This is a genomic window from Mycobacterium sp. PSTR-4-N (assembly GCF_022348085.1).
Lineage (GTDB): Bacteria > Actinomycetota > Actinomycetes > Mycobacteriales > Mycobacteriaceae > Mycobacterium.
In genome coordinates, this window is record NZ_JAKRFN010000027.1 from 1 (window position 1) to 56,123 (window position 56,123).

At 65.0% G+C, this 56,123-nt stretch carries 60 protein-coding genes and 3 pseudogenes (1 of these 63 running past the window's edge); 36 read left to right on the forward strand and 27 right to left on the reverse strand.

The features are described from left to right. Positions 1–289: 289 nt before the first annotated feature. Both MHN84_RS25915 and MHN84_RS25920 read left to right on the forward strand, forming a co-directional pair. Positions 290–859: a hypothetical protein gene (locus MHN84_RS25915; protein ID WP_051226815.1), complete on the forward strand. Its 570-nt coding sequence runs from the start codon at positions 290–292 to the stop codon at positions 857–859. Positions 860–870: 11 nt separating this feature from the next. Further along, entirely contained in the window at positions 871–1,419 is a 549-nt protein-coding gene (locus MHN84_RS25920) for a hypothetical protein (protein ID WP_081660076.1), read from the forward strand. 149 nt (positions 1,420–1,568) lie between these two features. Here MHN84_RS25920 and MHN84_RS25925 read toward each other — a convergent pair whose 3' ends face one another. The 12 genes from MHN84_RS25925 to MHN84_RS25980 form a co-directional block, all read right to left on the reverse strand. Next, positions 1,569–1,838: a hypothetical protein gene (locus MHN84_RS25925; protein ID WP_241207390.1), complete on the reverse strand. Its 270-nt coding sequence runs from the start codon at positions 1,836–1,838 to the stop codon at positions 1,569–1,571. Between the two features lie 29 nt (positions 1,839–1,867). Next, positions 1,868–2,653, reverse strand: coding sequence for a hypothetical protein (locus MHN84_RS25930; RefSeq protein WP_024447879.1), 786 nt, complete (start codon positions 2,651–2,653; stop codon positions 1,868–1,870). 86 nt (positions 2,654–2,739) lie between these two features. Then, the gene (locus MHN84_RS25935) at positions 2,740–4,242 is read right to left on the reverse strand and encodes a DNA cytosine methyltransferase (RefSeq protein ID WP_241207391.1); all 1,503 of its coding nucleotides are present in this window, start codon (positions 4,240–4,242) and stop codon (positions 2,740–2,742) included. A gap of 50 nt (positions 4,243–4,292) precedes the next feature. Further along, a complete protein-coding gene (locus tag MHN84_RS25940) occupies positions 4,293–4,535 on the reverse strand; it encodes a hypothetical protein (RefSeq protein WP_241207392.1) in 243 nt (80 codons plus the stop codon). A 132-nt stretch (positions 4,536–4,667) separates the two neighbouring features. Continuing rightward, complete coding sequence (locus MHN84_RS25945) at positions 4,668–5,210, reverse strand: hypothetical protein (RefSeq protein WP_241207393.1); 543 nt, start codon at positions 5,208–5,210, stop codon at positions 4,668–4,670. Next, on the reverse strand, positions 5,195–5,452 hold the full coding sequence (locus tag MHN84_RS25950) for a glutaredoxin domain-containing protein (protein ID WP_241207394.1): 258 nt from the start codon (positions 5,450–5,452) through the stop codon (positions 5,195–5,197). Before MHN84_RS25950 ends, MHN84_RS25945 begins: the two co-directional genes overlap by 16 nt. 47 nt (positions 5,453–5,499) lie before the next feature. Then, positions 5,500–6,051 (reverse strand): hypothetical protein, encoded by a 552-nt coding sequence (locus MHN84_RS25955; RefSeq protein ID WP_241207395.1) that lies wholly within the window; start codon positions 6,049–6,051, stop codon positions 5,500–5,502. Between the two features lie 155 nt (positions 6,052–6,206). Further along, positions 6,207–6,500, reverse strand: a complete 294-nt coding sequence (locus MHN84_RS25960; protein ID WP_241207396.1) for a hypothetical protein — start codon at positions 6,498–6,500, stop codon at positions 6,207–6,209. A 184-nt stretch (positions 6,501–6,684) separates the two neighbouring features. After that, complete coding sequence (locus MHN84_RS25965) at positions 6,685–7,191, reverse strand: hypothetical protein (RefSeq protein ID WP_241207397.1); 507 nt, start codon at positions 7,189–7,191, stop codon at positions 6,685–6,687. Positions 7,192–7,244: 53 nt separating this feature from the next. Further along, positions 7,245–7,796: a hypothetical protein gene (locus MHN84_RS25970; RefSeq protein WP_241207398.1), complete on the reverse strand. Its 552-nt coding sequence runs from the start codon at positions 7,794–7,796 to the stop codon at positions 7,245–7,247. 174 nt (positions 7,797–7,970) lie between these two features. After that, complete coding sequence (locus MHN84_RS25975; RefSeq protein ID WP_241207399.1) at positions 7,971–8,906, reverse strand: SDR family oxidoreductase; 936 nt, start codon at positions 8,904–8,906, stop codon at positions 7,971–7,973. Between the two features lie 28 nt (positions 8,907–8,934). Further along, positions 8,935–9,564 carry an NADPH-dependent F420 reductase gene (locus MHN84_RS25980; RefSeq protein WP_241207400.1) on the reverse strand — a complete coding sequence of 210 codons (630 nt, stop codon included), beginning with the start codon at positions 9,562–9,564 and terminating at the stop codon, positions 8,935–8,937. 99 nt (positions 9,565–9,663) lie between these two features. Here MHN84_RS25980 and MHN84_RS25985 point away from each other — a divergent pair, with 99 nt between their 5' ends. After that, positions 9,664–10,143, forward strand: coding sequence for a MarR family winged helix-turn-helix transcriptional regulator (locus MHN84_RS25985; RefSeq protein ID WP_241207401.1), 480 nt, complete (start codon positions 9,664–9,666; stop codon positions 10,141–10,143). A 29-nt stretch (positions 10,144–10,172) separates the two neighbouring features. Here the strand turns inward: MHN84_RS25985 and MHN84_RS25990 are convergent, their stop codons facing one another. Next, positions 10,173–10,490, reverse strand: a complete 318-nt coding sequence (locus MHN84_RS25990) for a putative quinol monooxygenase (RefSeq protein WP_241207402.1) — start codon at positions 10,488–10,490, stop codon at positions 10,173–10,175. Between the two features lie 405 nt (positions 10,491–10,895). Between MHN84_RS25990 and MHN84_RS25995 the strand changes: the two genes are divergently transcribed. From MHN84_RS25995 to MHN84_RS29915, 3 genes are all read left to right on the forward strand, one after another. Continuing rightward, positions 10,896–11,291: a hypothetical protein gene (locus tag MHN84_RS25995; protein ID WP_241207403.1), complete on the forward strand. Its 396-nt coding sequence runs from the start codon at positions 10,896–10,898 to the stop codon at positions 11,289–11,291. A gap of 1,058 nt (positions 11,292–12,349) precedes the next feature. After that, positions 12,350–12,595 (forward strand): monooxygenase family protein, encoded by a 246-nt coding sequence (locus MHN84_RS30025; RefSeq protein ID WP_374238430.1) that lies wholly within the window; start codon positions 12,350–12,352, stop codon positions 12,593–12,595. 188 nt (positions 12,596–12,783) lie between these two features. After that, entirely contained in the window at positions 12,784–12,969 is a 186-nt protein-coding gene (locus MHN84_RS29915) for a hypothetical protein (protein WP_308192993.1), read from the forward strand. Between the two features lie 1,032 nt (positions 12,970–14,001). Here the strand turns inward: MHN84_RS29915 and MHN84_RS26005 are convergent. Next, positions 14,002–14,571: a TetR/AcrR family transcriptional regulator gene (locus MHN84_RS26005; RefSeq protein ID WP_241207405.1), complete on the reverse strand. Its 570-nt coding sequence runs from the start codon at positions 14,569–14,571 to the stop codon at positions 14,002–14,004. 259 nt (positions 14,572–14,830) lie between these two features. On the opposite strand from MHN84_RS26005, the gene MHN84_RS26010 reads away from it, so the two are divergent. Then, positions 14,831–16,234, forward strand: coding sequence for an amidase (locus tag MHN84_RS26010; protein WP_241207406.1), 1,404 nt, complete (start codon positions 14,831–14,833; stop codon positions 16,232–16,234). 573 nt (positions 16,235–16,807) lie between these two features. Here the strand turns inward: MHN84_RS26010 and MHN84_RS26015 are convergent. Together MHN84_RS26015 and argS are read right to left on the reverse strand one after the other, a co-directional pair. Further along, positions 16,808–17,254: a DALR anticodon-binding domain-containing protein gene (locus tag MHN84_RS26015; protein WP_241207407.1), complete on the reverse strand. Its 447-nt coding sequence runs from the start codon at positions 17,252–17,254 to the stop codon at positions 16,808–16,810. Between the two features lie 71 nt (positions 17,255–17,325). After that, positions 17,326–18,196 (reverse strand): annotated as a pseudogene (argS, locus tag MHN84_RS26020) (arginine--tRNA ligase). Between argS and MHN84_RS26025 the strand changes: the two are divergent. Then, the gene (locus tag MHN84_RS26025) at positions 18,092–18,328 is read left to right on the forward strand and encodes a hypothetical protein (RefSeq protein WP_235733233.1); all 237 of its coding nucleotides are present in this window, start codon (positions 18,092–18,094) and stop codon (positions 18,326–18,328) included. The pseudogene argS and the gene MHN84_RS26025 overlap by 105 nt on opposite strands. On the opposite strand, the gene MHN84_RS30030 is transcribed toward MHN84_RS26025, so the two are convergent. Then, positions 18,270–18,539 (reverse strand): hypothetical protein, encoded by a 270-nt coding sequence (locus MHN84_RS30030; RefSeq protein WP_110797993.1) that lies wholly within the window; start codon positions 18,537–18,539, stop codon positions 18,270–18,272. The genes MHN84_RS26025 and MHN84_RS30030 overlap by 59 nt on opposite strands. Positions 18,540–18,905: 366 nt before the next feature. Here MHN84_RS30030 and MHN84_RS26030 point away from each other — a divergent pair, with 366 nt between their 5' ends. The 5 genes from MHN84_RS26030 (at position 18,906) to MHN84_RS26055 (ending at position 24,033) form a co-directional block, all read left to right on the forward strand. Next, positions 18,906–19,355, forward strand: a complete 450-nt coding sequence (locus MHN84_RS26030) for a nuclear transport factor 2 family protein (RefSeq protein WP_241207409.1) — start codon at positions 18,906–18,908, stop codon at positions 19,353–19,355. 86 nt (positions 19,356–19,441) lie between these two features. After that, positions 19,442–19,900: a hypothetical protein gene (locus MHN84_RS26035; RefSeq protein ID WP_052765241.1), complete on the forward strand. Its 459-nt coding sequence runs from the start codon at positions 19,442–19,444 to the stop codon at positions 19,898–19,900. Further along, positions 19,897–21,168, forward strand: a complete 1,272-nt coding sequence (locus MHN84_RS26040) for an alpha/beta fold hydrolase (protein WP_046363738.1) — start codon at positions 19,897–19,899, stop codon at positions 21,166–21,168. Before MHN84_RS26035 ends, MHN84_RS26040 begins: the two co-directional genes overlap by 4 nt. 728 nt (positions 21,169–21,896) lie before the next feature. After that, positions 21,897–23,132, forward strand: a complete 1,236-nt coding sequence (locus MHN84_RS26050) for a cation:proton antiporter (protein ID WP_198529248.1) — start codon at positions 21,897–21,899, stop codon at positions 23,130–23,132. A gap of 229 nt (positions 23,133–23,361) precedes the next feature. Beyond that, on the forward strand, positions 23,362–24,033 hold the full coding sequence (locus MHN84_RS26055; RefSeq protein ID WP_241207410.1) for a TetR/AcrR family transcriptional regulator: 672 nt from the start codon (positions 23,362–23,364) through the stop codon (positions 24,031–24,033). Between the two features lie 37 nt (positions 24,034–24,070). On the opposite strand, the gene MHN84_RS26060 is transcribed toward MHN84_RS26055, so the two are convergent. Further along, entirely contained in the window at positions 24,071–24,802 is a 732-nt protein-coding gene (locus MHN84_RS26060) for a TetR/AcrR family transcriptional regulator (RefSeq protein ID WP_131705536.1), read from the reverse strand. Positions 24,803–25,200: 398 nt separating this feature from the next. Between MHN84_RS26060 and MHN84_RS26065 the strand changes: the two genes are divergently transcribed. The 3 genes from MHN84_RS26065 to MHN84_RS26075 all read left to right on the forward strand — a co-directional run bounded on the left by MHN84_RS26065 (position 25,201) and on the right by MHN84_RS26075 (position 27,549). Further along, positions 25,201–25,599, forward strand: coding sequence for a hypothetical protein (locus MHN84_RS26065; RefSeq protein ID WP_131705535.1), 399 nt, complete (start codon positions 25,201–25,203; stop codon positions 25,597–25,599). Next, complete coding sequence (locus MHN84_RS26070; RefSeq protein ID WP_213447804.1) at positions 25,596–26,066, forward strand: ANTAR domain-containing protein; 471 nt, start codon at positions 25,596–25,598, stop codon at positions 26,064–26,066. The genes MHN84_RS26065 and MHN84_RS26070 overlap by 4 nt, the downstream gene beginning before the upstream one ends. An 871-nt stretch (positions 26,067–26,937) precedes the next feature. Continuing rightward, the gene (locus MHN84_RS26075) at positions 26,938–27,549 is read left to right on the forward strand and encodes an acid phosphatase (protein ID WP_046363733.1); all 612 of its coding nucleotides are present in this window, start codon (positions 26,938–26,940) and stop codon (positions 27,547–27,549) included. Between the two features lie 224 nt (positions 27,550–27,773). Here the strand turns inward: MHN84_RS26075 and msrA are convergent, their stop codons facing one another. Next, positions 27,774–28,247: a peptide-methionine (S)-S-oxide reductase MsrA gene (msrA, locus tag MHN84_RS26080; RefSeq protein ID WP_374238431.1), complete on the reverse strand. Its 474-nt coding sequence runs from the start codon at positions 28,245–28,247 to the stop codon at positions 27,774–27,776. An 83-nt stretch (positions 28,248–28,330) separates the two neighbouring features. Then, on the reverse strand, positions 28,331–28,738 hold the full coding sequence (locus MHN84_RS26085) for a peptide-methionine (R)-S-oxide reductase (protein WP_046363731.1): 408 nt from the start codon (positions 28,736–28,738) through the stop codon (positions 28,331–28,333). 165 nt (positions 28,739–28,903) lie between these two features. On the opposite strand from MHN84_RS26085, the gene MHN84_RS26090 reads away from it, so the two are divergent. The 10 genes from MHN84_RS26090 (at position 28,904) to MHN84_RS26135 (ending at position 42,349) form a co-directional block, all read left to right on the forward strand. Next, on the forward strand, positions 28,904–29,251 hold the full coding sequence (locus MHN84_RS26090; protein WP_046363730.1) for a hypothetical protein: 348 nt from the start codon (positions 28,904–28,906) through the stop codon (positions 29,249–29,251). After that, positions 29,248–31,290 (forward strand): glycoside hydrolase family 15 protein, encoded by a 2,043-nt coding sequence (locus tag MHN84_RS26095; protein WP_082133392.1) that lies wholly within the window; start codon positions 29,248–29,250, stop codon positions 31,288–31,290. Before MHN84_RS26090 ends, MHN84_RS26095 begins: the two co-directional genes overlap by 4 nt. A 503-nt stretch (positions 31,291–31,793) precedes the next feature. Continuing rightward, entirely contained in the window at positions 31,794–33,404 is a 1,611-nt protein-coding gene (pgi, locus tag MHN84_RS26100; protein WP_374238432.1) for a glucose-6-phosphate isomerase, read from the forward strand. Positions 33,405–33,433: 29 nt separating this feature from the next. Continuing rightward, the gene (gene gnd / locus MHN84_RS26105) at positions 33,434–34,447 is read left to right on the forward strand and encodes a phosphogluconate dehydrogenase (NAD(+)-dependent, decarboxylating) (RefSeq protein ID WP_241207429.1); all 1,014 of its coding nucleotides are present in this window, start codon (positions 33,434–33,436) and stop codon (positions 34,445–34,447) included. 99 nt (positions 34,448–34,546) lie between these two features. Further along, positions 34,547–36,640: a transketolase gene (gene tkt, locus MHN84_RS26110; RefSeq protein ID WP_046363729.1), complete on the forward strand. Its 2,094-nt coding sequence runs from the start codon at positions 34,547–34,549 to the stop codon at positions 36,638–36,640. Positions 36,641–36,691: 51 nt separating this feature from the next. After that, on the forward strand, positions 36,692–37,807 hold the full coding sequence (gene tal, locus MHN84_RS26115; protein ID WP_046363728.1) for a transaldolase: 1,116 nt from the start codon (positions 36,692–36,694) through the stop codon (positions 37,805–37,807). Further along, on the forward strand, positions 37,804–39,354 hold the full coding sequence (gene zwf / locus MHN84_RS26120; protein WP_046363727.1) for a glucose-6-phosphate dehydrogenase: 1,551 nt from the start codon (positions 37,804–37,806) through the stop codon (positions 39,352–39,354). Before tal ends, zwf begins: the two co-directional genes overlap by 4 nt. Then, positions 39,351–40,262, forward strand: coding sequence for a glucose-6-phosphate dehydrogenase assembly protein OpcA (opcA, locus tag MHN84_RS26125; protein WP_046363748.1), 912 nt, complete (start codon positions 39,351–39,353; stop codon positions 40,260–40,262). Before zwf ends, opcA begins: the two co-directional genes overlap by 4 nt. Further along, on the forward strand, positions 40,259–41,002 hold the full coding sequence (pgl, locus tag MHN84_RS26130; protein WP_046363726.1) for a 6-phosphogluconolactonase: 744 nt from the start codon (positions 40,259–40,261) through the stop codon (positions 41,000–41,002). The genes opcA and pgl overlap by 4 nt, the downstream gene beginning before the upstream one ends. Positions 41,003–41,734: 732 nt before the next feature. Next, complete coding sequence (locus MHN84_RS26135; protein ID WP_046363725.1) at positions 41,735–42,349, forward strand: DUF1003 domain-containing protein; 615 nt, start codon at positions 41,735–41,737, stop codon at positions 42,347–42,349. 280 nt (positions 42,350–42,629) lie between these two features. Here the strand turns inward: MHN84_RS26135 and MHN84_RS26140 are convergent, their stop codons facing one another. Together MHN84_RS26140 and MHN84_RS26145 are read right to left on the reverse strand one after the other, a co-directional pair. After that, positions 42,630–43,223, reverse strand: a complete 594-nt coding sequence (locus MHN84_RS26140) for a molybdopterin-dependent oxidoreductase (RefSeq protein ID WP_046363724.1) — start codon at positions 43,221–43,223, stop codon at positions 42,630–42,632. Between the two features lie 213 nt (positions 43,224–43,436). Next, the gene (locus MHN84_RS26145) at positions 43,437–43,952 is read right to left on the reverse strand and encodes a carboxymuconolactone decarboxylase family protein (RefSeq protein WP_233503261.1); all 516 of its coding nucleotides are present in this window, start codon (positions 43,950–43,952) and stop codon (positions 43,437–43,439) included. A gap of 876 nt (positions 43,953–44,828) precedes the next feature. Here MHN84_RS26145 and MHN84_RS26150 point away from each other — a divergent pair. Together MHN84_RS26150 and MHN84_RS26155 are read left to right on the forward strand one after the other, a co-directional pair. Then, a complete protein-coding gene (locus MHN84_RS26150; protein WP_081385949.1) occupies positions 44,829–45,527 on the forward strand; it encodes an RraA family protein in 699 nt (232 codons plus the stop codon). After that, positions 45,524–45,808 carry a peptide methionine sulfoxide reductase gene (locus MHN84_RS26155; protein ID WP_233503260.1) on the forward strand — a complete coding sequence of 95 codons (285 nt, stop codon included), beginning with the start codon at positions 45,524–45,526 and terminating at the stop codon, positions 45,806–45,808. The genes MHN84_RS26150 and MHN84_RS26155 overlap by 4 nt, the downstream gene beginning before the upstream one ends. 186 nt (positions 45,809–45,994) lie before the next feature. On the opposite strand, the gene MHN84_RS26160 is transcribed toward MHN84_RS26155, so the two are convergent. From MHN84_RS26160 to MHN84_RS26180, 5 genes are all read right to left on the reverse strand, one after another. Further along, a complete protein-coding gene (locus MHN84_RS26160; RefSeq protein ID WP_046363723.1) occupies positions 45,995–46,252 on the reverse strand; it encodes a DUF6510 family protein in 258 nt (85 codons plus the stop codon). After that, entirely contained in the window at positions 46,249–46,983 is a 735-nt protein-coding gene (locus MHN84_RS26165; RefSeq protein ID WP_198529246.1) for an FAD-binding oxidoreductase, read from the reverse strand. Before MHN84_RS26165 ends, MHN84_RS26160 begins: the two co-directional genes overlap by 4 nt. Continuing rightward, a complete protein-coding gene (locus MHN84_RS26170; RefSeq protein ID WP_046363721.1) occupies positions 46,980–47,573 on the reverse strand; it encodes a molybdopterin-dependent oxidoreductase in 594 nt (197 codons plus the stop codon). The genes MHN84_RS26165 and MHN84_RS26170 overlap by 4 nt, the downstream gene beginning before the upstream one ends. A 161-nt stretch (positions 47,574–47,734) precedes the next feature. Beyond that, the gene (locus tag MHN84_RS26175) at positions 47,735–48,361 is read right to left on the reverse strand and encodes a TetR/AcrR family transcriptional regulator (RefSeq protein ID WP_052765239.1); all 627 of its coding nucleotides are present in this window, start codon (positions 48,359–48,361) and stop codon (positions 47,735–47,737) included. A gap of 23 nt (positions 48,362–48,384) precedes the next feature. Next, positions 48,385–49,206 (reverse strand): NmrA family NAD(P)-binding protein, encoded by an 822-nt coding sequence (locus MHN84_RS26180; protein ID WP_046363720.1) that lies wholly within the window; start codon positions 49,204–49,206, stop codon positions 48,385–48,387. Between the two features lie 139 nt (positions 49,207–49,345). Between MHN84_RS26180 and MHN84_RS26185 the strand changes: the two genes are divergently transcribed. The 8 genes and pseudogenes from MHN84_RS26185 to MHN84_RS26210 form a co-directional block, all read left to right on the forward strand. Continuing rightward, positions 49,346–49,936, forward strand: coding sequence for a TetR/AcrR family transcriptional regulator (locus tag MHN84_RS26185; protein ID WP_046363719.1), 591 nt, complete (start codon positions 49,346–49,348; stop codon positions 49,934–49,936). A 201-nt stretch (positions 49,937–50,137) separates the two neighbouring features. Then, on the forward strand, positions 50,138–50,323 hold the full coding sequence (locus MHN84_RS30035) for a DUF417 family protein (RefSeq protein ID WP_110797992.1): 186 nt from the start codon (positions 50,138–50,140) through the stop codon (positions 50,321–50,323). A gap of 675 nt (positions 50,324–50,998) precedes the next feature. Continuing rightward, a complete protein-coding gene (gene phnA, locus MHN84_RS26190) occupies positions 50,999–52,384 on the forward strand; it encodes a phosphonoacetate hydrolase (RefSeq protein ID WP_241207412.1) in 1,386 nt (461 codons plus the stop codon). 18 nt (positions 52,385–52,402) lie between these two features. Beyond that, positions 52,403–53,737 (forward strand): MFS transporter, encoded by a 1,335-nt coding sequence (locus MHN84_RS26195; RefSeq protein WP_075362259.1) that lies wholly within the window; start codon positions 52,403–52,405, stop codon positions 53,735–53,737. A 108-nt stretch (positions 53,738–53,845) separates the two neighbouring features. Beyond that, positions 53,846–54,022: pseudogene (locus MHN84_RS30040) on the forward strand (LysR family transcriptional regulator); the annotation flags it as partial. 69 nt (positions 54,023–54,091) lie between these two features. Continuing rightward, a complete protein-coding gene (locus MHN84_RS26200; RefSeq protein WP_052765309.1) occupies positions 54,092–54,757 on the forward strand; it encodes a LysR substrate-binding domain-containing protein in 666 nt (221 codons plus the stop codon). A 62-nt stretch (positions 54,758–54,819) separates the two neighbouring features. Beyond that, positions 54,820–55,170, forward strand: a pseudogene (locus MHN84_RS26205) (acetyl-coenzyme A synthetase N-terminal domain-containing protein); the annotation flags it as partial. A gap of 315 nt (positions 55,171–55,485) precedes the next feature. Further along, positions 55,486–56,123 carry the 5' portion of a bifunctional alpha/beta hydrolase/OsmC family protein gene (locus tag MHN84_RS26210; RefSeq protein WP_046365433.1) on the forward strand. The gene runs 598 nt beyond the window's last position, so 638 of the gene's 1,236 nt are visible here — the first part of the coding sequence; it begins with the start codon at positions 55,486–55,488; the stop codon falls past the right edge of the window.

Below are 56,123 nucleotides of genomic sequence, written 5' to 3' on the forward strand. Positions count from 1 at the left end.
AAGTTACCACACCTGCGAGCGAAATCCGTCTACCAGGAGGAACACGAAAGTGGTTCAATGAAGCGCATCCGGCGCTGGTCCCATGCGCCAGATATACGCGTCAACTTCAGGTTGATTCGCGACCTTCGTGACCTGAGTGCAAGAGGTGTGTGGGACAAACGTGGGCTGGCAGATGGAGGTGCTGGTGGGAAGGGGTGTGGGGCGGAAGGTGGGCTGTAGTGAGACGTGATGGGGTAAGGGGGAGTTGGAGGCGTGATTACGTCAGCAGGGCTGGTTAGAGTCCGCAACCATGGGCAAAGCAACGACGAAATCAGGGAATCTGCAACGGGCTTTGGAGGCGCGGCGTCGCGCGAATGCTGAGAGGGAGGCGCGGGAGCGCGCGATCGTGCAATCGCTCAAGGAGTTCCTCGACGAGCTGGACAAGCTGGAGCACGCCGAGCAGTCCGCAGCTAAAGATGAGGCGGCGGCGCGGACCAGGGCCGAGGAACAGATCGCCCGGATCGAAAGTGAGTTGAACGAACGGCTGGAGCGGATCCGGCAGAGCGCGCAGGAGAAGGCGACGACGATTCGGCGGACGGCCGGCGCGGCAGCACAGGTGATGCGCACCAACGGCGAAACAATCGCCAGCATCGCCGCACAGAGTGGTCAGACGCAGACGCAGGTGCGAGAACTGTTGCGCCTGGCCGACACTGAGCAGCACGACGCCGGCGAACAGACACCGCAGGACGCGCACGCCGAGAATTCGGCGACGGTCCCCAATGGGGGCGCCGATACCCCGGCGTCGCTCAGCGAAGCGGCGCAGATGAGTGAGGGGGTCGCGGCGGTGGATGATCCGGCGACCGAGGCGCTGAGCGCCTGACGGGCAGTCGCGTGAGTACCCCCAGTCGGCGGCGACAGGGCCGCGACTTGGTGGTCGACCCGATACGTCATGGCAGTGAGATCGCACGGTTCTTCGCACACGTGGTGCGTGGTCCGGGGCGACAGGACTGCTGGCTATGGACGGGCGCCATCGGATCAGATGGGTACGGGCGCTTCGCATTGCGGCGTGGCGGCTGGCGGCACGTGATGATGGTGCGGCCGCCGCGCTATGCGCTGGCGGTCGCACGGGCGGGGCAACCGCTACAGGGGGATGTGCGGGCACTGCACGAATGCGACGTCACCCTGTGTGTGCGAGTGGTGGGCGCCGAGGAGATCGCGGCCGGGGTGCGTGCGCACGTGACCGCGGGCACCCAGCAGGAGAACATGGAACAGATGGCGGCGCGGGGCCGCGGCGGTGGCCGGCCGCGCGTGATCGCGCGGGGCGCGGGTCTGCGGGCCCGACGCGAGCGTGCGCTGGCGCTGCGGGAGGCGGTGCGGTCAGGGTGGGACTCGGCCGCAGTGGAGGCGGCCATGCTCGGAGGTCAGCCACGGTTGTGGTGACCGGGAACGGGTTTCAAGCATTCGACGGGTGCAGGGTCAGACTCTGCACCCGTCGGCGTTTGCATGGTGAGAGTCACCGGCAGGGGGTCATCGGAGTTGTGCGAGTGACAGCGGTTCGCGGCGCGGAGGCGACGGTGGTGGATCGGCAATTATCGGATGCGCCACTCGTTGATGTGGTCCACCACCGTGACAGTCGCGCCGTGGTCATACCACTGGTGAGTGCCGTCGGTGAAGCTCAAATCTGTCGAGTACGTGGCATCCGGGACTGGCATACTCCAGCGGCGCCGGACGACCCGCCCGTCGGCGAGTACGTCGCCTTTGGCGACGAATGCTGCCAGCTTGACACTGCTCGTGTTCTCTCGGGTGTGCCGTGCGGGTTCATCGGCCGCGTTGGCGGCGGTCGCAGGCGGGATGGTCATGGGAGGGTTCCTTCCGATTCGGTGGTGGTTCAGGCGGCGTCGAACAGGCTCATCTGTCCGGAGGGCGTGATGTCCAGGACGCGTTCGCGCCAGGCCAGGGCGTAGGGCAGGCAGTTGTTGCACGCGGCGTGCGTGTGCCCGGGAAGCGGCTCGCTCATTCGCGCTGCCCAACTCCACGCCATTGAGTCGGCGCTGAGGACTCTGTGGCCGTAGCGCTTGAGGCCCGAAAGCTTCAAGCCGTACGCGTGGAGTGGGATGTCGGGGTCGTGGCGCTGGATGGTGGACAGGATCACGTCGATCTCGGCGCTGGCCTGGCGGCGGCACATCGTGCCGACGCCGACGAGGAAGCAGTCGGACAGGTCGACGCCGGCGGCGTAGTACATGTCGACGCAGCGGCGATAATCGTCAGGCGTCCAGCCCTGCAGAACCGGGACGTAGGGCACATCCCAGTCGGGGCCGGGCCAGAGGTCCTGCAATTCTTGGAAGTTGTCGATGGTGCGGCGCTGGTGTTCACGCACGCTCAGTCCGGTGCGGGCGATCTGTTCGGGCTCGCACATCCAGTCGCCGGGCGAGGCCCATTGGAGGTTGCCGATCTCCTGGTCGTAGCGCCAGACCGCGGCGTTGTAGTCGCGGGCGGTGGTGCGCCATTGCCCGTACATCGATAGTTCGGTGAATCCGCCGGAGTCCAGCGCCCATCCGGTGAGCGCACGCGGGAAGCTCTTGCGGGGTGCCAGGCGGCGGTGGGAGATGAACAGCGGGACGTTGGCTTGGCCGAGCCAGCGCACCTCGCTGGTTCCGAGATAGAAGTACTTCATGGCGGCGGTCCTTCGTTTCTGCGGTGGCTGGGCTGTGGGGTCGGCGCCCGGTGGGGGGTGGGGGGAGCACCCCACCGGGTGGCTTCTCAGGCGGTGGGTTGGAGCGTTTCGCCGGTGACGGTTTCGACGACCAGACCCACCAGGTCACGGGCGGCTGGCGGCGTGACGGCGTTCCCTGCCAGCCGCACCTGCTCGCGCCTGGTGCCGACCATCCGGTAGCCGGTCGGGAAGTCCATCGCGGCGGTGATCTCGCGGGGCTCCAGCATCCGGAAGTAGACATCGTTGATGTCGATGGTCGGTGGCGGCGTGGGGACGGGGCCGCGGTTGAGCAGTCCGTGGCGTTCGAGGGTGGTGACCGTCGGCAGCGGCTGGTCGACGGTGCTGTTGCCGCCGGAGCCGTAGAAGCTCGTAATGAGTGGTCGGGGGGCGTCGGCGTAGACGAGGCCGTGGTGGTTGCCCGAGGCGGTGACGGTGGCCAGCGGCTCGGCCACGGAGCGGGCATCGCTGGATCCGCCGCGCAGCTCGGCGACGAAGGCGGGGAAGGCGATTCCGTCGTTCTCGCGGGTGGTGCGGGTCGGGATCGGCTCGCTGGTCGGGACGGCTTCGGTGCGCCAGGTGCCGCCGGTCGGGACCAGCAGGCCGGTCTCGTTGCGGGTGGTCATGGTGCGGGCCGGTTGATCGACCGGGACGGCGGTCTTGCCATCGCGTCCCTCGACGGGGACCAGCATCGGGGTCCAGAACCGTTCGATTCCGGCGGCGATGCGGGCCATCGTCTTGTCGGCCAGCGGGCGCGTGCGGTCTCCGATGCGGGTGCCCGTCAGCGACCAGTCGATGATCTCGGCGGCCGGCCGGTACAGCGGCTCGACGATCTGGTTGCGGCAGACGGTGTTGCGGCACCGGTAGACGTACTGGGAGCGGTACTTGCCCCACTTGGGGCGGTCCTGACGCTTGAAGACCTGCATGGCGCGGATCGGGCCGCACTCGGAGCACACCGCGTGCGGGGACACCAGCCGCGACACGTCAGGGCAGGGGTCTCCGGTGCGGGTGAACACCGCGTAGAAACGGTCGCGGGACTGCGGGGCGCCGGGCCCGAAAAGTTGGGCGTGCATGCTGTTGAGGTAGATCAGCTGCCCGGTGTAGCCGATGGATTCCATCGCCATCCGCCACGCCTGGAACGGCGGCCAGAACACCACGTCCACGACGTTCTCCACGATGACCGCGCGGTACTGGTGGTACTCGGCGAAGCGGACGACGTCCCACATGGTGGCCCGGGAGCGTTCGGCGGCCTCCTCGGGCAGGGTCTCGCCGAACAGGTCGGGCTGGGCGTCCTGGCGCTTCTTGCCCTGGGCGATGCTGTGCTTGGTGCAGCTCGGGCTGGCCCACAGCAGGTCGGTGTTGGGGAAGTAGCGGGGGTCGATCTGCGACAGGTCGGCCTGGATGTGGTCGGCGTCTGGATGGTTGAGGCTGTGGGTCTCGATGGCCTTCGCCCAGTGATTCGCGGCCGTCTTGACCGTGACGTTGCCGAACGCGATCGCGCCCGTGGAGCTTCCGCCGGCGCCGCAGAACAGGTCGGTGAGGGTGAGGGTCATGTTGACGGGCCTTTCTCTTGGGGGTGCGGGGCGGGGTCTGGGTGGGTGGTTCAGAACGGGGCGGCGTCGGGGATGACGGGGGCTCCGGGGCGGCGGCGGGGAAGGGAGTACCGGCGGGCGTAGTTCCAGCGGGCGGCGATCTGTTCGGCCGGGGTCATGGCGTCCCATGCAGCCTGTGCTTCGGCGTCGGCGATGGCGGCTTCGCAGTGGTCGCACAGGACGCCGAGGATGTGGAGGGTGTAGGTGATTCCGCCGTGACCTTCGCGGATCGAGTGGCAGGTGCAGGTGCTCATCGTGGGGCCGTCCTCCTAGGGTGGATGCCTATAGCCTACCATTGATGGGTGGCTTTAGGCAACCACCAATAGCGGCATCACCCTTGTGGCGCAGTGCGTGTCGGGTGGCCGCGGCGGCTGTAAGTCAGGAGTTCAGCGGAGGGTGGCGAACAGGTCGAGCTGCACGCCGGCGGCGGGGTGGAGGGCTTGGCGCAGCAGCGTTTCCGACCAGGTGCGCAGTTCGGCCGTGCGGTGGCGGTGTTCGGCGTCCTCGTCGTCGCTGGGGTGATGGCGAGTGCACGGGCCACTGTGGGCGTTGGGGGCGGTGTGCGCATAGGGGCAGTAGCACCATTCGCGAGTGCGCTCGCGCTCGGCGCGGTGGGCGTCGAGGCATCGGCGAATTTCGGCGTGCAGCTCGGCGGGTAGGTGCCGGCCGAGATTGCGGACCTGGGCGGCGGTGACGTTGACGCGAACCGTGTCGCGGCCGGGGCTGACGAATCTGTCTCCGAGGGTCCAGTAGCTGGTCATCCAGTCCGGGGCACCGTCGGGGGCGGTGGGCCCCGAGGCTCCTCCGGCCCGGGCGAGCAGAGCCCGCATCGCGTGGTCGTCGATGATGGCCTCCAGCAGCATGGTTCCGTTGGACCGTGCGACGAAGGCGATCAGGTGGCGTTGTTCCTCGCTCAGAGTCGCGGGCATGACATCGCCTCGGCCTTCTGGCGAATCACTGCGTCCACGCGGTCGGGCCGATGCCCGGCCCAGGACTGCCCGTCGGCGATGACCACGGGCACGCTACGGAAGCCGAGGTCTTCCAACAGTTGCGCGGCTGCGGTGTCGACGGAGACATCGACGGTCTGGATACGCACGTCGGCCTTGTCGAACTGGCGGGCGGTGGCGCGGCACTGCACACATCCGGGCTTGGTGTAGAGGGTGATGGTCATTGCGGTTTCTCCGTCCTGCTCGATGGGGTGCGTTGCTGCGACGGCGTTCACGGCTGCGACCCCCGATCGATGTCGCCTTCGGTGAAGGTGAAGGCGTTGCCCTGGCTGTCGCGCATCGCGTACCAGTAGCTGGCCTTGGACCAGGCCGTCGTCCAGTCGCTGCGCTCCCACCGCAGGACGTTCCACAGGTCGCGGTCGGCGCCACCGGGGTGGAACGCCGCTCCGGACTCGGGCCGGTAGAAGTGGTTGAGCACGGCAATGAGCGCTTCAACGGAGTCGGCCTCGGCGGCGATGGCGTCCAGGGCCGCGTGGTAGAGCGTCCAGTAGTCGCCCTCCAGCAGCGTCGCCTCACACTCACCGCAGGTCTGGTTGAGGGCTTCGGCGGCCGGAATCGGTGTCGGGAAGGCGTCACTGGTGGCCGTGGTGCGGTCGATGCCGCGGTCCTGGGCAACGACATCGAGGACGTGTTCGGTGTCGTCGTACTCGGCACCTTCGGTGATCGGCAGGATCGCCGCCTGGGCACATGTCGGGCACAGCAGGTGCTCGCGGTAGCGGTAGGCCGGCACGGTGCGAAGGGTGACCGGTTGCGGTTCAGGCATCGGGGGCTCCTCTCGAGGGGGCGGATGCCTATAGCCTACCACTAGCGGAGTGCTATAGCCACCCATAGCGGCGGGAATCCGCCTGTGTATCAGCGGTTTTGGTTTCGCCCCGGGAATGACACGGACGTGCGGGGAGCTGCGTGTGACGTTCGCACTCAGAAACGCTTCGCCAGGCGTGTCGTGGAGTCAGCCGTGCTCCCGAATGGGTTCGTGGTCAATCTGGCCACCGTTGCTCTCAATGCTTCGATTTCGGCGACCAGCTCGGGAACGAGGCTGCGCGACTCAATGACAAACGTCGCGTTCTCCTCGGCTTTGTCGTGGCTTTCGATGCGGAATCCCGGACAGAAGTCGCCCAGCCAGATGATTGGGTATCGTTCGTCGATCTCCCACGGTCCGTAGGTCACTCCGTCCAGGGCGGCTTTGGCGCGGGCCACGATGTCGTCGGGCATCTCTGCTTCTTGCTCCTTGTGCTTGTGATCGGGGGTTGGGTGGCTGGTAGACGTTGTCGCCCTGGACCTGGGTGCAGCACGGCCCTTTTCCCGTCGGACGTGGCTGGACTGTCGTGGTGGTTTACGTCGGGGTGCCAGGCCGGCGTATACCTGCCGCAGTCCAGCCCGGTGCGCTCGGCGGGGGTCAGGCGTATAGGTGGTCGCGGCGGTCGGCGCACTCTCCGCAGTAGCCGTCGAAGCCTTCGCCGTCGTCCAGCGGGTTGGTGCAGCCCTCGGTGGCGCAGTGATCGCAGTGGGGGCATAGCCGGTTGGGCCCGCGCAGGGGCCGGTCGCACACGTCGCAGAACTCGGCGTCGGGCCAGGCGCGGTGGCAGGCGGCGGGGGCCTCGGGGTGGCCGAGGTCGATGAGCACGGTGGCGATGGTGCGCAGTTCCTCGGGGGTGAGGGCGCGGCAACGTGGGTCGGTGCTGGTGCCCAGATACCAGGCGGTGCGGTCAGCCCAGATCCGCACGTAGGGGCCGGCGCTGTGGTTGTGCTCGGCGTCAGCGCGGGTGCGGTGGGTGCTGACGATGTCCTCGGCGGTGTTGACGATCGCCCAACGTCGGGGGTCGAGCTTGCGGACGGTCCAATCTTGCGGCGGGTTGCTGAAGTGGTGGCGCACGCTGTCGGCGAAGCGATCGGTGGTGGGCATGGTGGATTCCTTTCTCCGGGCCGGGGTTTGGGGTGCGTTGGGTGCAGGGGTGATCAGGTGCGGCGGATGTGCCATCCCCACGCGGTGGGCACCACTTGACTGCGGGGGTAGGTGATGGGCAGCAGGTTGGTGTACTGCCATTGCACGAGGACGCCGCGGTCGCTGACGGCCTCGACGGAGCCGCAGACGCGGCCGACGCCGGGTTGGATGGCTGAGATGGCGTGGCCTGGGCTGGGCAGTGTCGGGCCGGTGTAGGCGAGGTCGGCGGGGTCTTCGCCGGTCAGGGCGCAGCGGGCGGCGATGTCGGGGACGAAGCGGGCAACCAGCTCGTCGGCGAGGTCGATGACGGCCTGCTGGCTGATGGCGCGGCTGGGGTCGTCGGGCCCGGCGGCGGCCTCGGCTTCGTAGAGGTCGTCGCGGGCGACGAAGTAGGCGTTGAGCAGCTCGCGCGATCCCGTTGACTCCGGCGTCTCCGACGTGCAGCCGGAAGTGTGCGGCGCGGTGGGTGTCGCCGCTGAGGGCTTCCAGGTAGGTGTCGTCGGAGGACAGTCCGTTGACCGACTTGATGGTGTCCACGGCGGTCTGACGTCCGACGACTGGCTCATCGCTGAAGGGGCCGTAGAGGCGCACGTCCTCACCGAGCAGTCGGGTAAGGGTGTCTTTGTCGGCGCCGTTGTTGATGCAGTCGACGAAGGACTCCACGGTGTCGCGATGTGGGGCGAATGTGGTCATGGGTCACTCCTCGGGGTGGGGGGAATGTGGTCGACGGCTCTTGGCGGTCAGCTGGTCGGGAAGTAGTGGCCGTTGTCCAGGTCGGCGAGCAGTTGGGGCGCAGTGGGTTCCCAGCCAAGGGTTTGGCGCGTGATGGTGCTGCTCGCCGGGAGGTTCAGCGTGACCAGATTGGTGAACATGCCGAAGTAGCCCGGCAGCATCAGTGCGTCGATGGGGACGCTCACCGCGGGAAGGCCCAGGCGGGCGCCGATGGCCTCGGCGATCTCGCGCAGCGGGGTGTCCGCGCCCTCACTTGCGTGCCAATAGCGGCCGGCGGAACCCTTCTCCAGTGCCAGTCGGAACAGTGAGGCGACGTCACGGATGTGCACGGCGCCCCAGAGGTTTTCGCCGTCTCCGGGGTAGCCGGCGAAGCCCTTTTCCTGGGCGAGCGCGATCAGCCCCGGCAGGAAGCCGGCGTTATCGGTCGTGTCGTGCGCGATGGGCGGAAGCCGCACGATCGACGAGCGGACTCCCTGCTCGGCGAGGTCGATGACGGCGCGCTCGACGACGTTGCGGGCCCGCAGGGTGCCGGTGTCCTTCGGCCGGGTGGGAAGGGCGGGGTCCTCCTCGGTGGCTGGGCGGCCCAGGCTGCCGGCCGAGCCGATGCTGCCCGCGGCGACCAGCGGCTTGCCGGTTCCCGCGAGTGCCTCGCCGTAAGCGCGCACGATCTGGAGTTCCGCGGCGGCCACGGCGTCCATCCCGCCGGTCGGAAGGAGGTCTTGTCGGTGTGCGACGTGGATGACGCCGTCGGAGTCAGCGGCTGCTTCTTTGAGCCCGTCGAGGTAGTCGAGGTCGCCGCGGCGCACCGTCGCGCCGAGCGCGGACAGGGCGTCCGCGGAGGCGTCCGATCGGGCCAGGCCGGTGACGTCGTGCCCGGCGGCGATCAGCTCGGGGATGATGCGCGAACCGGCGTGGCCGGTTCCGCCAGTGATGAAAACGCGCATGTGACTGTCCTTTTCAGAGTTGGGGCGCTCAGCGGAGAATGCTGGCGCCGAGGAAGAGGTTGGTGTTGTTGACCGAATGGGTGATGAGGCCCAGCTGCAGCAGGGTGAGGTGCTCCAGTGCCCGGGCCATCGGCAGTGCCCCGGCGTCCATCGGGTGCATTCCCATGCTCTCGATGAACGCCGACACGTGCGCCTTTGCCGCTGCGTCGTCCCCGGCGATAGATACGTCCACCGGGCGACCTTCGACTGACCCGGCTGCCAGCACATCGCAGGGCAGGGTGTTGAACGCCTTGACGACGTGCGTGCCGGCGGGAGCGGCCTCGGCGATCTCTTGTGCGCCCGAACTGCCTTCGGGGGTGAGGAAACCCGTGAAATCGCGGGTGATGGGGTTGGTGACGTCGATGATGACCTTGCCTTTCAGCGTGTCCCCGTACTCGCTGAAAGCCGCCACCGCGCTGGCGTAGGGCACCGCCACGATGACGATGACGAGGTCGCCGGTCGGAGACGTGCCGACGGTGGCGCTGTCACGTGCGGCGGCCAGTGCGTGGGCTTTGGCCGGGTCGCGGCCGATGATCTCGACGGTGTTGCCGCCGGCGACCGCCCGGCCAGCGAGAGCGCTGGCCATGTTCCCCACGCCGATGATGCTGATGCTGCTCAAGACATCTCCCGTCGTGACGTACGATCGAATTGGTTGACTCATCCACCATAGGTCGGCTTGGATGAGGAGTCAACCAATTGAGTGGAGGCGTGGAAACCGATGGAACCGAACTGGCTGAGCCCTTCCGAACTTCGTGCCTGGCGGGCCTTCATCGACGCGCGGCATCAGGTCGGTGTGCACCTGGAGCGGGGTCTGCAGGAGTCGGGCCTGTCCGGGGCCGACTACGAGGTGTTGGCGTTGCTCTCCGATCATGACGGGGACCGCATGCCGTCCCAGGAGCTGCGCAACGCGTTGGGATGGGAGAAGAGCCGTCTGTCCCACCAGTTGCGGCGTATGGAGAAGGACGGGCTGATCAGCCGCGAGCCCAATCCCGCCGATGCCCGTAGCTCTGTGGTCTGTCTGCTCCCGGTGGGCCGCGCCACTGTGGAGAAGGCGGCGCCTGGGCACGTGGCGGATGTCCGCCGGAACTTCATCGATTTGCTGACCCCGGCTGAGCTGGACATGCTCGCCACCCTCAACGAGCGAATCCTGGAGCACCTGGCGGAGAACGACGACTCCGCGGCCGGCGACGCGCCCTGATGAACCCTCCGATCGGGGCGATGACGCGCTCATGGGGACGGGCAGTCCTGTGCTGTGGTGCATCCTCGGAGTAGGACGGCGGTGGCGTCAGTGATCGCGTCGCTCGCTTGGGCCTTGTCGAGGAACTCTGTGAAGGCCGGTTGCTGCGACCAGGCGGCGAAATCGTCGTCATTGGGCCATGTTTGGAAGACGAACACTTTGGCGGGATCGGTCGGGTCGGCAGAGGATTGGTAGATGCTGGCCCCTCGTCGTTGGTCGGTTGTCGCGGCGAGGAAGGCGGCCATCTCGGCGTCAAGCTGGCCGCGTTGGCTCGGGTCGGCGGTGAAGGTGGAGAAGATGACGATCATGGTTGCCTCAGTGGGGAATTGAATGTGTGGCTGGGGGTGGTCGTCAGCGCGCCGCGCGGTAGAACGCGTGGCGGCCAAGCCGCGATCTGCCCTGCCCGACCTGGGAGCCGTCGAACAGATCAGTCTGTATCAGGGCCAGCGTGTGCCCAGAATCTGGGTGCGGCAGTGATCGACGGATAAATTGTTGCTGCTCGCCTATAGGGCCTAAGGATGCTCTGCTGCAACAATTATCAGGGCGCGAGTGGCCGTCGCACAAGGCATGCGAGCCGGTCGACGTTAGCAGCCTTTCACCGTCACCGCCCAACCTTCCGCGTATGCGCACGCTAGCGCGTGCCACGGAAAGTAGCCTTCTCCCATGCCAACTGAGCTGGAAGTCCTGGCGGCATCGAATCGACGTTTGACACTGTGAGTCACTGGTTCGAGCGGCTCGGCGTCACCTACGTCCCGATGGCTGGCAGCGCCCTAGCGGCAGACGATAACGATTGGCCGTATATGCCTGTTTCGCAGGTGGCGTGGATTGGACTTGGTGGCGCGGCCGATCACCTCGACGCGATAAAACGCCAACTCACCAACCGGCCCATACCCCTACATCCATACGCGCAATTGACGCTGTGTCGGAGCGCGTTAGTGGGTGCGTGCCAGGCCGTGTGGGTGCTGTCGCCGGACGACCCGACGATCCGGTTAAGGCGCGCCCGCACCGTGGCTGCCTACGTCTACGCGCATCGCCTCAAGTTTCTCTACAAACTGCGAGAATTCAACGCCACGGAAGACCCAAACCTCAGTTTTGCAGATTTTGAATGACGAGGAACGGGGACAGCAACTTCAAGTCAAGCGCACCGCCGACGGGCAACCGAAGGGGGAGAACCTCGTGACCGGTGAGATGATCGAGGATGTAGTTAGCGAAGCGTCTGATCAAGTGGACTTAACCGCGAACGCGAACCTGTTGTGGCAATCAGGGTCCGGCGCCGCCCACGGTCAAATGTGGCCGAACTTCAACACTGACGCAATGCGGCTGGCAGGTCCCACAGACAGCGGGCCCCTAAGCCCATTCGTCGTCAAATCAAGTCTTGGAACGTTTTCCAGCCACTATTCCGCTGCTTTTGAGGCCGCTGAGCGTGGATGGCAGCTGCTTGATCAGCGGGGCGTCGCGTGGGCCTCGGACGGGTAGGTTCGATGCACTCTGGGACTCAGGCCCAAGACCATTTGGTGGGCGCTCCCCGTCGATCTGCAGCGACCGTGGGGGAGGGCCAGGAGCCCGCTTCAGGGTAGACCCTTCGCGGACCGAAGAAAGCTGGTCGTGCGCCGTCTCTCAGGACGCCGCGGTGCGATAGCGGAACCCTTCCAACCCGAAGCGGGAAGACAGCGACTAGGGCTCAACTGGGTACGGGTAGAAGTCGTCGCAATATGAAGGTCGGCATGGCAATCGGACGACGGAACCAGCATCGAGCCTCTCTTTCCCACACCCCATGGCCTTTGCGTCGGGCCGTTGTCGGGCGCCGCGGCTGCGAAGCGCGAAGCTAGGGCGGATGACAACTGTGTGGTTCCGCGCATTCCCGAAACCCGTTGCGGCTGAGCAAGTATATGTGTTCGCTGGACGGTCCAGCATCGCACGTCACGTGACCAAAATCGGTGGGCGGGCTTCGATCCGGTAGGCAGATAGCGGCCCCGCATCATGTCGGGCCCCCCGGGCGAGTGGACATGAAAGTGAGAATTTTGATGTGGACATTCCGTGAGAACGGTGGCGTCGTCACAGTTCAGGGGATCGCAAGTGGACACGACACTTGAGAAGTCACACGGCGGTGTCGGTGGTGTTGACCGGCGGTGATGATGACGCCCGTGGCCGGTGATGTGTGAGTCTTGTGGCTTCTGCCCCGTGGCGCGATCCCAGCAACGTCATAGTGGTGCAATACTGGCGCAGCGTCGAAGGAACTCGGCAAGTTCGCCAGGGAGCCTCGCTTACCCATGCACCGGCATGGGCGGCCTTCAACCGGGATGCAGCTGGTACCGGCGACATTGGATTTGGCACGAGACCTACCGGGTGCCGGCAGATCTCGTCGAAACTCTTTACGGCAAGCTCGCACGATTGGGCTTCGGCAAAGGGCTAGGGGTCCGGGAGAGCTTCGGCGCACCCCGCAACAGCACACACCAGAAAATGGGCGCAACGGATGCGGATCAAGACTAGGTACTCCAAACTGGAGGCCGCTGTCAGCCGGTGTGATTGGTGCCGGGGACGCCCGTGGGAGCTGGCGGAGCCTTGACTGGAGGGCTGAAGGAATTGCCGCCAGTCGGAGCGATGCCCTTCTCGGTGGGCGTGACGCCGGGCGTCGAAGTGGGGGTCGGCGTGGTGGTTGACGGGCTCTCGGTCTCACTTCCGCCGCAGGCGGTCAAGGCCGCTATCGACACGATAGCGGTGACACCGAGCGCCGCAGTCGTCTTGCAGAACCGGGAATTGCGCATCTTGGTATCCGATCTGCGTTGAGTGTCAGGAAGGGTTCGCGACCGAACTGTACCCGACGGTACATCGAATCCAGCCGTTTTGCGTATACGCGTGGGTGATCCATGGAAACATCGCATGCGCGGTGCCGGAATCCGCTCCTCGCTCGACGACGGAGGGACCCTTCAGTCGCCAAAACCGAAGCCACTTGACCCGTGGAGTAGAGCCCTCACCGCGCGTGATCGACCACTCGCGGCGCCTGCATCCCTAGTGCACGTTCACCGTGGGATCGTCGACCGGCTCGATCTTCCCGGGGGCGTCACTGGGCGTAGTGCTGGGTTAATGGTCGCTGTTGAACCTGCCACGCAACGTCCTACCGGCCGTTATAGCCTCTTTCGCTGCGGCTTTGCGCCCAGGCGGCCAGCTGATATTCGCTACCCACGTCGGTGCCGGCGATGTCGAGCGCGCCGAGGCCTACAGCGGGTGCCGGTCCAGTAGGCGACCTACCAATGGCAGCCGGAACAACTCATCGCCCTCGTGCAGCAGGCAGGAATGCGACTCGTCGCCGACCTGCGCTTCCCCGCCGATCAGACCAGCGGACCTGCCGCCGTCCTTGTTGCACAACGAGACAAGCCATGGGCGGGCCTGCGCAGTTTGCGAGAATGGTTGCAGAGCTCCATCGATCCCGGTCGTTGGCCCCAGCGGGATCTTCGGTGGCATCGCGCCGTGCTGACACTACAGACGTAGACGGTCTATCTTCATCCCGTCCAACACCATTGATGGCACCGGATGGTCCAGCACGCAGACGCAGACCCGGAGTGATCTGCGAGTTAAGGACAGCTCGGCCATGTTCGGGGGGATTCGCAATCATCCATGTGCGTAGCGCGAACCCGTTGCGGCGGAACGTTTCGGATTGCAAGGCGAGCTGGGGCGCTTACCGGCGACTTGCTATCCGACGAAGTGCCAGAGCGCGAATTCGCACGGCGCTCCCGCTTTTCGCCGGTCGCCGACTAGACACTTATGGTCCTCGTCGGGTGTTCCGCATGCGGTGCTCGCCGAGCCACATGCTGCCATTCCTCACGACGGTATGAGGCCAGCTGACCGGTAGGCGTCGATCAGTGCGTCGTACGCCTCAATGTCAGCGCGACTCCTCGCGATGAGTTGGGCGCCGGCGACCGCGGCGTAAATGGCGGCGGCCCGTGATTCACCGTCTCCGTCCACCACCGAGGCGCACACCAACGACTTCGCCAGCCAGGCCACGTTCACGTCGGCAAAGGCGATCACCTCGGCTTTGACCGCGTCGGGCAGATCGTCGTACTCGGCAGCCATGTAACTGCACATGCACATGCGGTTGTCATCCTCCAACGCCTGACGGAACATCATCGGGTACTGGCGAAGAGCGTCAATGGGATTGGGAGATTTTGCCGTGAGCGACTCGAGTGCGGCGACTGCATCTTCCCGGTAGCGCTCGGCCACCGCGGCTCCGAGGTCGCCCTTGTTCGGAAAGTAGTGATAGATGCTGGCGGCTTTGATGCCGACGTCGCGAGCGAGGTCTCGGTAGCTCATACCGCCGTACCCGCGTGCCTGAGCCACCGCTCTGGCTGCGGCCAGGATCTTGTCGCGGGTACTCGGGGCGTCTTGCGTCATCTCGCGTCCCTCCTGCACATTGCGCTGTGGGTCGGACGACCTAGCGCGAAACCACTCTACCTGCCACCAGGTAGACAGGTGGCGGCCCCGGGAGTAGCTTGTCTACCTACCGGCAGATAGGCCGCGGATCAGATGGCTGCAGCGCCGCCGCTAGCTCCTCTGCGATCCGATCTTGGGTAGACGATCTCCATTGAAGACGGGAATGCGAATGACTAGTGCCGTGAATCAAATTGCAGTAGGGGCAACGGATTCAGAGGCGTTGCATTATCAGGATGCGACGGCCCTGGCAGCTCTCATCGCCTCGAAGCAGGTGTCCTCCCGCGAGGTGGTGCAGGCCCACCTGGGCCGCATCGCCGAGGTCAACCCAAAGATCAACGCGATCGTCACACTGCTGGCCGATGAAGCGCTACGCGGTGCCGACGCCGCCGACGCCGCCCTCGCGGATGGACGCGACGTGGGTCCCCTTCACGGGGTTCCCGTCACCGTCAAAGACTCTCTCGACACCGCCGGGATACCGACTCAGCGTGGCTCCAAGATCTTCGCCGGATTCATCCCCGACGTCGACGCCACCGCGGTCGAGCGCATCAAGGCCGCCGGCGGAATCCTGCTTGCCAAGACCAACGCCCCGGAGTTCTCGGCGTGGACTGAAACCGACAATGCGGTCACGGGCCGCACCAACAATCCGTGGAACTTGGAACGGACCCCCGGGGGGTCCTCGGGCGGGGAGTCCGCTGCGGTCGCCTCTGGCATGTCGCCGATGGGTATCGGCAGCGATGTGGCGATCTCGTTGCGGGGCCCTGCCGCGTTCACCGGCGTCGCCGCCCTGAAGGCTACTCACGGCCGTATACCGTTCACCGGCCACTTCGCCCCGATGACGTCGGCCTGGTGGCACGTGGGCCCCATGGCTCGCACCGTTCGCGATGTCGCGCTTGGCTATTCAATCCTCAGCGGACCCGACGGAATCGACGGTTACGCCGTACACGCCAAGGAGGTCGACTCCGCCAGCACCAGATTCGCCGGACAGACCTTCCGGGTCGGTTGGGTCACCGACGATGCGTTCGGGCCCGTGGATCCGGAGATCGCCAGCGCCGTCGAGCACGCGGCGACACGACTGGCTGCACTAGGGTGCCACGTGGAGCAGGTCGCGGTGCCGTTCCTCGACGACGCCGACGCCACGACGACGCTGTTTACGTTCGTCTACGGTGAGTTGGTTCCATACGTCAAGAGCCTGGCCGTCGGACGGGAGGGTGAGCTCAGCCCGGTCGGCGCGCGGATGATCAGGATGGACGACCCTGCGTTCGCCCAGCTTCACGCCGCTCGGGCGAAGGCGGAGGCGTTGCGGTCGGCGTTCGCTGGGTACTTCGACAGGTTCGACGTGCTGCTCTGCCCGGTAAACCCGGTTACCGCCACACCGCATGGTGCGCAGACACTTTCGGTCAACGGGACCACGGTGCGTTGGAGCCACGTCATGAGTGCCACGGCGCCGTTCAATCTGACTGGCTTGCCTGCACTTTCGGTGCCCTATGGGTTCAGCTCCGGAAGATTGCCGATCGGGGTCCAGCTCGTCGCGAAGTGGTTCGACGAGTCGACCATTCTCAGGCTCGGTAGCCTCTTGGAACGACAGGGTGGTCTCGGCGATCGGCGACCGCCGCTCGCCGATTAGGAGCCGTTCTGCGGGCTCTCGCATGCTTTACCAGACTTCGGCTGGCCGAGCCGACGACCCGCGATCAGCCGGGGTGCGGTGCGCACGGACGGTGGGAATGGTCGTGCGTCGCTGCACACGTCCTGAATGACCTCGGCCGTTGAGTTGGGGTGTCGCAACCGCGTGCCCATGCGTCGGACTGACAGCAACGTGATCGAGACCGCTTCTTTTAGTAGACGAAATCAGATGTCCGACACTGTCCTTACGTACCGGTTCACGGTGACGTTGCCTTCGGGGGAGGGGTGGTCGGATGACGAGCGGGCGCGGTACCCGGCTTTGTGGAATCGGGTAGTGGTAAAGCCACATCACCACCTGCCCGTCAGGCAACGCGATCAGCGCACCCGTACCTGCCGCACGCGAGCGGGCTGCGGGGAGTACTGCTTAGGAGGCACGAAATCATTCGGCATCGGCCCGGTATCGAACACCCTTGCCCCCTTTTAGGAGAATGCTCGGTCCGAGAACGGGTCTGATCGGTCTCCTACCTAGGAACGAGGGCGGGGTCATTGCCACGCGCTGGGTGCACTCGAGCGCGTTCTACATTCGTTCCGGTGCAGCGATTCCGAGGTGTGTGAGGCCATGCGCCAGTACTCGGGCAGTCAGGCCGGCTAGTGCGAGCCGGCTCTCGCGGATCCTGCTTTCAGTAGCGAGAACGGGGTTGTTCTCATAGAAGGCGGTGAAATCTCTGGCGAGATCGAAGAGGTACGCGCACAGCCGGTAGGGTGCGCAGCGTTCGATGGTCTCACGGACGGCGCCGTCGTAGGACAGAAGCCGCAGCGCGAGTTTCCGCTCATGGCGTGTAGATATGTGAAATACGCTCCCGTGCAGAGCTGTTGGGGTGAGACCTGCGCGGTTGAGGAGGCTGTGGATACGGGCGTGAGCGTATTGCAGGTAGGTCGCGGTGTTGCCGTCGAAGGCCAGCATCCGGTCCCAGTCGAAGACGTAGTCCTCGATCCGGTCAGTAGACAGTTCGGCGTACTTCAACGCACCCAGACCTATCGCCGCACCGAGAGTGCCCACATCGTCGTCGGGCAGGTTGGGTGAGCGGTCCGCGACTAACGGCGCCCACGCTGGATCGCTTCGTCGACGAGTTCGATGAACTTCATCGGGTCTCCGCTGCGGCTGCGCAGGCGTATGCGGTTGGCGTCGAGGACGAGGCCGAAGTTGACGTGTACGGGCCGCACAGGTGGCCGCAGCCACCCTGCCATCTCCGCCACCGCCCACACCATCTGCAGGTGCTGTGCCTGTTCGGTGCCGATGACGTAGAGCAGCAGTGTCGCCTTCACGTGCTCCACCCGGTCGATCACGCAGGCGAGGTCGCTAGTCGCATAGTTGAACCCACCGGTGCGGGCTAGCACGATCAGCGGCAGAGGCGCGCCCTCTCGGTTGGTGAACCCGGGCACGAATACGACTTCGGCACCGTCGGATTCGATGAGCAGACCCGCACTCTCCAGCCGGGTGAGGACGTCGGGCATCAGGAACTGATACGTCGACTCACCAGCCAGGTCGTCGTCGGTCAACAGGATGCCGAGTTTGGCGTACGGCTCGTTGAAGTGCCTGGTGGATTCAGCGACGAGGACACTCCACAGTGCCGTGGTCTGCGAGTCCCGACGGCCTTGGAGCTTCACGACCCGCTCCCGCTCCCGCGCCCGCGCCTTGAAGGATTCGTCGTCATCGAACTTGAGCCGGGCCTGCTTGTAGAACGCGTCGAGATCACCAACGGTGAAGTCGGCGACGGCGTCGGTGCCGGCCTCGTCGACGAGGTGCTCGATGAGCATGCCGAACGGGGTGCCCCAGTCGCCGATGCTCGCGGATGACGCGGTGGCCATCGAAGCCGTAGAGGCGGGCCAACGCGTCGCCGACGACGGTCGTTCGCAGATGACCGACGTGCATCTCCTTGCCGACGTTGGGTGCCGAGTAATCGATGACGACGGTTTCAAGCGTGGTCGGCAACTGCACACCGAGGCGAGAATCTTCCGACATCAGCGTCATCTGCTCGTCAAGGAACGGGCCGCGGAAGGTGACGTTGATGAAACCTGGCCCTGCGACCTCCAGTGACGCCACCGGGCTGGCATCGGTCATGTCGAGCATCTCCCCCGGCGACCTGCCGAGGGTCGCGGCCCAGCCGTCGTGCCACGTCCAACGCGCCGTTGGCCTGAGCGTCGGCGTGATCGCTTGTACGCACGACCGGATCTATGTCGGGCGCACCGGCAACTTTAGCGAACGCCGGCGACAACAGTTGGGCAGCGATGCCTAGCGGGTCGGCCATGAGCCAAGGAGCCTAGCGAGACAGCGCCAGAATCAACGACTCATTTCTTTCTTTGAGCAGGCTTGTATTCGGCGCTTGGTGTCAGCCTGTTCCAGGCAAGCGAACTTAGAGCGCGGCCCTGCGCCGGTAGAGCGGGCCGACCTCAACCCCGGCGGATCACGGCTGCGATCGACAACCTCGCGAAACCCCGCTCGGCCAACTCGTCGATCACCGCGTTGCGGATTGCCGCGGTGATCCGTGGTCGTAGGGCGGCGGCGCGGGTCTCGGATCGGCGAGTCGACGTCGGCCGATACCAATAGGACGAGACGGTACCGGTCCAGCATGTACGGTTATGGAATGGACGAGACCGACCCGTGCCGTCCGTAGGTGGGAGAGATCATGACATCTGACGAAGTCGTTCGCCGCGCATTGCAGCTGCTGCTCGCACAGGACATGGCCGGCTTCGCCGGGCTGTGGGCGGAGGAGGGCGTGCTGGAATTCCCATTCGCCGCGCCCGGTTTTCCGACTCGCGTGCAGGGACGTGCGGCGGTGGCGAAGTACCTGAGTGACTACCCGGACATCCTGCAGATCAAGGACATCCCTCGGCAGAGGGTCCATCAGAGTGTCGATCCGGACGTGGTGATCGTCGAATTCGAGATCACCGGGACCGTCACCGCCACCGGGGCGCCGTACCGGATGACCTACATTGCGGTGATCACCACGCGCAACGGTGAAATCCAGTCCTACCGTGACTACTGGAGCCCAGCGGCGGCTGCCGACGTGATAGGTGGCGCGCAGGCACTGCTGAACGCATTTCCCGGGTCGACGCATGAGTAGAGTCCTGGCCACCGGAGCCACCGCAACGACCAGCAGCACGGCGGCGGACTTCCTGGCCGGACGCGGCGTCGCGACTCGCCTGAGACATGAAACCGAACACAACCCGGCAGCTTCGGCTCGATTGGGCCGACCAAGAGACCTGCAACGAAGCGCTGCAAGGCATCTCCGCGATCTACTTCATCGCCCCCAGGGGCCTCAGTGAACCGGTGCCCCTGGTAGCGGTGTTCCTCGACGACGCCGCGCACGACACCGCGCACATCCTGACCGGGCCTGCGGCACTCACCTGCACCGATGCTGCCGACATCCTCACCCGACTGACCGGTCACACCGTCCGGCGCCAATCCGTCTCGGAGGAGGAGGTCGCCAGCCGCATCGCCCAGCACGGCGTACCCGCTGCAATCGGGAAGGTCCTCACCGCCACGGACGTCGCCATCGCCATCGCCGACGGAGACGAAGACCACGCCACCGACACCGACACCGACGAGCGAATCGCCAGCCAACCTGCTCGCAGCTTCAGCACCTCCGAAACAAAGGAAATCCAATGAAACAGTTGCTATTTCACGACGACGTCCAGTTCTGGTTCGAGACACTGCGCGTCATCGGGCATGCCAGCTACGGTGGGGCAGACTTCGGCGAGGTAGTCGCGACCGCATCTCAGATCACGGCAGGCGACTACGACAGCTGGCACGACGCCTGGCTCGCCACGGCGGAGCGGGTGGAGGCAGAAGCCCGCGCAGCCCATCCCATCAGCGCACGCGACGGCTTCCTTCGCGCATCGACCTATTACCGGTCCGCCGAGTTCTTCCTGCATGGCAACCCCGACGACCCGCGCATAGAGCACGCGTTCACCCGAGGCGTCGCCTGCTTCCGTTCCGCGATCGCCCACCTCGCCGCGGTCGAACCCGTCGAAATCCCCTACGGGGAGACGACCCTCAGTGGCTACTTCTACCGCGCATCGGGTGAGCGGCCAAAGCCGACGCTGGTCATGCACAACGGTTTCGACGGCAGCGCCGAGGAGCTCCACTTCTTCGGAGCCGTCGGAGGTCAAGAACGCGGCTACCACGTCCTGACCTTCGATGGGCCAGGCCAGGCGACCGCAATCCACCGCGACAAGCTGCCGTTCCGTCCCGACTGGGAGAACGTCGTCGGCCCCGTGCTGGACTTCCTGCTCACCGACCGCAGCGTCGACCCGGCGCGCATCGCCCTGCTCGGCCTGAGCCTTGGCGGCATGCTCGCACCCCGAGCAGCAGCTTTCGAAACGCGACTGGCCGCGGTGGTGGCCGTCGACGGCGTTTACGACGGGAGCACCGCCATCACCACGTTCCTCGAACTGGACCGCGTGGAGATCTCCAGGAGAGCCAATGCCGACCACGACGAGGAACTCGACGAACTGATCGCCGCCGCCCGCGACGACAGTCCCGTCATCCGCTGGGCCTACGGCCACGGCCGGTACGCGATGGGCGTCCAGACCGACCGCCAGTTCCTCGCGGCCTTGCTGAAATACAACGTCATGGACGGGATCGCCGAACAGATCACCTGCCCCGTGTTGGTCTGCGAAGCCGCTGAAGACCTGTTCTTCGCCGCCGATGAGTCGCGTGAGTCAGAGCCGCGGCGCCTCTACGACCACCTCACCGCACCGAAGAAGCTGCTGACCTTCACCGCCACCGAAGGTGCCGCCGAGCACTGCCACTCGGGTGCCCAACGACTCGCCGTCGGGCGTATCTTCGACTGGCTCGACGACACGATGCCGCCGCGGCCAGAGCACTATTCCTGGCATCCGCCGAAAGCAGCTTCGTGGCCGGCAGCGAACTAAGCGTGGACGGTGCCATGTCGCAGGTCCAGCTGGACTGCTCGCACAGGTTGGTCAACCAAGCGATGGTGGAGACGTAGGCTGTGCAGCCACCTGGCAGGGCGAGCGGCAGGTCGGCGACTGCGCCAGGCCCGGTAGGTGCGCGTGGCGCTCTGGCAGCCCTGTTCACGCAGACTCCGGCAGATCGACTCGACCGCAGCACCTTTGGATCGAATCGTGTCGACGAATTTGATGATCATCGGTTTCGGGGGTCGGTGAAAGTCGTTCGGGGACGTGGTGACAGTCGTTGTGGCTGTTCCGCTTTTCGGGCCGCTCCCCGCACCCCGGAGCGCACCTTTCGGTGCACCGGACTCTCCTCAAGACCCGGTCACGCTGCTGTGTCGACGTCCTCGTCGACGTCCGGCCAGGGCGCGGGGATGGCCGCACCCGGCAGCGGCAGCGGGTGACCGGTCCTAGCAGTGAGGCCGTAGGTACCGATGCCGACCCCTCAGCCTTCTGAGGCCAGCGAAGTAGGCGCCGCGACAGAGCTGTGGGCCGCTCCATGAGACCGATCTAGCCGATGCGTGGTCTGACGGTCCGTCTCGACGTCGCATTCGTCACTGCCGAGATGCCGCCTAATGGAGCCGTGTCAGCAACTGTACTTTGAGGTACAGTACGCACACCGCTCCTGCGGCACAGCGAGGAAGGATCCGCACATCGTCTCGTTGACTGTGGTAGCGATCGTCGCGGTCGTGGCATTGCTGTCACCGCTCAGCGTCAAGGTGCTCCGACTGCCCGTGCCTGCGATCGTGCTCGAGATCCTCCTGGGCGTCATCGTCGGCCCACAGGTGCTCGGCTGGGTGCACATGGACGCTGCGCTGCAGGTGCTGTCGACGATCGGTTTGAGCTTCCTCCTGTTGCTCGCCGGGCTGGAGATCGACGTCCGCCAGCTGAAGGGGCCAGTGCTGCGGCGCGCCTCGGGCGCCTTCGTGGTGTCGTTCGTCCTCGCGGTGGCCGTAGGCGTCGGCCTGGGGATGTTGGGCCTGGCTCGGTCGCCGGTGCTGATGGCCGTGATCCTGTCGGCAACCGGACTCGGCATCATCCTTCCGGTCCTGAAGGACGCAGGGGTCGTCGAGACCCGAGCAGGGCAAGTCATCGTGGCCGGTGCGTCGATTGCCGAAATAGTGCCCATCATCCTTCTCTCCCTGTTGTTCTCAGAAGACACGTCGGCGGGGGTGGGGGCCAAGCTGACGTTGCTAGCGGCGTTTCTCGGATTCACCGGTGCCGTCATCGTCGTCGTTCTCGGCCTGGAGCGTGCCCACACCGTCTGCAAGACGCTGCTCGACTTGCAGGACACCACCGCCGAGATCCGAGTCCGCGGAACCGTCGCGCTGCTGCTGGTCTTCGCCTCTCTCGCTACGGCATTCGGGCTCGAGTCAATCCTGGGGGCGTTTCTAGCCGGGGCTGCCTTGACCCTGCTCGACCGCGATGACGACATGACCCACACTCAGTTCTATACCAAGCTGCATGCAGTCGGATTTGGCGTCTTCATCCCGTTCTTCTTCGTCGCAACCGGCGTGTCACTCGACGTTCGAGCACTCGTCGACCAGGTGTCCTCCTTGGCCAAGATCCCTGTCTTCCTCATCGCCCTCCTGGTCGTGCGTGCCTTGCCGGCCGTCTTCTACCGTCCGTTGCTCGGCCATCGCCGCGACGTCGTGGCCGTAGGTCTGCTGCAAGCCACCTCGCTGAGCATTCCGGTGGTGGCCGGGGGCATCGGCGTGGAGTTGGGCCTGATGCAACCGGCCAACTACGCAGCGCTAGTCGCCGCGGGGTTGTTGTCGGTCATCGTCTTTCCACGACTGGCAGTCCTGCTGCTGGCACGGGGGACGAAGGAACCTGCCCCGTCAGACGTACGCGCGCACGACGACCTCGACGACGCCGTGGAGCCAAGCCGCGAAATCGACGACCGACCGCGCCCCAACCCGTGACGCCCGTCGCAGACTCCCTGAAGTCTCTCGACGAATTGCACGCAGATGATCTCGTCAGTGCTCACGTCGTGTCCCCAAGGTCGTCGTCAACCTCTTGACTGCCCGGCGAGCTCGTGCGATCCGAAATGTACGGCTGAGTACATCCGGCTGTGACGAACTCGCGGTATCGGCTCGACGGTGCGTGCGGTCGACGGGGGAAGTGCGACTGACGAGACGCTATCCTGGTTAGATGGCAGTAACGCGGACGCTCGAGAAGGCTGCAACGGGCGAGACTCCGAGGCCGCCGTTGTCGCCGCGTGGCCTGCGCAGCGGTACCGCAATCGTCGACGCGGCCGCGACCATGATGCGTCACAGTGGTGTGGCGTCGACCAGTCTCGACGACGTTCTGGCGGCGGCGGGTTGCGGCAAATCGCAGCTTTATCACTACTTCGACGACAGAGCCGACCTCATCCGGGCAGTCATCGACCGTCAGGTCGAACTGATCTTGGCGGCGCAACCGGCGATACATCACGCGGATTCCTGGGCGGGCCTGCGGCGGTGGGCTGACCAGGTGTTGGAGAGTCACCGTGTCGTCGACGGGCCGTTCGCGTGCCCGCTCGGATCGATGGCTGCTGAACTCAAGAATGATGACGCCTACCTTCCACACTTGGACGCGGCCTTCCGCCGATGGGAGGAACCGCTGGCGCGCGGCCTGGAGGTCATGCGCGAACGGGGTCAGCTCACACGGCAATCAAACCCTGATCGACTTGCCCAATCGATCGTCGCCGCTGTGCAGGGCGGGTTGATGATGGCCCAAATACACGATGACGGAGCGGTTTTCGAGGATGCGGTGGAAAATGCGCTGCTGTCCTTGCGTCGCAGGGCAACGCCACGGCGACGGCCGGTCGCGGCGAAGAGCTGACTGAGCCGGGTTCCACTTGAGTGGACGAGATCTCGGTCTAGACCTGGTAGCGCCGCAGGGCCGCCACCGCGTCGTCGAGCACGTCGCGCATGACTTCGATTCGGCCGTGGACTGAGGCAAGGAGGTATCCGCCTTGCACAGCCGCGAGGAGACTGGCGGCGAGGCGGTCCGGATCGGCGTCGGAATCCAACTCGCCGCACTCCTGAATCCGGCGCAAACCGGCCGCCAGGTGCCCCTCCCAGGTGCGGAATGCAGCATCTAACGCAGGCCGGTACTCCGGGGAGTGTCTCAATTCCGTCGCCAGGGTCGCGAGGGGACACGCGAACGGACCATCCACGGCGTGTTGTGCGTTCACGACGCGCGACAGCCACGCATCGAGCCCGTCCCACGAATCGATCGAGTCGGCGCCATCGTGACCGTCGAGTTGGACCGCGAGTTCCCGATCGATGACCGCTCGGACTAGTTCTGTCTTGTTGCGGAAATGGAGATCAAGATCTCTGGCTTCGGTCGCGTGAGAGATGTCGCCGATCGACGTCGCGGCAACGCCGCGGCGGTACATCATCGATGCTGCAGCATCGACGATCGCCGCACGTGCGTGCTGGTGATGACGGTGCGTGGCAGATGTGTGGCCACCGGTTGTTGGGGTCGGGCCTTCGTTCATTGATTTTCTCCTGTTGACGCGGTCCAACCCGGGCCAGAAGCGGCGGTTGAAAAAGTAGGCTACGTGGTTGTAGCAGGTCTGAGTCAGACACCCACCGGTGGTGGGCACGATGCCCTTGGGCCTGCCGGTGGTCGCGGAGGTGTACGGGCAGGAACAGCGGGTGTTCGGAGTCAAGAACTCGGGCCCGTGTTGCGTTCGGCGACGCCTTCGGCGGCGCGCTTGAAGTCAAGCGAAGCAGGCAATTCGCCGCGTACACCTCTACGGACTTGCCGCTCTGAGGCTCCCACATCGGCGGTTACAAATGTGCCACGTCGTGAATACGACGGGGTCGCGTTCACTGCCGGTCGCGAATAGCCAGCCGGCCCGAAGGCGCCGGCATGAACTAGCGCGGAGCTACCATTGTTATCCCGCGACCGCGGACGCCTCCATGTTGGTTCGCCCGAGGCAGGTCGAGTGGACAGGCATACTGCACTACGCGGTACATCTGCCGGGCTACGCGGTTCGGGATGACCGGCCTCAGCAAAGCGCTCGGCATCGTCGCCATCCTAAGTCGTGCAGACCGCCGTTACGGCCCTTGCTGGCACGGAGACATCCCGGCGGCTCTGCGGGTGGTCGACGGCGACACCGTGAACGTCCTCGACGTGGAGGCGTCAACCAGCGAGGTGTTCCGTTGGCTCGACATTGCCGTTCGGGCGCTCCATGTGCGCTACTCGCCATGTTTGCGCCGATCGCACAATCTGAACTACTCGGTTCACTTCGAGATGAACTGCGCGGTACAATTTGCGCTGCGCCGCTCGGGCGGTTTGACGCCGGGGCACATCCTCTCAGATCGCATGCGCTACAGAGGAATTGGAGTCGGATGGGCGGGCAAATGGCCGATACGGATGCGACGATTCGCGAGATGATCGACAAAGCCATAGGGGTGCTGATGACGCTGCGCGGGTGCTCGGAGCGGGCGGCGTTCGACGAACTCGTCGTAGCGCTACAGGATATAGGCGTGGACCCGTCCGGCGTCGGTGGCGGCGATCGCCGTGTCGATGATTCTCCGCACGCCGCGGGGTGGGTTCATGTGGTTGAAGTGCAGAAAGTGCCCGCCAACGGTGACTACGACCCCGGTGGGCTGACGATGGTCTGCAGGTTACCTCTGCTGCGCGACGCCGACGGGGTCGTCGGGCAGGCCCACTGGGAAGGTCCCGATGCCGATGGGTCGGTGTTGCAGTACGGGGTGATGACCCCCACCAGCTCTACGGTGCTGATTGCCACTGCCGACTTGGCGGTAGCCACCCGCGCCCTGAGCTGGATCCACGGTGGGCGCCTCGTCCAGCGCACCGTCACCTACGGCGGATGGACCGGGCATCGACCGAATCCCTGAACGTGTAGCCGTCACGACTTCATCGCCGAGACGGGAGTCGTTGCAGCAGGTGCTGAGTGGGTGAATCCGATGAGCATCGGGGGCGACGCTCAGTGATGCAAATGCTCAGCCTCGCCGCCTGTGAGCAGTGACCTCACTCGGGCACCCGAGACCGGAAGCCCTTGTTGAATTCATGGGGGCCTTGACAACCCGACGTCATCGGGGCGGAAACCCGCACGTCGCGGCGGAGCAAGTGGAATCAGCCGAGGTTTTGTGCCGCCTCCATGGTGGGCTGTCACTCCGGGTTGAGGGCAGCGTAGTAGAGGGTTCGGACGTTGTTGGGTGAAACCACTGCGCGGCAACCGGTCCCGCGAATGCGGGTGCTTCAGCGCCGGGCGAGGTGCCTACGAGAAGTGTCATCGTCCGATGCCGCCCGTTGAATGTGCGCAGAGGCCAAGGCCCGCGGATTCTTAGGTTTTATGAAGCAAGGTCAGGGCCACCCGAGATGTACCTACCAGTACACTCTGACATATGCCCTTGTTCAAAATGTCAGACTCGCAGTCAGATTCGCCGTACCGCACAGGAGCGGCAGGGTGACCTTCGCCTTGTCAGTACAGTCGCGTGATCATCAGGGACTAGCACTTCGGCGCCTAGGCTCTGCAGGATCTGCGCCTCCACGACGTGCTCGCGATGCCTACGGTGGTCATCACCAGGACCGCCGACGCCGCGATGATGCACTCAGTCATGTCCCGCGCGCTCATCTGCGATATGCCATTCTGGGCACGTATGTCGGCGGGCGCCTGCTCGCTCCAACGACACGACCCGCTGACGGAGTTCCGCTTGCATGGCATCGTCGTGTAACGGCAACCCAATTCGCGCGTAGGACCACAACGTGACCATCGAACGGCACCGTCTGTTCCTGCTGCGTCACGGCGAGACCGAGTGGTCGGCCAACGGGCGGCACACCGGGACCACTGACCTCGAGCTCACCGACGTCGGCCGAAACCAGGCTCGGCTGGCTACCGAAGCGATCGCCGCTCTCCGGTTAACGAACCCGCTGGTGTTCAGTAGTCCACGGCGTCGGGCGCTGGTCACCGCCGAGTTGGCGGGGTTGACGGTTCACGAGGTCACCCCTCTTCTCGCAGAGTGGGACTACGGCGATTACGAGGGGCTGACCACGCCGCAGATCCGAGAGAGCGTTTCCGGCTGGACCGTGTGGACGCATGGCAGCCCCGGTGGGGAAAGCGTCTCCGAGGTAGCCGAGCGTGCCGACCGCGCTGTGGAACTGGCGCTGTCACACCTCGACTCCCGCGATGTCGTGTTCGTCGGCCACGGCCACTTTTCCCGCTCGATATTGATGCGGTGGATGGAGTTGCCGGTCAGCGACGGGATCCGCGTGTCGATGGCTGCCGCGTCGATCGCGGTGTGCGGCTTCGAGCACGGCAAGCGCCAGATCGCAGCCCTGGGGCTGACTGGTCACCCGAATCCGTGTCTGCCGGAGTGACGGGCGCCGGCGTTCAAGCGTCGAGATGATGGTCGGCATCTCCAGCTTGCCTGCCAACTCAGCTACCGCGGCGCCGGCGGGACGGAAGCCGCGGCTGCCGCTTCGTTGACTGCGCCCGTCCACTGAACGCCGTCCCACCACCACGGGTCGGATTCAACTGGCAGTCGCAACACCGTGATCACGGAGGTGCGGAGTGGCGAAAATTCGCGCCGGAACCCTCCGTGCTAGGCCGGTTCCTCCGCCTCACTTCGCCTCGGGAGAACCCAGTCCGGGCGCGCAAAGTGGCACGTGTAGCCGTTGGGGTATGTGATCAAGTAGCGCTGGTGCTCGGGCTCGGCTTCCCAGAACGACCCAGCGGACTCGATGGTGGTGACGGCGTCGCCTGGCCACAGGCCGGACGCGTCGACGTCCGCGATCGTGTCCCGCGCGATTTGCTCCTGCTCCATGGAGGTGGGGAAGATCGCGGATCGGTAGCTCGTGCCGAAGTCGTTGCCTTGGCTGTTCAGCGTCGTCGGGTCGTGGACCTGGAAAAAGTACGCCAGGATGTCGCGATACGTTGTCCGGGTCGGGTCGAACACGATCTCGATCGCCTCAGCGTGCCCAGGGTGGTTGCGGTAGGTTGCGTAGTCGTTGTCGCCTCCGATGTAGCCCACACGGGTGTCTACTACGCCTGGCTGTTGCCGGAACAGATCTTCCATACCCCAGAAGCACCCACCGGCGAGGATGGCCGTCTCGGTGTCGGGGTTGCGGGTGATCGTCCCGGTGCCGTCGATGCTGCTGGTCACGCTGAATCTCCTGTCGATTCTGCTCGAGAGTCGTCCAGGGAACGGTATTGGCCGTATCCCTCCTCCTCGAGCGATGAGTCCTGGACAAGTCGGAGGGTGGTGGAGTTCATGCCGTACCGACGTCTGCCGGCTTCCTGCGGCCCGTCCGGCACGGGGTGGCCGAGGTGGCTGTCAGCACCCGCCGAACGCACTTCGCTGCGTGGCGTGGTCGGCTGGTGGTGGGTTCTGGTGTCCAAGGCGCCGTCGTCAATCGGCTTGGTGAAACTTGGCCGCCCCGTGCCATTGTCGTACCTTTCGGTTGAGTAGAACAGATCCTGCCCAGAGACGACCTGGATGACATAGCGTTGCTGTTCGGGGAGGTGGCTGAGCGCCCCCTCAGTGTTGACGTAGTCCTTCGAAAACAAGGCTTCCTCCTGGGTGGTTCAACTTCCCCCACCGTAGATCAAAGTGTACCTTCCAGTACAGTGTCGCTCGACTGGACATGCTCAACCTCCTAGGAGTTCGGCGTCGAGCTCCCTTGGGCGAGTGAGTAGGCCAGTCTCACGGCTACGACGACCGCCCCTGGTCGCATGTCTCCGCAATGGTTCGAGAGGCTCACATTGACCGAGTTGCGCTTTCCACCTCAGCTCCCGCCGGGCGCTCTGAATCCGACAGACCACAGCACGTCGGCTGTCCACGGGGTCATCGCGGCGGGCGCCGTGACCTGCTGGGCGGCCGAGTCGCAGGAAGGCTTCGACAAACTGCCATCCGTTGGCGTCGAGCTGGGTGACGTCCATTTGGCCTTGGAGAACGACGGCGTCGAGAAGTTTCAGGGATCCTGGGGTTTATTGATGAAAGCAGCGCAGACCCAACTCGGCGCGGCGGTCTGGTCTCAAAAGAGTTGCAGCGCAATCACATTCGGTCGGATGAGCCGATGACCACGCCCGACGTTGCGTCCATCCACGGCGGCGCGAAGAGTGAACGACCGCGCCGCTCGCGGACTGGGCCCGACGGCATTGACCCATCGCAGGAGCTGGACATCGGTGAGATTCCCGAAACAGCAGGAGGTTCTCACCGAAGTCCGTTCCCGCCCATCGCCGACTACGCGTTCCTGTCGGACTGCGAGACAACGTGTCTGATCTCATCGGCTGGGTCGGTGGAATGGCTATGCGTGCCTAGACCGGACTCACCCAGCGTGTTCGGCGCACTCCTTGACCGATCTGCCGGCCATTTCCGGCTCGGCCCCAAAGGGGTCTCGGTCCCGGCCGCACGCCGCTATCTGCCGGGCAGCCTCATCCTGGAAACCACCTGGCAGACCCACACCGGATGGCTCATCGTGCGCGACGCGCTCGTGATGGGCCCCTGGCATGACGTCGGGTCGCGGTCACCCACCCACCACCGCACCCCGATGGACTGGGACGCCGAGCACACCCTGCTGCGCACCGTGCGCTGCGTCAGCGGCACCGTCGAGCTGGTGGTGAACTGCGCGCCGTCGTTCGACTACCACCGGGTCGGCGCCAGCTGGGAATACTGCGGACCCGCCTACGGCGAGGCCGTCGCTTCGGCCCAAAATGATCCGGACACTCACCCGAAACTCAGGCTCACGACCAATCTGCGGTTGGGCATTGAGGGCCGCGAAGCCCACGCCCGTACCCGGATGAAGGAGGGCGACAACGTCTTTGTCGCATTGTCCTGGTCGGATCCGCCACCGCCTCAGAGCTATGAGCAAGCTGCCGAGAAGATGTGGAAGACCGGCGACATGTGGCGGGATTGGATCAATACGGGAAACTTTCCGGATCACCCGTGGCGGACATATCTACAACGCAGCGCGCTGACGCTGAAAGGGCTGACGTACGCCCCCACGGGCGCGCTGCTGGCGGCGAGCACCACGTCATTGCCGGAAACGCCACGCGGCGAGCGGAATTGGGACTACCGCTACGCGTGGGTGCGCGATTCGACCTTCGCGCTGTGGGGTCTGTACACGCTGGGCCTGGACCGGGAGGCGGACGACTTCTTCTCGTTCATCGCCGAGGTGTCCTGCGCGAACGGCGATGAACACCGTCCCTTGCAAGTGATGTACGGCGTCGGCGGGGAGCGGGCGCTGGTCGAGGAGGAGCTCACCCATCTGACCGGATATGAGGGGGCTCGCCCGGTGCGGGTCGGCAACGGCGCCTACGACCAGGACCAGCATGACATCTGGGGCACGATCCTCGACTCGGTGTATCTGCATGCCAAGTCACGCGATGACATCCCAGAAACGTTGTGGCTCATGCTCGTACAGCAGGTCGAGGAGGCGATCAAGCACTGGCGCGACCCGGACCGCGGGATCTGGGAAGTCCGCGGCGAGCCCCAGCACTTCACGTCGTCGAAGATCATGTGCTGGGTCGCGCTGGACCGTGGCGCGAAACTGGCCGAGATTCGAGGTGAACGATCCAACGCGCAGAAATGGCGCCCGATCGCCGAGGAAATCCGGGCCGACGTCTTGAAGAACGGCGTCGATTCCCGAGGCGTGCTCGTTCAGCGCTACGGCTCCGACGCGCTGGACGCGGCGCTGCTGCTGGCCGTGCTGCTCCGCTTCCTGCCCGCCGACGACCCGAGGATACGTGCCACCGTGCTGGCGATCGCCGATGAGCTCACCGAAGACGGCCTGGTGCTGCGCTACCGGGTCGAGGAGACCGACGATGGATTGCACGGTGAGGAAGGCGCATTCGTCATCTGCTCGTTCTGGCTGGTCTCGGCGCTGGTGGAGATCGGTGAGATCACCCGCGCCAGGCAGCTGTGTGAACGGCTGCTGTCGTTCGCCAGCCCGCTCAACCTCTACGCCGAGGAGATCCAGCCGCGCACCGGCCAGCATCTGGGCAACTTCCCCCAAGCGTTCACCCACCTGGCATTGATCAACGCCGTGGTGCACGTCATCCGGTCCGAAGAAGCATCAGACAGCGCCGGAGTATTCCTACCCGCCGCCGCACCGATCTAGACGACTCATCACCGCCGCCGCACCAACCACCGTCCGCGCTACAAACCACGGAGTGAAAAGAACAGACGAATGAACACCCCAGGTGAACGGGCACCCCAACGGACCACCCCTCGAGCACGGTCAGTGGTTGATCTGGTATACGTTGCCACTTGCATTGTCGCGCAGACTGTTTCAGATGATACCGGCGTCGATACCCTCACGGTCAACATGATTCGAGCGTCGCGCAGTCATCCCGAATGCCGACGGCAAAGGGCGTGGAGGCCGACTTCCATGTCCCCGCCACTGTCTACGACAGTTTCGCCTCAAGCATTACCGCCCCCGGCGACCAGGCCCTGCGGGCGTCGGAGACGACGTTCGAGGGCCACCGCGCGGCCTTCTCCGACCCGACCCGCGAGGAACTGCACGCCGACGAGCTCACTACCCGCGTAGTGACTCGTCTGAGCCTCCAACACCGACCCACCGACGCCGACCCTCGAAGAGGACATCACATGCCAGATTCACCGTTGCGTCTTCACCCCGCCTACGCCGCTCTCGCCGAACACCACTCCACGATCGGGCACCGCCATCTACGTGACCTGTTCGCCGACGACCCCGATCGTGGCGAATGGTTCAACAACGAGGCGGCCGGGCTATATCTGGATTACTCCAAGAACCGCATCACCGATGAAACCTTGGATCTGCTAGTCGAGTTGGCCCAGCAGTGCAGTCTCGAGGAGCGCCGGGACTCGATGTTCGCCGGCGAGCCGATCAACGTGTCCGAGGACCGTGCGGTTCTGCATGTGGCACTGCGTATGCCGAAAGACGCCACGCTGATCGTCGACGGGGTCGACGTGGTCGCCCAGGTGCACGACGTCTTGGACCGGATGGCCGAGTTCGCCACCAAGATCCGCTCGGGTGAATGGAAAGGCCACACCGGCAAGCCGATTCGCAACATCGTCAACATCGGCATCGGTGGTTCCGACCTGGGCCCGGTAATGGCCTACGAGGCGCTGCGCCACTACACCGAGCGCAATCTGACATTCCGGTTCGTCTCCAACGTGGACTCGACGGACTTCGCGGAAGCCACCAGGGACCTGTCAGCAGACGAGACGCTGTTCATCGTGTCGTCGAAGACGTTCACGACCCTGGAGACGCTGACCAATGCCACCTCGGCCCGGGAATGGGTGCTTGGCCAGCTGGGCGAGGAGTCCGCGATCGCCAAGCACTTCGTGGCCGTCTCGACGAACGCCGAGCGGGTGTCACAGTTCGGGATCGACACCGCGAACATGTTCGGCTTCTGGGACTGGGTCGGGGGTCGGTACTCGATGGATTCGGCGATCGGCCTGTCCACCATGGTGGCACTCGGGCCCGACCAGTTCCACGAATTGTTGGCCGGTTTGCACGCGATGGACGAACACTTCCGCACCACGCCGCTGCGACAAAACCTCCCTGTGCTCATGGGCCTGCTCACTGTGTGGTACGTGGAATTCTTCGGGGCCTCCGCGGTCGGCGTGATGCCGTATGACCAGTACCTCAAGCGCTTTCCCGCATATCTGCAGCAGCTGACGATGGAATCCAACGGCAAGCACGTCACCCTCGACGGCACAGTCGTGGACTACCAGACCGGCCCGCTGTACTGGGGCGAGCCTGGCACCAACGGCCAGCACAGCTTTTACCAGCTCATCCACCAGGGAACGTCGCTGATACCGGTTGACCTCATCGGCTTCGCCCAAGGCCTCAACCCCCTGGGCGACCACCACGACATCTTGTCGTCGAATGTCTTCGCGCAGGCCCAGGCACTCGCCTTCGGTAAGAGCGCCGCGGAGCTCCGTACGGAAGGGACTCCCGAGGCGGTGGTGCCGCACCGGGTCATGGAGGGAAACCGTCCGACCAACGTGCTGCTCGCGCAGGTCTTGACCCCACACATCCTCGGCGCACTGGTGGCGCTCTACGAGCACAGCGTGTTCACGCAGGGAACCATCTGGGGCATCAACTCTTTCGACCAATGGGGCGTCGAGCTAGGCAAGGCACTGGCCGTGGCGATCCTGCCGGGGTTGCAGAGCGATGCCGAACCCGAACTCGACCACGACTCGTCGACCAACAAGCTGATCCAGCGCTACCGATCACTCAAGTGAGGAAGAACAACATGGCAACTGGCACATCAATGCAGCTGGGCATGGTCGGGCTAGGCCGGATGGGCTCCAACCTCGCTCGGCGCCTGATCCGCGACGGACATCGCTGCGTGGTCTACGACGTCAACCCCGACGCGGTCAAGAAGCTCGAGACAGACGACGGGGCGACCGGGGCCGCATCCCTGGCGGACCTCGTCGAGAAGCTGGAACAGCCCCGGACAGTGTGGCTGATGCTGCCAGCGGCCATCGTCGACTCGACCCTCGACGACCTCGTCCCCCTGTTGGCGCCCGGTGACACGGTGATCGACGGCGGCAACTCCTACTACCGCGACGACATTACCCGGGCCAAGCAGCTGGTGACCCAGGACATTCACTACGTGGACTGCGGCACCAGCGGCGGGGTGTGGGGACTCGATCGCGGATACTGCCTGATGATCGGCGGGGAATCCGAAGTCGTGACCCGACTCGACCCAATCTTCAAGACGATCGCCCCCGGCGCCGGATCCGCCGAACCGACCCTAGGCCGTGACAGCAGCGCCGGCACCGCGGCCGACGGGTACCTGCACTGCGGGCCAAGTGGGGCAGGGCATTTCGTGAAGATGGTCCACAATGGGGTCGAATACGGAATGATGGCCGCGATCGCCGAGGGCCTCAGCATCATCAAGCACGCCGACGCCGGCAAGGCAACCCAAGCCGTGGACGCGGAGACCACCCCGCTGCGCGACCCGTGGGCCTATCAATACGACATCGACATCGCCGAGGTGGCCGAGGTCTGGCGGCGCGGATCGGTGATCGGATCATGGCTGGTCGACCTGATCGCCAACGCCCTGGCCCGCTCACCCGATCTCGACGAATTCAGCGGGCGGGTATCTGACTCCGGCGAAGGCCGGTGGACGGTCCTCGCCGCGGTGGACGAGGGTGTTCCGGCTCCTGTCATCACGACCTCGCTCTTCGAGCGATTCGAGTCCCGACAACTCGGCAACTTCACCGACAAGATCGTCTCAGCCATGCGCAGCGAATTCGGCGGCCATGCCGAACAGAAGTAGATCCACCCACCAGTCTGTCGCACACGCGACACATCCATCTGGAGGCCAAGTTGTGAACGTCGTTCAGGGACAAATGATTTGCCATCGAGGAGTGAGCTTGTGACCACAACGGAAGAGATCTCGGCCCTTACCGAACCGCACCATCCCGAAGACTGGGCCGACGTCGACTCAGTCGCCGTCGACACGGTTCGGGTCCTGGCGGCAGACGCGGTTCAGAAGGTCGGAAACGGCCACCCCGGTACCGCAATGAGCTTGGCGCCGTTGGCGTACACGTTGTTTCAGCGGCAGATGCGGCACGACCCGTCCGACGTCCACTGGCTCGGCAGGGATCGGTTCATCCTGTCCTGCGGCCACAGCAGCCTGACGCTCTACATCCAGCTCTACCTCGGCGGGTTCGGGCTCGAGATCGACGACATCGAGTCGCTGCGGACCTGGAAGTCGAAGACCCCCGGTCACCCGGAGTTCCGGCACACCAAGGGCGTCGAGATCACCACCGGTCCGCTGGGCCAGGGCCTGGCCTCCTCGGTCGGCATGGCGATGGCCGCCCGCTACGAGCGCGGTCTCTTCGACCCCGACGCGGCGCCGGGCACCAGCCCGTTCGACCACTTCATCTACGTGATCGCCTCCGACGGCGATCTCGAAGAGGGCGTCACCAGCGAGGCCAGCTCGCTTGCGGGCACCCAGCAGCTCGGCAACCTGATCGTGTTCTACGACCACAACCAGATCTCGATCGAGCACGACACCAACATCGCCCTCTCCGAAGACGTCCCGGCCCGGTACCGGGCGTACGGCTGGCATGTCCAAGAGGTTCAGGGCGGCGAAAACGTCACAGCCATTGAAGAAGCCATCGAAGCGGCGAAAGCCGTCACCGACAAGCCGTCCTTCATCTCGGTGCGCACGATCATCGGCTATCCCGCCCCCACCAAGATGAACACCGGCGGCGTGCACGGCTCGGCGCTCGGCGACGACGAGGTGGCCGCCACCAAGAAGATCCTCGGCTTCGATCCCGAGAAGACCTTCGAGGTCCGGCCCGAGGTCATCGAGCACACCCGCAAGCTGGTCGACCGCGGCCGCGAGGCCCACGAGAAGTGGCAGCCGGAATTCGACGCCTGGGCCGAGCGTGAGCCCGAGCGCAAGAAGCTGCTCGACCGCCTGCTCGCCCAAGAGCTGCCCGAGGGCTGGGACGCCGACGTGACGTACTGGGAGCCGGGCTCCAAGGCCGTCGCCACCCGCGCCGCCTTCGGTCAGGTGCTCAACGACGTCGCGCCGAAGCTTCCCGAGCTCTGGGGCGGCTCCGCCGATCTCGCCGGAAGCAACAACACCACGATCAAGGGCGTGAAATCGTTCGGCCCTGCGTCCATCTCGACCAAGGACTACACCGCCGACCCGTACGGCCGGGTGCTGCACTTCGGCATCCGCGAGCACGCGATGGGTTCCATCCTGTCGGGCATCGTGCTGCACGGTCCCACCCGCGCGTTCGGCGGCACGTTCCTGCAGTTCTCCGACTACATGCGCGGCGCGGTCCGGCTGGCGTCACTGATGGACATCGACACCATCTACATCTGGACCCACGACTCCATCGGGCTCGGCGAGGACGGTCCCACCCATCAGCCGGTCGAACACCTCGCAGCGTTGCGCGCGATCCCCAACCTGTCGGTCGTCCGACCCGGTGATCCCAACGAGACGGCCTACGCCTGGCGCAGCATCGTCGCCCGCGGGAACGGCAGCGGCCCGGTCGGCTTCATCCTGACCAGGCAGGGCATCCCCGTACTCGAGGGCACCAGCTTCGAAGGGGTGAGCAAGGGTGGTTACGTCCTCGGCGGCGGGACCCCCGCCGACGACGCCGACGTCATCATCATCGGTACCGGTTCGGAGTTGCAGTTGGCGGTGGAGGCGAAGAAGTTGTTGGCGGAGAAGGACATCACCGCCTACGTCGTCTCGATGCCCTGCGTGGAGTGGTTCGAGAGCCAGCCCAAGGAGTACCGCGACAGCGTGCTGCCCCCCGAGGTGTCGGCCCGTGTCGCGGTCGAAGCCGCCGTCGCGCAGAGCTGGCACAAGCTGGTTGGCGACACCGGCGAGATCGTCTCCATCGAGCACTACGGCGAGTCGGCGGACGACGAGACGTTGTTCCGCGAGTTCGGGTTCACCCCGGAAGCCGTCGCCGCCGCCGCGGAACGCTCCATCGCCAACTAGTTCTCACCGACCACCAGCTCACACTGACAACCAGAGGATGAGGCACGCGAAATGACACAGAATTCCAACCTGGAGGCCCTGAGCGCTGCCGGGGTTTCGGTATGGCTCGACGACCTGTCCCGCGACCGGTTGACATCAGGCAACCTGGTCGAACTGCGCGACACCAGGAGCATTGTCGGCGTCACCACCAACCCGTCGATCTTTCAGGCCGCCCTGTCCAAGGGCACCGCGTACGACGCGCAGATCGCCGAGCTCGCCGAGCGCGGCGCCGACGTCGACGCCACCATCCGGACCGTCACCACCGACGACGTCCGCAACGCCTGCGACGTGTTCGCCGCGATCTACAAGAGGTCCGGCGGCGTCGACGGCCGGGTCTCCATCGAGGTCGACCCACGCCTGGCTCACGACACCGACAAGACGATCCAGCAGGCGATCGAGCTGTGGAAGATCGTCGACCGGCCCAACGTGCTGATCAAGATTCCCGCCACCAAGGCGGGTCTGCCCGCCATCACTGCGGTGATCGCGGAAGGCATCTCGGTCAACGTCACGCTGATCTTCTCCGTCGAGCGGCACAAGTTAGTCATGACCGCGTACCTCAAGGGCCTGGAGAAGGCCAAGGAGGCCGGACATGACCTCTCGAAGATCCATTCGGTGGCGTCGTTCTTCGTCTCCCGCGTGGACTCCGAGATCGACGCCCGACTGAAGAAGATCGGCTCCGAGGAGGCACTGGCCCTGCGCGGCCAGGCCGGCGTCGCCAATGCCCGCCTCGCGTACGCCGCCTACGAAGAGGTCTTCGTCGGGGGAGCCGAGTTCGAGGTACTCAAAGCCGATGGTGCACTGGTGCAGCGGCCGCTGTGGGCATCGACGGGCGTGAAGAATCCCGACTACTCCGACACCCTGTACGTCACCGAACTGGTCGGGCCGAACACGGTCAACACCATGCCCGAGAAGACGATGGATGCCGTGGCCGACCACGGCGTCGTCACCGGTAACACCCTGTCCGGCACCGCCGACGCCGCCCAGGAAGTATTCGACGAACTCGTAGCCATCGGTATCGACCTCACCGACGTGTTCATCGTGTTGGAGGACGAGGGCGTCGACAAGTTCGAGAAGTCCTGGCATGAACTTCTCGAGGCCACCCAGGGTCAGCTCGACGAAAAGAAATGAGCAGCAGCAGCAGTGCCGCACCCGCCGATTGGGGTAACCCGCTGCGGGACAAGCTGGACAAGCGGTTGCCGCGCATCGCGGGTCCGTGTGCGGTCGTCATCTTCGGGGTGACCGGTGACCTGGCCACCAAGAAGTTGATGCCGGCGATCTACGACCTGGCCAACCGCGGGTTGTTACCTCCCACGTTCTCGCTGATCGGGTTCGGCCGGCGCGACTGGCAGGACGAGGACTTCGGCAACGTCGTGCTGAAGGCGGTGCAGGGTCACGCCCGCACCCCCTTCCGGCAGGAGGTCTGGGACCGACTCAACGAAGGGATCCGCTTCGTCCAGGGCACCTTCGACGACGCCGACTCGTTCGCACGCCTGAAGCGGACGCTGGACGGGCTCGACGCCGAGCGCGGCACCGGCGGCAATCACGCCTTCTATCTGTCGATTCCGCCGAACGCGTTCCCGACCGTCTGCGGGCAGCTGTCCACCTCGGGGCTGGCCCGGCCCGAGGGCGACCGGTGGAGCCGGGTCGTCATCGAGAAACCGTTCGGGCACGACCTGGACAGCGCACAGTCGTTGAATCAGGTGGTGAACAGCGTCTTCCCAGAAGAGTCGGTGTTCCGCATCGACCATTACTTGGGCAAGGAGACGGTGCAGAACATCCTGGCGCTGCGCTTCGCCAACCAGCTGTTCGACCCGATCTGGAACGCGCACTACGTCGACCACGTGCAGATCACCATGGCCGAGGACATCGGCCTCGGTGGGCGTGGCGGCTACTACGACGGGGTCGGCGCCGCTCGTGACGTGATCCAGAACCACCTCACCCAACTTCTGGCGCTCACCGCGATGGAGGAGCCGGTCAGTTTCAGTCCGGCGGAGTTGCAGTCCGAGAAGATCAAGGTGCTTTCGGCGACTCGGCTGGCAGAACCGGTGGGTGAGAACACCTCCCGCGGCCAGTACACCGCGGGTTGGCAGGGTGGGGAGAAGGTGGTCGGGCTGCTCGAGGAGGAAGGCTTCTCCCCGACGTCGACCACCGAGACCTATGCCGCCATCACCCTCGAGGTGGACACGCGTCGGTGGGCCGGGGTGCCGTTCTATCTGCGCACGGGAAAGCGGTTGGGCCGCAGGGTGACCGAGATCGCCCTGGTGTTCAAGCGGGCTCCGCACCTGCCGTTCGACGCGACGATGACCGACGAGCTCGGCAAGAACGCGTTGGTCATCCGGGTGCAGCCCGACGAGGGCATCACGCTGCGCTTCGGGTCGAAGGTGCCGGGCCACGCGATGGAGGTCCGTGACGTTAACATGGACTTCTCCTACGGTTCGGCATTCGCCGAGGACTCCCCGGAGGCCTACGAGCGGTTGATCCTCGACGTCCTGCTCGGTGAGCCGTCGCTGTTCCCGGTCAATCAGGAGGTCGAATTGTCCTGGAAGATCCTGGATCCCGCGCTGGAGCACTGGGCCTCCCACGGGAAACCTGACCCCTATGAGTCCGGCGGCTGGGGTCCGGATTCGGCGTTCGAGATGTTGCAGCGGTCCGGCAGGGAATGGAGGCGGCCATGATCGTCGATCTCGAGAACACCACGACCAACGCGGTCAACAAGAAGCTCGACGGGCTGCGCGAAGAGGGTGGCGCGTTCACGATGGCCAGGGTCCTCACCCTGGTCATCGCGCCAGACAGCGAAACCGTCCTCGAGGAGTCCATCGAGGCGGCCAATGCCGCCAGCCGTGAGCACCCATGCCGGGTGATCGTGGTACTCCCCGTCGACCGCGAGGCCGCCGATCCGAAGTTGGACGCCCAGATCAGAGTGGGGCACGACGCCGGCGCTGGCGAGGTCGTGGTGCTGAAGCTGACCGGCCCGTTGGCCGCCCAGGCCAGTAGCGTCGTCACACCGTTCCTGCTACCCGACACCCCGGTGGTGGCGTGGTGGCCCGACGTCGCGCCACGAGTACCCGCGCAGGACCCATTGGGACAGTTGGCAATACGGCGAATCACCGACGCCACCTACGGCGCCGACCCACTGGCCTGCATCAAGAGCAGGCTCGAGGGTTACACCCCCGGTGACACCGATTTGGCGTGGAGCCGCATCACCTACTGGCGGGCGATGCTCACCTCGGCGCTGGACCAGGGCCCGCACGAACCGATCCAGTCCGCACTGGTGTCCGGGCGCAAGGAGGAACCCGCCCTGGACATCCTGGCGGGTTGGCTGGCCAGCCGCGTCGACGGCCCCGTCCAGCGCGCGATCGGCGATCTCAAGGTCGAGTTGGTCCGGGCCAGCGAGACGATCACCCTCAGTCGACCCCAGGAGGGCGTCACCGCGACCCTGGCCCGCACCGCCAAGCCGGAGGCGAAACTTCCGTTGGCGCGCAGAGAAACTCGCGATTGTCTGGCCGAGGACATGCGCAGGCTGGATGCCGACGCAATCTATCTCGATGCCCTGCGCGGCATAGACAAGGTGCAATACACATGAGTCAAGTCGTCGCGACCTATTCCGACACAGCAGAATTGGTAGGGGCAGCTGGCGATCAGCTGATCAGTGCAATCCACGCTGCGGTCGAGGCCAGGGATCAGGCGTTCATCGTGCTGACCGGCGGCGGCACCGGGGTGAAGGTGCTGAAACACATCGGTGAACACGGCTCGAAGATCGACTGGTCGGCGGTGCACCTGTTCTGGGGCGACGAGCGTTACGTGGCAGCAGACGACGACCAGCGCAACGAGAAGCAGGCCCGCGAAGCGCTGCTCGACCACATCGACATCCCGTCCCACAACATCCACGCCATGGCCGCCTCCGACGGCCAGTTTGATGCCGATCTGGATGCGGCGGCACTGGCCTACGAGCAGGTGCTGGCCGCCCATGCACCGGACGGCGAGCCGACCCCACGGTTCGATGTGCATCTGCTCGGGATGGGCAGCGAGGGTCACATCAACTCGCTGTTCCCGCACACCCCCGCGGTGCAGGAGACGTCCCGGCTCGTCGTGGGTGTCGAGGATTCGCCGAAGCCGCCGCCGCGTCGAATCACGTTGACCCTGCCCGCCGTCAACCGCTCGCGGGAAGTCTGGTTCGTCGTTTCCGGCGTCGAGAACGCCGACGCGGTTGCCGCGGCGTTGGGCGGGGCCGAGGCGGTCGAGGTACCCGCCGCTGGTGCGGCCGGCACGAACAAGACGGTTTGGCTGCTCGACGTGGAGGCGGCGTCCCAGATCAAGGCCTAGCAGTCATCTCGGCCGCGTCGGGGCGGGATGTAGTTTGCCGATCCGCTTCTTGGACGGCGTCGTCGCCCGCGGTGTCAAACTACTTGGTCACAAAATTGGTTGCCGAAATCGCCTTCGATGGCTCGGCGCGTGCGTCGCGATCACCAACGCGGTCGCTCGCCTCCAGTGGCATCATCGTCGCTGTGCTCGCCCTAATCGTCGGCGGGACAGGTCGACCTCTCACGGTTCCATCGCGCCGTCGCCGTCACAGCAGTGCCCCTTGAGGGGCTCGTCTCATGGGTCGGGATTCGCGCTGTAATCGAGCCTTATTCTGAGACCAAGACGATGCTTACGGTTGAGCCCTGCACAGCGTCAGACAACCCCGTGGTCGTCGACGTCTCACGTGCGCACCCAAGACTCGCATGACATGCGAAGGAGCCTTCCCATGGCAGTGATGAGTATCGAATCTGGGGGACGTGTCGGCGTCCCCGAATTGCGGCTGCCTCCGGGTCAGAGGCTCGTGGACGACTGGCCGGTCCTGACGGCTGGCCTGACGGCCGACGTCGGGGCGCACGAGTGGACGATCAGCATCACGACCGAGGCGGGGCACCGAGTACCAACGGGATTCGAACGCGCTCCCCTTCGCGGCGCGACAGCAGTGACACAGGAGGCCGCGGAATTCTGCGAGCAAATCTCGCACGAACATTCCAGTACCGGTGAGAGCACCCGGGGAAATCGAGAGCGATGAACGCTATGAGCCCCGACGAGCCGACAGACGCCTCCCCAGCGGTCGGCACCGGCGGCGCCGCCGGTTCCGGCCGCGCTTCCCGAGACCGGACCGAGTTCGAGACCGCTGGGCGCTCCGGCGACTTCAGCCGCGAGATGTTCGCATGTCCGAACTGCGGGCACCAGCTCAGCATGTTCATGGAGGCGCGGTCCAAACGAGGGGATATGGCTGCTGCCCGGCTGGCCAACGTTGCCGGTTCTTGGCCCTTCCTGCTGATCCTGGTGCTGGCCATTGTCGCGTGGCTCGTGATCAACACGATCGTGCCGCTCTTTGATCCTGACTCGTCGGCCATGCTCGACTATCTCGGAACGGCTCTCGCGACGGTCGCGGCCTTGCAGGGACCGCTTATCCTGCTTACCCAGCGCCGCGAGTCCGATCGTGACCGCGCGCGAGACATTGAGGCATTCCACATTTCTCAGCACGTCGAGGCGGACCTGCACGCGATCAGTCTCGCCATCGACTCGGTGCTCGAGCGGCGGGGACCGGACCGGTCGTCAGGTACGTCAGGTACGCCTATGGGCAATCGCGAAGCGGATGACCCAGAACAGGAACCGCACACGCCATCGAAGGATTCCGCGTGATTCGTGATGCTTCTGGCGACCAGAACGCGAAAGCACGATGAGCGAATAACAGTCGTGGCTGGACGCTCAAGCGCCTACGTGCACCGCACCCGCAACGCGGAACCTTTACGCCTCTGAAATGCCCTAGGCCAAGGTGCTGGCCTTCCTTGCGGCTTCGAGCTATTCAAGCGCGCCTGTCGAAATGCGGCCAGGAGGTCAGCTATGACCAGAATGTCACCGACGTCGACGACCCGCGACGGGATCACCCGCCCGAGGTGCCCCGGCACGCGGCCCGGGGTTGTCACCAGTAACGCTGCTCGTGCCAAGGGTCGCCGCGGAGGTGGTATCCGTTCCGTTCCCAGAATCCCGGATCGTCCGACGGCATCATCTCCATTCCGAGAACCCACTTCGCGCTCTTCCAAAAGTAGAGATGCGGCACGAGAAGTCGGGCCGGACCGCCGTGCTCCGGCGTAAGGGGTTTGCCCTGCGCCCCAGTGGCTATCCAGGCCTGCCCACCGAGGAGATCTTCGAGACGAAGGTTGGTGGTGTATCCGCCGGAGCTACGCACCATCACGTAGTCGTAGCTGGTCTGGACATGATCGAACAGCCGGTCCAGCGATACGCCACGCCAGGCCATGTCCAGCTTCGACCAGTGGGTTACGCAGTGAATGTCGGTGACGATGTCTTCGACGCCCACCTGGTGAAGCTCATTCCAATTCCACCGGTACGCGACCTTGTCCTCCGTTGTGATCGAAAAGCTCCATCGGCTCTCGTCGACGTTGCGCGTGGGTCCGGTCGAGAGCACCGGCCAGTCGTCGACGAGAGTCTGCCCGGGAGGCAGTCGCGAGTCGCTGGAACCACGCCGTCCTCCGAAGCTGTTGTTGATCACTTCCACGACTGCACCCTTCTGTCGAATTCGGCGCGGTGGCCTGGTGCGAAGGTAACCGCGGAGGCCAATCGAAGTATCTGGCGGCAGGAGGGGAACACAACTGATCCGCGAGGCGACAACCACTGCTGGAGTTGTCATGAGCTGGGTCAACCATGGCCGCACTCGGCTTCCGGTCGGCACCGTTCCAATTACCGACGAGTCCGTCAATGAACCGATTCGCTACATGGCTGAGGCGACCGGAATGGCGCCCTGGGCCAGCTTCAGACGGGTCCACACGTTCATGTTGATGATGACCGCGGCGATCTCTGCGACGTCGCGCTCGGTGAAGTGCAGCCGCAGCTCGTCGTGCAGGGCAGGGACCTGCACGTGACTGAACGAGGTGAGGCCTTCGCAGTACGCGAGGGCGGCTCTCTCCGCGGGCGAGAACATGCTGCTCTCACGCCAAGACGCCAGGTGTGCAGCCTGTTCGGACGCGATCCCGATGCTGGCCGCGACCGCGGCGTGCAGAATCAGGCAATAGGAGCAAGGGTTCAGCTGCGCGACGCGCAGGCGGAGGAGCTGTAGCAGGCTACGATCTCCCGACAGGTTTGCCGAGTAACCGAACTGCGCAGCCATGTCTTTGGCCAATTGGTGAAACGGCGTGAGGTCTGGGTCGAACCGGATGTTTTCGAACCGGACATTCCCGAGCATCGAGTTCTGGTTTGCGGCGTTGGTCTCAGGCATCACCAGCACCATCCCTTCCTCCGTTGGGCACATTCACGGCCAGGGTGTACTCGGGGTTGCGTGCGATGAAGGGCCGGACCGCCGGGCACCTCGCGGTCGCTCGTATGCCTCCGCAAGAATGCTGTCCAGCGCCCTGCAGATGAGTTCGGTTGCCAATCCCCGTCCACGGTAGTTCGGCAGGATGGCGGCCGCCCATCCCCGTTCGCATCCGCGAATAGGGCTGGCCACCGCTGTCCAGCTCATTGCCGAGGTGAGCCGAACCGAATCGCGCAGCCAGATGTTGGACCATGTAGTACAGTCTGGCGCACAGAATGCCGATTCACGCGAGCTTTGGGAGAACGCGCATGGAGGCGTCCGACGTCCACGGCGCCTTCCGGCCGCAACGATCGAACGGTAGAGGAGTTACGCGTTACGTTCCTCCGTCTTCTGCGAGATGCTATGGGTCGCAATCCCACTCACCGTCGCGTGACACACAAGACCTCTTCTCCCCACACGCGGGGTGGCCTGTGAGGTGCCGGAGCGGAGCCGCACCTCGTTCGTCTGTAATTGATCAGCCGACGTTGCGGACTCGAACCGCTGGCCGAGTTGTTCGCGTTACCAGTGGGGCTGGGCCGGGCGGGCGCACTGCTCGATGATCCCCGACTTCTTCACACCCTGCGCGAAGTATTCGATGCCCGAAGGTCGGCCGTCGATCGCGGTGTACCTGCGAATGACGTTTCTCAAGTTCCAGCACTCCGCCTCGGCAGTCTCAGGCCATGAAATCAAAGGCGGTCTGTGGGGTCACGATCTGTCGAGTGTCGACGTGAGCATCGAGCGTCTAAAAGTGTTCGGAAGCAGGTGCGGACGAGTGGAAAAGTGCCGATGGAGACAACGAGTGGAGGAGGGCCGATGGAGACAACTGGTGGAGGTCGCTCGCATATAGAGGCGGATGCGCATCGTGCACTTGCTGCCGAGGGCCTCGCCTGCGCTGAAGTGACGGACGCGCTGGGACGAGCGCATCGACACCGAGCACACGTCACCGGGCTTGTGAGCCCCGTGCCCACACGTCGCCTGTTCGGCCGAGTCGTCACGATCTCGTTCTTCCCCACGTGCGCCGAGAGACTCGGCCCGGAAGAGTTCAACTTCGGCCGACTGTTCCATCAGGCGGTGCAGGGCGCCGCGTCCGATCCCGAACACACTGTCCTGGTAATGGCCAGCAACGGATACCCCGATGTGTCACTTGCTGGCGGGACGAAACTCTCTCGACTCACCAACGCCGGCCTTGCGGGGGTGCTCACCGACGGTCGTCTCCGTGACTTCGACGAACTGGCAGAGGAACCGTATGCGGCCTGGTGCTCGGGAGAGGCTGTCGCCTGGGGTGGAGGCGCGGTCACGCCGTTCCAAGCGAACGTCCCCGTCGTCATCGGAGGAGTCGGTGTGCATCCTGGACAGTACGTCTTCTGTGACTCGTCGGGGGCCGTGTTCATCCCGGAGGCCGACATCGACGAAGTGCTCGAAACAGCGCACCAGATCCGGCGCGACGACGCATTCCACCGCACCGCGATTGCGCGAGAAAGTGCTGACGACGCACACGGGACCGAGCGTTGACTCAGCAAGCCCCCGATCGGGCGGCGCCGAGCGACCTGCCGGCCCTGGTCGAAAGAGTGCCGGAGGGTTGGACGCGTGCGATCTACAACGGGCGAACATACGGATTGGCCCGCACCACCCGGGCAGGTGGGCGAAGCATCGCGATCTTCGCCGAAGAGCTCGGCGGCACCGACCTGATCAGCGCGAACGTGTACCGCACCGTCGCGGCCGACCACCTACGGGCCTGTGAGATGCCCACCGCCAAGGTGCTCGCGTTTCTCCGCGCCTGGACGCCCGCATGACTCAGACCTGAGCACCGCTCGGCGCGTTGGTGCTGGGACGGAAACTCCGCCAGCCGGTTGACCCTCGTTGGAATGCTGGGGGATCAGGCCACCATCGACGTGCAGCTGGGCCCGACGACCGAAACGTTTGGCTACAGTCAACGAGACGACAGTCGACTGATCGTCGCTTGCGGGCTGTGGCAGGAGCTACGGCCGTGCGATCGCGATGTGCGCCAGCCCCGAGAGGTTGATCAGCACTTCCTGCGGCTTTTGGACGATGACGGCGAGCACGCTCTGGCAATGCGCGCATCGCAGGACTGCCCCGATGGCGGTCACGAAGGCGTTGGCCCGTGCGAGTTCGAAGACGAGATGACAGCTTCCGCATCGTCCGACTGCGGCGGTGATTTCGATGCCGACGGTGTCGGCGAAGAGCCCGGCGAGCGCGTTTCCGTCGAGGTGGGTCATCCGCTGCCTCCGAAGCGTTCCGTGCGTATTCGGGTGGGGTCGTGGCCGAGTTGGAGAAGCCAACCGGCGATCGTCTCGACGAAAGGTGTCGGTCCGCAGAGGAATATGCGCGGTGTCGCCGTGGCTGGGAAGACGAGATCGGCGACCGACTCCTGAGTCAGTCGCCCGGGAGCACGTGGCGATCCCGGGGGAGATGTCCGCGTGTGCACGACGTCGACGGTGGTCTTCGACAGCGCCGAGAGCTCTTCGGCGAAGAAGACGTCTTCGGGCGTCCGGACCGAGTACAACAGGCGGAACTCGGCATCGACGGTCTCGTGCTCACGCGCTGCGGCCATCGCGAACAGCGGGACGACGCCGGATCCGCCGGCGATGAGCTGAACGGGGGATCGATCGGGTTCGGTTGGGGTCCAGACGAAGTATCGCCCCAGCGGGCCGTGCACCTCGAGCTCGTCGCCATCGGCGAGCTGGTGGACGAGATATGGCGAGACTTCACCTGAGGGGAGTTCGTCGACCGCGAGGATGACTCGAGTCGTCTCGCCCGACGATGCGACCGAGTAGGACCGGGTGGCCTGATAGCCGTCCGGGGCGGTGAGGCGGACGTCGAGGTGGGAACCAGCGTGGTTTCCCGGCCAGGTCGGCACGTCCAGCTCGAGGCGGACCGCCGACGCGGTCTCTCGACGGCGGCTGGCGACGCGTCCGACGTGCCAGCTCGCCCGGATCGGAGACGTCACCAGTACCGTTCCTCGCGCCATGGATCACCGCGGAGGTGGTATCCGTTCTGTTCCCAGAACCCGGGGTCGTCGTTGGGCATCATCCGTATCTCGCGGACCCACTTGGCGCTCTTCCAGAAGTAGAGGTGGGGCACGAGGAGACGCGCGGGTCCGCCATGTTCGGCAGTCAAGGGCTCACCCTCTGCCTCGGTGGCGATCCACGCTTGGCCTTCGAGGAGATCGTCGAGGGGCAGGTTGGTGGTGTAACCGCCGTGGCTTCGGACCATGACGTAGTCGCAAGAGGTCTCCACGTCCTCGAACAGCCGGTCCAATGGCACTCCGCGCCAGGCCATGTCGAGCTTCGACCAGTGGGTGACGCAGTGGATGTCGGTGACGACGTCCTCTACGCCCACGTTCTGGAGCGCGCTCCAATCCCATCCGTGTTCGGTGCCCGTCTCGGTCGTGATGGTGAACGTCCATTCGTGCGCCCCGATGTCGGGCGTCAGGCCGGCCGTCAGGACCGGCCAGTCGTCGACGAGCGTTTGGCCCGGTGGCAACCGTGCGTCGCTGGCCCCGCGACGACCACCAAACCCGCTGTTGATCACTGGCATGGGAAGCTCCTTCGCGGGTCACGCGTGTGGGGGTGCTCATGGGGACGCCGACGTGAAAGTTGTACTGCAGAGTACATCTGGCTGTGAGGAGATCGCAGCGTTCACTCCAAAGTTTGTCGTGCCCTTCGGCTGACTCTTGAATGTGCGCTGCGGATCTTGGCTTATACCTGGTAGCGGCGCAGGGCCGCGACGGCGTCGTCGAGCACGTCGCGCATGATCTCGATCCGGCCGTGGACCGAGGCCAGCAGGTATCCGCCTTGCAGGGCCGCGACGAGGCTGGCGGCGAGGCGGTCTGGGTTGGCGTCGGAGTCCAGTTCACCGCGCTGCTGAATGCGGCGCAGGCCGGCGGCGAGATGTCCCTCCCAGATGCGGAATGCAGCGGCTAGGGCTGGTCGGTATTCCTGGGAGTGCTTCAGGTCGGTTGCGAGGGTCCCGAGGGGACATGCGAACGGACGGTCTTCGGCCGGTTGTGCGTCCACGACGCGTGACACCCATCTTTCGAGCCCGTCCCAGGAGGTGATCGCCTCGGTGGTGTCTTGGCCGTCGAGGACGACGGCGAGTTCGCGGTCGATGACTGCTTGGACTAGTTCGGTCTTGTCGCGGAAGTGGCGACGGAGCTCCTTGGGCTCGGCGCCGGAGGCGCGGGCGACGTCGCCGGGCGACGTCGCGGCGATGCCGTGGTGGTACATCATCGAGGCGGCAGTGTTGACGATCGCCGCACGTGCGTGCCGGTGATGCGATGGTGCCGACGTGCTGCGGGCGGCAGGGGAGGTGGCCGATTCATTCACGGATTCGCCAAGGGGTGGTTGTTTCATTGGACTTCCTCCGAGGCGAAGACCGTGAAGGTGTGAGCGGGTCGGCCCGTGACCCGCTCGACGGTGTCGGTGACGCGGTCTTCGGCGCCGGCACTGATCGCCACGTCCATGGCGGCGAGCACCTGTGCGAACTCGGCGGGGATTCCATGGGCGGCGATACGCCGAGCAACTTCTCGCGCCGGAACGGATCGATGCCGAATGGTGCGGCCGGTCTGTTGGGAGAGGATCGTGGCGGCATCGGCGTAACTGAGCGCCTCGGGGCCTGTCAAGAGATGCTCGGTGTTGTGCGCGCGGTCATCGGTCAGGGCACACCCGGCGACCGCCGCGATGTCCGCTGCGTCGACGAACGCCACTTTGCCGTCGCCGGTGGCGGTGACGATCTCACCGTCTCGCACTCCCTGAGCGACGAGGTGATCGCCGGTGAAGTTCTGCATGAACCATGACGGCTGCAGCACTGTCCATTCGGGCATGGCCGTCTTGACGAGATGGTGGACGGCGCCGAGCCCGGGCGCCCCTTCGGGCAGTGCGGACGAGCTGAGTGCGACGACGCGCTGCACCCCCTGATCAAGGGCCTCGTCGAGGAAGGTCTGCACCAGGGGAACCGGATCGGCAACTCCCATGGGAGCGATGAGGTAGATCGCCGAAATACCTTGCAAGGCAGCCTTATGGGTGTCGCAGTCCTCCCAATTGAACTGAATCTGCCCAGTCGACTGTGGTGTCCTCGTCGCGAGTCGTGTTGCCACGCCACGCTCCGCTAGATCGGCGGCAACCCGGCTGCCCGTCGTTCCGGTGGCGCCGGTGATCAGCACCCTATTCATGTGTTGGCCCAGAAAATGCGCGCTGCAGCTGCTCGGACTTCGTCACCATGAAACTCTCCCGACGTTGTGGACGATACGGGACCGTCCTACTGAACGTACGCCGGTCGGGCCAGTATCGTCCATTCGCTAGACTTCCTTGATGACCCGTCGCACGCCTACCGGTGCTGCCGTGCTGCAGCCCGGGATCACCAAGGCCATCACCGAGGCGGTCCTTGCCGAGTTGGCGGAGCGGGGTTATGCGCGACTGTCGATGGAAGCGGTCGCCAAACGCGCCGGAGTCGGCAAGAGCGCGCTCTATCGACGCTGGCCCTCGAAGCTGAACATGACGTTGGCTGCGGTCGCCGACTTCAGCGTGGGCCGAGCCGAAATCCCGGATACCGGCTCCCTCGCCGGTGATGTGCGAAAGTCTCTAGAAGCCATGGCGCACTGGCTGTCTCATCCGCAGTTCTCTCGTATCCTTGCCGACCTAGTCGCTGAAATGGGCCGCAATCCCGAGTTGAGCGACTTCGTCGAAGGCATGATCGGGCGGCCGCGCCGGGCACGCGGGCGGATCCTTCTCGATCGAGCGATCGCGCGCGGCGAACTGGACCCCGGCATCGACATCGAATTTGCTCTCGACTTGTTCCCCGCGCCGATCTACTGGCGACTCCTGGTGCGAGACGGGGAGATCGAGCCCGAATACCTCGACAAACTCACCGATTTCATTATCCGAGGCCTCGGCGCACACTGACTTTGGCAGCCACGGGCGCCACACGATGATCAGACGTGGGTGAGTGCCGGGGTGGTTGGCATCCGTTACACGGCTGGGCGTTTCCGCTGCAGCCCAAAGGGCGACCTGTCGACGCCGTCGTGTAACGCCGCGCCCCATCGGAGGCACTCCCGTTCCGGAAGCGGTTTACCCAGCGGCGGAAGAAGCCAATGTCTTTGGGCGATGTCATATCTCGCCTGTATCGCTCACGCGTCGCGTCTCGGCTGGCCCCGGTGGGGCTTAAGTCGCGCGGCGCGGTGCGCACTCGCGTTCGCCATTGCATGGATCGGTGCCCTGAAGTTCACCACTTATGACGCCAAATCGACGCTGCCGCTCATGACGAGCAGCCCGCTGATGAGCTGGGTCTAAGACGCCTTCTCGGTGACGGCCATCTAAGCCGTGCTGGGTGTCGTCGAACTCGCAGTCGCCGCGCTGATCGCCGTCCATCGCGGGCAGTGGTATGGCAATCGGAATGTTCGTCACGACGCTCAGCTTCATGTTCACCACCCCGGCGTGAGGACGCCCCAAGCCGGCAGTCGCGAGGCCATGAAGGCCGGTGTGGCGCGGTGCCATTCGAGGACGAGTTCCGCCGCATCGTCGCCTTCCCGAGGGCGCCCATGAGGGTGGCGCGGAAGGCGTCCGGGATCCTGCCGATCACCGATCCCCACACCGTGCGGCACTGCGCACTCGGTTCGTTCCCGAGCATCTATCTGCCCCGTCGACGAACCGGGATTCGGTCATCGATCGACTGCGTTCCCTGGATGAGGTGCAGGCCTCCCACATCCGCGAGGGGGCCGCCGAGACCTACGGTCAGACCGCCTACGTACACACTGCGACGCCTTCTGGGTGGCCACCACGCTGGTCTCGGGAGCACCAGAGCGTGTCCGCCGGATAGCTACCACGCCGTCGCCCGCCATCACCGTCTACCGCGAACGTTATCGCCGTCGGCGATGTCAGCGATCGGCATTCTGGGGGTTCTGCGTGGCGGGCGTCACGCACACCATGGCTATGCCGAGGTACGAAACCACTAGCCAGGAGTTCTCCGTGAAGCCCAAGAATTTCTCCGTCAACGAGCGAACCTACGTTCTGCACGACAAGCCCGTGGTCGTCATCTGCATCGACGGCAGCGAACCCGACTACCACGTCGAAGCCATGGCAGCGGGCAAGATGCCTTGGTTGAGCAGCATTCTCGACGGCGAGTCGAGCAGCACGTGGGCGGCCCACTGCGCCATGCCGGCACTGACCAACCCGAACAACCTGTCGATCGCCACGGGTCGCCCGCCCGTTGCCCACGGCATCTGCGGCAACTACATCTTCGACACGCAGACCGGCGAAGAAGTGCTGATGAACGACAAGAAGTACCTGCGGGCACCGACGGTTTTCGCCGCGGCCAACGAGGCCGGCCTGGACGTGGTGGTCGTGACGGCGAAGGACAAGCTGCGCCGTCTCCTGGGCGCCGGACTGGTCGAAGAGGGTCCCAGCCTCAGCGGTGACGCCACCCAGTTCGTGGCGCCGTCGAGGAACGGAATCTGCTTCTCCGCCGAGAAGGCGGACACGGCGACGGTGTCGAGCAACGGCATCACCGACGTGCTCGACCTGGTGGGCATGCCGCTGCCCAGCGTGTACTCCGCGGAACTGAGCGAGTTCACGCTGGCTGCCGGCGTCGCCATCCTCAAGACGCGGGGCGCCGACCTGATGTACCTGTCGCTCACCGACTACATTCAGCACAAGAACGCCCCCGGCTCCGACGTAGCGAACGACTTCTACGCGATGATCGACGACTATGCGGCCAAGCTCGACGCACTCGGTGCCGTCGTTGTCATCACCGCGGACCACGGGATGAGCGCGAAGACCGACGCGAGTGGCACGGCAAACGTCATCTACGTCGAGGACGAGGTGCGTCAGATCCTGGGCCACCCGACGGGTGCCGCTCCCGACGCGGAGAACGGGGTCCGGGTGATCCTGCCGATCACCGATCCCTACACCGTGCATCACGGCGCGCTCGGTTCGTTCGCAAGCATCTACCTCCCGAACGACGCCCCCGTGAAGGACGTCGTCGAGGGCCTGCGCACCATCGACGGTGTCGAGCAAGTTCTCGAGCGCGAGGAGGCGGCTACTTTGTACAGCTTGCCCGCCGACCGCATCGGGGACGTCATCTTGCTTTCAGCTGCGGGGACGGCGGTTGGACGCTATGAGGCGTGGCATGACCTCAGCGGTTTGGATGCCCCGCTTCGCTCACACGGAGCATTGGGAGAGTTGCAGATCCCGTTCATCGTCAACCGTGCCTTGCCGAGGCCCACGCCGCTCGACGAGCCGTTCGGAGACACCGCGTACGTGCACAACTACGACGCTTTTTGGATCGCAACGACTCTCGTTGCCAACGTGGCCAAGCACGGCCGCGATCGCGCCTCGGCTGCTCGCGTGTCTTGAGAAGTCTGAGGTCTGGAAATGACAAACTCGCAACGACGCGCCCCGTCAGATCTCTTCGTCAGCGATTCATCGTCTCTCCATGAAGTCACCGAGCAGGAGTTCGCCAAATACAAGTGGCGGATGTTGCTCGCCACGATGTTCTGCTATCTGTTCTTCTACACGGGCAGACAAACTTTCGGGTTCGCCATCCCCGGAATACAAGCAGAGCTCGGTCTGAGCAAGTCCACCTTGGGCGCCATCAGTGGCGCGATGCTGTGGTGCTACGCGGTCGGCCAGATCGTCAACGGCAACCTCGCCGACAAGTTCGGCGGCCGCCGCGTGATGGCCCTCGGTGCCGTTTTGTCCACCATGTTCAACTGGTTCACCAGCTTCTCGGTGGGCCCACGATCCCTCGGTGCGCTGTGGGGTGCCAACGGGTTCGTCCAGGCAATGGGATTCCCGTCGGGTGGCAAGGTCATCTCAGGCTGGTGGAGCACCCACGAACGCGGCAAGAGCTTCGGCTTCTACAACTTCGCCGCCGGCCTTGCCTCCGTGCTCGCGTTCGTGACCTCGACGTTGGTGGTCGAGGTCTTCGATCTCGACTGGCGATGGATCTTCCGGATCCCCGTGCTGCTGATGCTGGTCGGCGGTGTCGCGTTCTTCATCATCGCGCGCGACAATCCACGCCAAGCCAAGATCAAGCCCCCGCCTTCCTGGGAGGCCGATCAAGACCAACCCGGTAAGCACTTGGATTCGGCCGGTCAGACACGTGGCGTCAAGTCCCTGGATCGCTACAAACTTATGCTCCGGAATCCGAAGGTCTGGGTGACGGGTTCGGCCCTGGGGTTCAACAACGCTGCACGGTACGGGTTGCTGATCTGGGTGCCGGTGTATCTGCTCGGTAGCGATTGGAAGTCGGACGGCTCGAAGATCAGCCCACTGTGGGTCTCGGTAGCTCTACCCGTCGGCATGGCGCTGGGGGCGCTGGTCAACGGCCAACTCTCCGACCGGATCTTCAAGTCTCGGCGGGACTATCCCATCGCGTTGTTCATGGGCCTCGGTGCCGTGACCGCCTTGGCGATGTACCTTCTGGCACTGCCGATCCTGCCCGAAATGGGGCTGATGTTCTTGCTCGGGTTCTTCGTCTACGGACCGCATTCGACGTTCTGGGCGCTCAGCACCGACATTGCCGGCAAGGCGATGGCTGGTACGGCGATCGGTGTGGTCAACTTCTTCGGTTACATCTTCGCCGGGGTTGCCGAGCCCTTGATCGGGCACATGATGGACATCACGGGCAACACCGCGTTGATCTTCCCCGTGGTAGCCGGAGTGTGCACGTGCAGTTGCCTTCTCGCCTTGACGGTCCGCCGCTGACCGTCGCCGTCCTCGGCGTCCCGTCTGAGTCTTACTCGGGAACGCCGGGGACGGATGGCACACTGACGAAGGTTGCGGCGATGTCCCAGCAGCAGAGAGGGCGACGGCATGATCTCGCTTAACCAGCTCGAAATCTTCGCCGCCGTGGTCGAGTGTGGAGGATTCTCCGGTGCGGCCAAACGCTTGTTTATGAGCCAGTCTTCTGTGTCCAGCCACGTTCGCGCACTTGAGAATTCACTCGGAGTGCAACTGGTCCAACGGACCAGCCGCGGAGCGCGAGCTACCTATGCCGGTGAGGTGGTTCTTCAACACGCTCGCGAGGTGTTCTCCGTACTCGAAAGCTTGGAAGGTCAAGTGGCACAACTGCAAGGACTCAAGACCGGCCGCCTGGCCGTGGCGGGGACCACCACCTTGGGCACCTATCTCCTGCCTCAGCTCGTCGCCGATTTCTCGACGAGGGTCCCGGGTGTCGACTGCCAAATTCGCGTAGGCAACGAGGACGTGGTCGAGGCGTGGCTTCTCCAGAACGAGGTCGCCTTGGCACTGTGTGCCGAGGAACCCAAGGACGAGCGCCTGACCACCACACCGATGTTCGAGGAACGGTTGCAGCTCATCGGGCCGGCAGATTGCCCGTTGCGGTCACGGGTGCTCAACCCCGCCGACATCGCCGATCGGCGGTTCATTCTGCGGGAAGTTGGTTCGGCGACTCGCCGACAGCAGGAAGCGGCTCTGGCGGCTTGGAATCTGCCGCACGTGGAGCGGTGGGAGATGTGGGGACCCGCCACACTCAAGGAATCCGTATGTGCCGGGCTGGGTTTGAGCCTCATCTCCGAGCACGCGATCACCCGCGAACGTGCCTCGGGTTTGCTGGTGGTGCTCGCGATCGAGCCGCCACCTCCACGTCGCACCGTCTCGCTGGTGACACGAGCCGGTCGCGCACTCACTCCGCCAGAACGCGCTTTCGTCGAACTCGTCGGCACCCTCGCCAAGTGGCCCGAACCTGACGTCGAACTCACCTGACACCGTCAATCCCGCCAGAAGAGCACGCTATTCGGGCATGTACCCAAGGAAGATCTACTTCGATGACCACGTCCGCCAGAGATACGCTGTCGACCAACGTAGCGCTGCCCACCGAGGAGGTCTATCCGCCCTCCGCCGCGTTCTCCGAGCAGGCCAACGCGTCCGCCGCCCTCTACGACGAGGCCGAAGCCGACCGCCTGGCGTTCTGGGCGACCCAGGCCGAGCGACTGTCGTGGGCGAAACCCTTCACCGAGGTTCTCGACTGGTCGGAGGCACCGTTCGCGAAGTGGTTCCCCGACGGCAAGCTCAACGTCGCCTACAACTGCGTGGACCGCCACGTCGAGGCAGGCAACGGTGACCGCGTCGCCATCCACTGGCTCGGTGAACCGGTCGACGAGAGCGAGACGCTGAGTCGATGACAACTCGCTCGCATGTTGGTCTACCGAAAGTTGTTTCGGCAGTGGCTTGCCAAGTCGCCAGGCGTGGAACGAATACTCGTCCTCGTTGGCGGAGGCGGGCGCCAGGGCGTGTGTCATCGAGCGTACCGTCCAGTACATTTGGCGATGCGGTTACCTCCATCCCTGGGATCGGTGCGGCCAGTCCGCGACGAACGTCAAACGGGCTGTGCATGCGACGTGCGATGACGGTTGTCCGTTAGGTCGGCATCGCGTGACGAACTGTTCCGTGTAGTACATTCACCGAAGGTCGTTATGAGCCCAGGAAGGCGTATGAGCACCCCAACCAGAACGGTCTTCCGCGGCAGTAGCGCAGAGTTGGTCGGCAAGCTGGAGTTGCCGAGTGACGCCCCGACAGCGTGGGCTTTGTTCGCGCACTGCTTCACGTGCGGCAAGGACAACTCTGCTGCAGGCCGGATCTCGCGCGCACTGGCGAGTCGGGGTGTCGCAGTACTGCGGTTCGACTTCACCGGCTTGGGGGAGTCCGACGGTGACTTCGCCGCGACCGGCTTCAGTTCCAACGTCGAGGACTTGGTCTGCGCTGCAAACCATCTCCGCGATCAGTTCAGTGCCCCGGCAGTTTTGATCGGGCATTCCTTGGGCGGGGCGGCCGTCTTGGCCGCCGCGCCGCAGATTCCCGAGGTTCGCGGAGTCGTCACCATCGGAGCCCCGGCTGACCCCTTCCATGTCGTCGGAATGCTCGGCGACGTGACGCCCGTCGTCGAATCGGGTGAGGCCACGGTGTCCATCGGGGGGCGACCGTTTCGCGTGCGTCGCCAATTCCTCGACGACATCGCGATGCAACCGCAGCGCGAGCGCATTTCCACCCTCGACGCCGCCCTGCTCGTCATGCATTCCCCAGTCGACCAGGTGGTGTCGGTGGACAACGCGCGAATCATCTTCGACACCGC

Bases quoted from the DNA above. Each gene is read 5' to 3' on its own strand.
- MHN84_RS26035 (WP_052765241.1), top strand. From the start codon at position 19,442: ATGAAACCGAACACAACCCGGCAGCTTCGGCTCGATTGGGCCGACCAA.
- MHN84_RS25955 (WP_241207395.1), bottom strand. From the start codon at position 6,051: ATGCCTGAACCGCAACCGGTCACCCTTCGCACCGTGCCGGCCTACCGC.
- MHN84_RS26095 (WP_082133392.1), top strand. From the start codon at position 29,248: ATGACCACGCCCGACGTTGCGTCCATCCACGGCGGCGCGAAGAGTGAA.
- MHN84_RS26055 (WP_241207410.1), top strand. From the start codon at position 23,362: ATGGCAGTAACGCGGACGCTCGAGAAGGCTGCAACGGGCGAGACTCCG.
- tal (WP_046363728.1), top strand. From the start codon at position 36,692: ATGACACAGAATTCCAACCTGGAGGCCCTGAGCGCTGCCGGGGTTTCG.
- MHN84_RS25975 (WP_241207399.1), bottom strand. From the start codon at position 8,906: ATGCGCGTTTTCATCACTGGCGGAACCGGCCACGCCGGTTCGCGCATC.
- MHN84_RS25985 (WP_241207401.1), top strand. From the start codon at position 9,664: ATGGAACCGAACTGGCTGAGCCCTTCCGAACTTCGTGCCTGGCGGGCC.
- MHN84_RS30030 (WP_110797993.1), bottom strand. From the start codon at position 18,539: ATGGCCGACCCGCTAGGCATCGCTGCCCAACTGTTGTCGCCGGCGTTC.
- MHN84_RS25970 (WP_241207398.1), bottom strand. From the start codon at position 7,796: ATGAGCCAGTCGTCGGACGTCAGACCGCCGTGGACACCATCAAGTCGG.
- MHN84_RS25945 (WP_241207393.1), bottom strand. From the start codon at position 5,210: ATGCCCGCGACTCTGAGCGAGGAACAACGCCACCTGATCGCCTTCGTC.
- MHN84_RS30035 (WP_110797992.1), top strand. From the start codon at position 50,138: ATGTCATATCTCGCCTGTATCGCTCACGCGTCGCGTCTCGGCTGGCCC.
- pgl (WP_046363726.1), top strand. From the start codon at position 40,259: ATGAGTCAAGTCGTCGCGACCTATTCCGACACAGCAGAATTGGTAGGG.
- MHN84_RS25915 (WP_051226815.1), top strand. From the start codon at position 290: ATGGGCAAAGCAACGACGAAATCAGGGAATCTGCAACGGGCTTTGGAG.
- gnd (WP_241207429.1), top strand. From the start codon at position 33,434: ATGCAGCTGGGCATGGTCGGGCTAGGCCGGATGGGCTCCAACCTCGCT.
- opcA (WP_046363748.1), top strand. From the start codon at position 39,351: ATGATCGTCGATCTCGAGAACACCACGACCAACGCGGTCAACAAGAAG.
- MHN84_RS26195 (WP_075362259.1), top strand. From the start codon at position 52,403: ATGACAAACTCGCAACGACGCGCCCCGTCAGATCTCTTCGTCAGCGAT.
- MHN84_RS26090 (WP_046363730.1), top strand. From the start codon at position 28,904: ATGTCTCCGCAATGGTTCGAGAGGCTCACATTGACCGAGTTGCGCTTT.
- MHN84_RS26070 (WP_213447804.1), top strand. From the start codon at position 25,596: ATGATCGACAAAGCCATAGGGGTGCTGATGACGCTGCGCGGGTGCTCG.
- MHN84_RS25930 (WP_024447879.1), bottom strand. From the start codon at position 2,653: ATGAAGTACTTCTATCTCGGAACCAGCGAGGTGCGCTGGCTCGGCCAA.
- MHN84_RS26170 (WP_046363721.1), bottom strand. From the start codon at position 47,573: ATGCCAGTGATCAACAGCGGGTTTGGTGGTCGTCGCGGGGCCAGCGAC.
- MHN84_RS26160 (WP_046363723.1), bottom strand. From the start codon at position 46,252: ATGACCCACCTCGACGGAAACGCGCTCGCCGGGCTCTTCGCCGACACC.
- MHN84_RS25950 (WP_241207394.1), bottom strand. From the start codon at position 5,452: ATGACCATCACCCTCTACACCAAGCCCGGATGTGTGCAGTGCCGCGCC.
- MHN84_RS26065 (WP_131705535.1), top strand. From the start codon at position 25,201: ATGACCGGCCTCAGCAAAGCGCTCGGCATCGTCGCCATCCTAAGTCGT.
- msrA (WP_374238431.1), bottom strand. From the start codon at position 28,247: ATGGAAGATCTGTTCCGGCAACAGCCAGGCGTAGTAGACACCCGTGTG.
- MHN84_RS26150 (WP_081385949.1), top strand. From the start codon at position 44,829: ATGGAGACAACTGGTGGAGGTCGCTCGCATATAGAGGCGGATGCGCAT.
- MHN84_RS26040 (WP_046363738.1), top strand. From the start codon at position 19,897: ATGAAACAGTTGCTATTTCACGACGACGTCCAGTTCTGGTTCGAGACA.
- MHN84_RS25990 (WP_241207402.1), bottom strand. From the start codon at position 10,490: ATGATCGTCATCTTCTCCACCTTCACCGCCGACCCGAGCCAACGCGGC.
- zwf (WP_046363727.1), top strand. From the start codon at position 37,804: ATGAGCAGCAGCAGCAGTGCCGCACCCGCCGATTGGGGTAACCCGCTG.
- MHN84_RS25925 (WP_241207390.1), bottom strand. From the start codon at position 1,838: ATGACCATCCCGCCTGCGACCGCCGCCAACGCGGCCGATGAACCCGCA.
- MHN84_RS29915 (WP_308192993.1), top strand. From the start codon at position 12,784: ATGCCCTTCTCGGTGGGCGTGACGCCGGGCGTCGAAGTGGGGGTCGGC.
- MHN84_RS25935 (WP_241207391.1), bottom strand. From the start codon at position 4,242: ATGACCCTCACCCTCACCGACCTGTTCTGCGGCGCCGGCGGAAGCTCC.
- MHN84_RS25965 (WP_241207397.1), bottom strand. From the start codon at position 7,191: ATGCCCACCACCGATCGCTTCGCCGACAGCGTGCGCCACCACTTCAGC.
- MHN84_RS26135 (WP_046363725.1), top strand. From the start codon at position 41,735: ATGAGCCCCGACGAGCCGACAGACGCCTCCCCAGCGGTCGGCACCGGC.
- MHN84_RS25940 (WP_241207392.1), bottom strand. From the start codon at position 4,535: ATGAGCACCTGCACCTGCCACTCGATCCGCGAAGGTCACGGCGGAATC.
- MHN84_RS25960 (WP_241207396.1), bottom strand. From the start codon at position 6,500: ATGCCCGACGACATCGTGGCCCGCGCCAAAGCCGCCCTGGACGGAGTG.
- MHN84_RS26180 (WP_046363720.1), bottom strand. From the start codon at position 49,206: ATGAATAGGGTGCTGATCACCGGCGCCACCGGAACGACGGGCAGCCGG.
- MHN84_RS26005 (WP_241207405.1), bottom strand. From the start codon at position 14,571: ATGACGCAAGACGCCCCGAGTACCCGCGACAAGATCCTGGCCGCAGCC.
- MHN84_RS26185 (WP_046363719.1), top strand. From the start codon at position 49,346: ATGACCCGTCGCACGCCTACCGGTGCTGCCGTGCTGCAGCCCGGGATC.
- MHN84_RS26145 (WP_233503261.1), bottom strand. From the start codon at position 43,952: ATGGTGCTGGTGATGCCTGAGACCAACGCCGCAAACCAGAACTCGATG.